The 57,671-nt window shown below is 31.4% G+C and carries 51 protein-coding genes (2 of these 51 only partly in view); 20 read left to right on the plus strand and 31 right to left on the minus strand.

The genetic code is table 11. The features are described 5' to 3' along the window. From ABNT22_RS09395 to ABNT22_RS09440, 10 genes are all read right to left on the minus strand, one after another. On the minus strand, positions 1 to 774 hold the start of the coding sequence (locus tag ABNT22_RS09395) for a M1 family metallopeptidase (RefSeq protein ID WP_348717268.1). The gene continues 1,455 nt to the left of window position 1, outside the view; the window shows 774 of its 2,229 coding nt (coding positions 1-774); it begins with the start codon at positions 772 to 774; the stop codon falls past the left edge of the window. Between the two features lie 74 nt (positions 775 to 848). Continuing rightward, positions 849 to 1,340: a DUF6702 family protein gene (locus tag ABNT22_RS09400; RefSeq protein ID WP_348717266.1), complete on the minus strand. Its 492-nt coding sequence runs from the start codon at positions 1,338 to 1,340 to the stop codon at positions 849 to 851. 30 nt (positions 1,341 to 1,370) lie between these two features. Beyond that, positions 1,371 to 2,165, minus strand: coding sequence for a carboxypeptidase-like regulatory domain-containing protein (locus ABNT22_RS09405; RefSeq protein WP_348717265.1), 795 nt, complete (start codon positions 2,163 to 2,165; stop codon positions 1,371 to 1,373). 50 nt (positions 2,166 to 2,215) lie between these two features. Beyond that, positions 2,216 to 3,016, minus strand: coding sequence for a carboxypeptidase-like regulatory domain-containing protein (locus ABNT22_RS09410; protein WP_348717263.1), 801 nt, complete (start codon positions 3,014 to 3,016; stop codon positions 2,216 to 2,218). Further along, a complete protein-coding gene (locus ABNT22_RS09415) occupies positions 3,009 to 3,824 on the minus strand; it encodes a carboxypeptidase-like regulatory domain-containing protein (protein ID WP_348717261.1) in 816 nt (271 codons plus the stop codon). Before ABNT22_RS09415 ends, ABNT22_RS09410 begins: the two co-directional genes overlap by 8 nt. A 2-nt stretch (positions 3,825 to 3,826) precedes the next feature. Next, on the minus strand, positions 3,827 to 4,633 hold the full coding sequence (locus ABNT22_RS09420; protein ID WP_348717259.1) for a carboxypeptidase-like regulatory domain-containing protein: 807 nt from the start codon (positions 4,631 to 4,633) through the stop codon (positions 3,827 to 3,829). An 87-nt stretch (positions 4,634 to 4,720) separates the two neighbouring features. Next, positions 4,721 to 5,275, minus strand: a complete 555-nt coding sequence (locus ABNT22_RS09425) for an NUDIX hydrolase (RefSeq protein ID WP_348717257.1) — start codon at positions 5,273 to 5,275, stop codon at positions 4,721 to 4,723. A 37-nt stretch (positions 5,276 to 5,312) separates the two neighbouring features. Then, positions 5,313 to 6,401: a M42 family metallopeptidase gene (locus tag ABNT22_RS09430; protein WP_348717256.1), complete on the minus strand. Its 1,089-nt coding sequence runs from the start codon at positions 6,399 to 6,401 to the stop codon at positions 5,313 to 5,315. A 24-nt stretch (positions 6,402 to 6,425) separates the two neighbouring features. Then, positions 6,426 to 7,229, minus strand: coding sequence for a lysophospholipid acyltransferase family protein (locus ABNT22_RS09435; RefSeq protein WP_348717254.1), 804 nt, complete (start codon positions 7,227 to 7,229; stop codon positions 6,426 to 6,428). A gap of 58 nt (positions 7,230 to 7,287) precedes the next feature. Continuing rightward, the gene (locus ABNT22_RS09440; RefSeq protein ID WP_348717252.1) at positions 7,288 to 7,914 is read right to left on the minus strand and encodes a CoA pyrophosphatase; all 627 of its coding nucleotides are present in this window, start codon (positions 7,912 to 7,914) and stop codon (positions 7,288 to 7,290) included. A gap of 101 nt (positions 7,915 to 8,015) precedes the next feature. Between ABNT22_RS09440 and ABNT22_RS09445 the strand changes: the two genes are divergently transcribed. Beyond that, positions 8,016 to 8,312, plus strand: a complete 297-nt coding sequence (locus ABNT22_RS09445) for a hypothetical protein (protein ID WP_348717250.1) — start codon at positions 8,016 to 8,018, stop codon at positions 8,310 to 8,312. A gap of 66 nt (positions 8,313 to 8,378) precedes the next feature. Here ABNT22_RS09445 and ABNT22_RS09450 read toward each other — a convergent pair whose 3' ends face one another. After that, the gene (locus tag ABNT22_RS09450) at positions 8,379 to 11,513 is read right to left on the minus strand and encodes a fibronectin type III domain-containing protein (protein WP_348717248.1); all 3,135 of its coding nucleotides are present in this window, start codon (positions 11,511 to 11,513) and stop codon (positions 8,379 to 8,381) included. A gap of 207 nt (positions 11,514 to 11,720) precedes the next feature. Further along, the gene (locus ABNT22_RS09455; RefSeq protein ID WP_348717247.1) at positions 11,721 to 14,558 is read right to left on the minus strand and encodes an endonuclease; all 2,838 of its coding nucleotides are present in this window, start codon (positions 14,556 to 14,558) and stop codon (positions 11,721 to 11,723) included. Positions 14,559 to 14,727: 169 nt separating this feature from the next. On the opposite strand from ABNT22_RS09455, the gene pheT reads away from it, so the two are divergent. Genes pheT through ABNT22_RS09480 form a run of 5 tightly spaced genes read left to right on the plus strand, consistent with a single transcriptional unit; the run spans position 14,728 to position 20,484 of the window. Further along, positions 14,728 to 17,154: a phenylalanine--tRNA ligase subunit beta gene (pheT, locus tag ABNT22_RS09460; protein ID WP_348717246.1), complete on the plus strand. Its 2,427-nt coding sequence runs from the start codon at positions 14,728 to 14,730 to the stop codon at positions 17,152 to 17,154. 54 nt (positions 17,155 to 17,208) lie between these two features. Next, complete coding sequence (locus tag ABNT22_RS09465; RefSeq protein WP_348717244.1) at positions 17,209 to 18,366, plus strand: hypothetical protein; 1,158 nt, start codon at positions 17,209 to 17,211, stop codon at positions 18,364 to 18,366. A 1-nt stretch (position 18,367) separates the two neighbouring features. After that, positions 18,368 to 19,402: a quinone-dependent dihydroorotate dehydrogenase gene (locus ABNT22_RS09470; RefSeq protein WP_348717242.1), complete on the plus strand. Its 1,035-nt coding sequence runs from the start codon at positions 18,368 to 18,370 to the stop codon at positions 19,400 to 19,402. A 3-nt stretch (positions 19,403 to 19,405) separates the two neighbouring features. Further along, positions 19,406 to 20,020: a LysE family translocator gene (locus ABNT22_RS09475; protein ID WP_348717240.1), complete on the plus strand. Its 615-nt coding sequence runs from the start codon at positions 19,406 to 19,408 to the stop codon at positions 20,018 to 20,020. A 38-nt stretch (positions 20,021 to 20,058) separates the two neighbouring features. Beyond that, positions 20,059 to 20,484: a LysM domain-containing protein gene (locus ABNT22_RS09480; RefSeq protein ID WP_348717238.1), complete on the plus strand. Its 426-nt coding sequence runs from the start codon at positions 20,059 to 20,061 to the stop codon at positions 20,482 to 20,484. 2 nt (positions 20,485 to 20,486) lie between these two features. Here ABNT22_RS09480 and ABNT22_RS09485 read toward each other — a convergent pair whose 3' ends face one another. Together ABNT22_RS09485 and ABNT22_RS09490 are read right to left on the minus strand one after the other, a co-directional pair. Further along, positions 20,487 to 21,014 carry a YfiT family bacillithiol transferase gene (locus tag ABNT22_RS09485; RefSeq protein WP_348717236.1) on the minus strand — a complete coding sequence of 176 codons (528 nt, stop codon included), beginning with the start codon at positions 21,012 to 21,014 and terminating at the stop codon, positions 20,487 to 20,489. After that, positions 21,015 to 21,704, minus strand: a complete 690-nt coding sequence (locus ABNT22_RS09490; RefSeq protein ID WP_348717234.1) for a tetratricopeptide repeat protein — start codon at positions 21,702 to 21,704, stop codon at positions 21,015 to 21,017. 213 nt (positions 21,705 to 21,917) lie between these two features. Between ABNT22_RS09490 and lon the strand changes: the two genes are divergently transcribed. Then, positions 21,918 to 24,374 (plus strand): endopeptidase La, encoded by a 2,457-nt coding sequence (gene lon / locus ABNT22_RS09495; RefSeq protein ID WP_348717232.1) that lies wholly within the window; start codon positions 21,918 to 21,920, stop codon positions 24,372 to 24,374. A 77-nt stretch (positions 24,375 to 24,451) separates the two neighbouring features. Here the strand turns inward: lon and ABNT22_RS09500 are convergent, their stop codons facing one another. After that, complete coding sequence (locus tag ABNT22_RS09500) at positions 24,452 to 24,658, minus strand: hypothetical protein (RefSeq protein WP_348717230.1); 207 nt, start codon at positions 24,656 to 24,658, stop codon at positions 24,452 to 24,454. A gap of 298 nt (positions 24,659 to 24,956) precedes the next feature. Between ABNT22_RS09500 and ABNT22_RS09505 the strand changes: the two genes are divergently transcribed. After that, positions 24,957 to 25,133, plus strand: coding sequence for a hypothetical protein (locus ABNT22_RS09505; RefSeq protein WP_348717228.1), 177 nt, complete (start codon positions 24,957 to 24,959; stop codon positions 25,131 to 25,133). Positions 25,134 to 25,137: 4 nt separating this feature from the next. On the opposite strand, the gene ABNT22_RS09510 is transcribed toward ABNT22_RS09505, so the two are convergent. The 9 genes from ABNT22_RS09510 to ABNT22_RS09550 form a co-directional block, all read right to left on the minus strand. Next, positions 25,138 to 26,832, minus strand: coding sequence for a helix-turn-helix domain-containing protein (locus ABNT22_RS09510; protein ID WP_348717226.1), 1,695 nt, complete (start codon positions 26,830 to 26,832; stop codon positions 25,138 to 25,140). Between the two features lie 148 nt (positions 26,833 to 26,980). After that, the gene (locus ABNT22_RS09515; protein WP_348717224.1) at positions 26,981 to 27,571 is read right to left on the minus strand and encodes a type 1 periplasmic binding fold superfamily protein; all 591 of its coding nucleotides are present in this window, start codon (positions 27,569 to 27,571) and stop codon (positions 26,981 to 26,983) included. A 4-nt stretch (positions 27,572 to 27,575) separates the two neighbouring features. Continuing rightward, positions 27,576 to 29,987 (minus strand): TonB-dependent receptor, encoded by a 2,412-nt coding sequence (locus ABNT22_RS09520; protein ID WP_348717222.1) that lies wholly within the window; start codon positions 29,985 to 29,987, stop codon positions 27,576 to 27,578. A 28-nt stretch (positions 29,988 to 30,015) separates the two neighbouring features. Then, positions 30,016 to 30,345 (minus strand): hypothetical protein, encoded by a 330-nt coding sequence (locus tag ABNT22_RS09525; protein ID WP_348717220.1) that lies wholly within the window; start codon positions 30,343 to 30,345, stop codon positions 30,016 to 30,018. Between the two features lie 85 nt (positions 30,346 to 30,430). Further along, on the minus strand, positions 30,431 to 31,213 hold the full coding sequence (locus ABNT22_RS09530) for a TerC family protein (RefSeq protein ID WP_348717218.1): 783 nt from the start codon (positions 31,211 to 31,213) through the stop codon (positions 30,431 to 30,433). A gap of 2 nt (positions 31,214 to 31,215) precedes the next feature. Next, a complete protein-coding gene (locus ABNT22_RS09535; protein WP_348717216.1) occupies positions 31,216 to 31,647 on the minus strand; it encodes a hypothetical protein in 432 nt (143 codons plus the stop codon). Between the two features lies 1 nt (position 31,648). Next, entirely contained in the window at positions 31,649 to 32,194 is a 546-nt protein-coding gene (locus ABNT22_RS09540; RefSeq protein ID WP_348717214.1) for a GNAT family protein, read from the minus strand. A 4-nt stretch (positions 32,195 to 32,198) separates the two neighbouring features. Continuing rightward, positions 32,199 to 33,542, minus strand: a complete 1,344-nt coding sequence (purB, locus tag ABNT22_RS09545; protein WP_348717212.1) for an adenylosuccinate lyase — start codon at positions 33,540 to 33,542, stop codon at positions 32,199 to 32,201. 73 nt (positions 33,543 to 33,615) lie between these two features. After that, positions 33,616 to 34,212: a Crp/Fnr family transcriptional regulator gene (locus ABNT22_RS09550; RefSeq protein WP_348717211.1), complete on the minus strand. Its 597-nt coding sequence runs from the start codon at positions 34,210 to 34,212 to the stop codon at positions 33,616 to 33,618. Between the two features lie 69 nt (positions 34,213 to 34,281). Between ABNT22_RS09550 and ABNT22_RS09555 the strand changes: the two genes are divergently transcribed. Next, the gene (locus ABNT22_RS09555; protein WP_348717209.1) at positions 34,282 to 34,689 is read left to right on the plus strand and encodes a group III truncated hemoglobin; all 408 of its coding nucleotides are present in this window, start codon (positions 34,282 to 34,284) and stop codon (positions 34,687 to 34,689) included. Here the strand turns inward: ABNT22_RS09555 and ABNT22_RS09560 are convergent. Next, positions 34,682 to 35,017: a hypothetical protein gene (locus tag ABNT22_RS09560; RefSeq protein WP_348717207.1), complete on the minus strand. Its 336-nt coding sequence runs from the start codon at positions 35,015 to 35,017 to the stop codon at positions 34,682 to 34,684. The genes ABNT22_RS09555 and ABNT22_RS09560 overlap by 8 nt on opposite strands. A gap of 251 nt (positions 35,018 to 35,268) precedes the next feature. On the opposite strand from ABNT22_RS09560, the gene ABNT22_RS09565 reads away from it, so the two are divergent. The 5 genes from ABNT22_RS09565 to ABNT22_RS09585 all read left to right on the plus strand — a co-directional run bounded on the left by ABNT22_RS09565 (position 35,269) and on the right by ABNT22_RS09585 (position 41,209). Next, positions 35,269 to 37,167, plus strand: a complete 1,899-nt coding sequence (locus ABNT22_RS09565; protein WP_348727084.1) for a VWA domain-containing protein — start codon at positions 35,269 to 35,271, stop codon at positions 37,165 to 37,167. 64 nt (positions 37,168 to 37,231) lie between these two features. Continuing rightward, on the plus strand, positions 37,232 to 37,621 hold the full coding sequence (locus tag ABNT22_RS09570) for an acyl-CoA thioesterase (RefSeq protein ID WP_348717203.1): 390 nt from the start codon (positions 37,232 to 37,234) through the stop codon (positions 37,619 to 37,621). A gap of 43 nt (positions 37,622 to 37,664) precedes the next feature. After that, positions 37,665 to 37,997 (plus strand): hypothetical protein, encoded by a 333-nt coding sequence (locus tag ABNT22_RS09575; RefSeq protein WP_348717201.1) that lies wholly within the window; start codon positions 37,665 to 37,667, stop codon positions 37,995 to 37,997. Positions 37,998 to 38,093: 96 nt separating this feature from the next. Continuing rightward, positions 38,094 to 40,247 (plus strand): TonB-dependent receptor, encoded by a 2,154-nt coding sequence (locus ABNT22_RS09580; RefSeq protein WP_348717199.1) that lies wholly within the window; start codon positions 38,094 to 38,096, stop codon positions 40,245 to 40,247. Positions 40,248 to 40,381: 134 nt separating this feature from the next. Further along, on the plus strand, positions 40,382 to 41,209 hold the full coding sequence (locus ABNT22_RS09585) for a prohibitin family protein (RefSeq protein WP_348717197.1): 828 nt from the start codon (positions 40,382 to 40,384) through the stop codon (positions 41,207 to 41,209). Between the two features lie 377 nt (positions 41,210 to 41,586). Here ABNT22_RS09585 and gcvT read toward each other — a convergent pair whose 3' ends face one another. Beyond that, complete coding sequence (gcvT, locus tag ABNT22_RS09590; RefSeq protein WP_348717195.1) at positions 41,587 to 42,669, minus strand: glycine cleavage system aminomethyltransferase GcvT; 1,083 nt, start codon at positions 42,667 to 42,669, stop codon at positions 41,587 to 41,589. A gap of 127 nt (positions 42,670 to 42,796) precedes the next feature. Here gcvT and ABNT22_RS09595 point away from each other — a divergent pair, with 127 nt between their 5' ends. Together ABNT22_RS09595 and ABNT22_RS09600 are read left to right on the plus strand one after the other, a co-directional pair. Further along, complete coding sequence (locus ABNT22_RS09595) at positions 42,797 to 44,476, plus strand: aminopeptidase P family protein (RefSeq protein ID WP_348717193.1); 1,680 nt, start codon at positions 42,797 to 42,799, stop codon at positions 44,474 to 44,476. Next, the gene (locus tag ABNT22_RS09600) at positions 44,469 to 45,020 is read left to right on the plus strand and encodes a TlpA disulfide reductase family protein (protein ID WP_348717192.1); all 552 of its coding nucleotides are present in this window, start codon (positions 44,469 to 44,471) and stop codon (positions 45,018 to 45,020) included. Before ABNT22_RS09595 ends, ABNT22_RS09600 begins: the two co-directional genes overlap by 8 nt. Positions 45,021 to 45,081: 61 nt before the next feature. Here the strand turns inward: ABNT22_RS09600 and ABNT22_RS09605 are convergent, their stop codons facing one another. After that, on the minus strand, positions 45,082 to 45,435 hold the full coding sequence (locus ABNT22_RS09605; protein WP_348717190.1) for a hypothetical protein: 354 nt from the start codon (positions 45,433 to 45,435) through the stop codon (positions 45,082 to 45,084). Positions 45,436 to 45,596: 161 nt separating this feature from the next. After that, positions 45,597 to 46,505 (minus strand): alpha/beta hydrolase, encoded by a 909-nt coding sequence (locus ABNT22_RS09610; RefSeq protein WP_348717188.1) that lies wholly within the window; start codon positions 46,503 to 46,505, stop codon positions 45,597 to 45,599. Between the two features lie 33 nt (positions 46,506 to 46,538). On the opposite strand from ABNT22_RS09610, the gene priA reads away from it, so the two are divergent. The 4 genes from priA (at position 46,539) to ABNT22_RS09630 (ending at position 53,853) form a co-directional block, all read left to right on the plus strand. After that, entirely contained in the window at positions 46,539 to 48,962 is a 2,424-nt protein-coding gene (gene priA / locus ABNT22_RS09615) for a primosomal protein N' (protein ID WP_348717616.1), read from the plus strand. Between the two features lie 144 nt (positions 48,963 to 49,106). After that, complete coding sequence (locus tag ABNT22_RS09620; RefSeq protein ID WP_348717186.1) at positions 49,107 to 52,583, plus strand: VIT domain-containing protein; 3,477 nt, start codon at positions 49,107 to 49,109, stop codon at positions 52,581 to 52,583. Positions 52,584 to 52,938: 355 nt separating this feature from the next. Further along, on the plus strand, positions 52,939 to 53,181 hold the full coding sequence (locus tag ABNT22_RS09625) for a hypothetical protein (protein WP_348717184.1): 243 nt from the start codon (positions 52,939 to 52,941) through the stop codon (positions 53,179 to 53,181). A gap of 132 nt (positions 53,182 to 53,313) precedes the next feature. Beyond that, positions 53,314 to 53,853 (plus strand): hypothetical protein, encoded by a 540-nt coding sequence (locus ABNT22_RS09630; RefSeq protein ID WP_348717182.1) that lies wholly within the window; start codon positions 53,314 to 53,316, stop codon positions 53,851 to 53,853. A gap of 178 nt (positions 53,854 to 54,031) precedes the next feature. Here ABNT22_RS09630 and ABNT22_RS09635 read toward each other — a convergent pair whose 3' ends face one another. The 3 genes from ABNT22_RS09635 to ABNT22_RS09645 form a co-directional block, all read right to left on the minus strand. After that, positions 54,032 to 55,519, minus strand: coding sequence for a hypothetical protein (locus tag ABNT22_RS09635; RefSeq protein ID WP_348717180.1), 1,488 nt, complete (start codon positions 55,517 to 55,519; stop codon positions 54,032 to 54,034). A gap of 36 nt (positions 55,520 to 55,555) precedes the next feature. Beyond that, a complete protein-coding gene (locus ABNT22_RS09640) occupies positions 55,556 to 56,206 on the minus strand; it encodes an SPOR domain-containing protein (protein ID WP_348717178.1) in 651 nt (216 codons plus the stop codon). A gap of 61 nt (positions 56,207 to 56,267) precedes the next feature. Further along, positions 56,268 to 57,671, minus strand: partial view of an FdhF/YdeP family oxidoreductase gene (locus ABNT22_RS09645; RefSeq protein ID WP_348717176.1) — the 3' portion only. Its footprint extends 891 nt past the window's final position; only the last 1,404 of its 2,295 coding nucleotides appear in the window; the start codon falls outside the window, past its right edge; the stop codon is at positions 56,268 to 56,270.

The raw sequence follows: 57,671 nt of genomic DNA on the forward strand, positions 1-57,671 counted from the left end.
TGCTGGGACTGTGATTTTTACATCATAATCTCCGAATTCTAAAGCCCATTCACTACGACCCCAGAATTGCATATTTTGCCACCCCTCAACATTATTATAAACAGCTAAACGAGGAAAGAACTGAGCAATTGTATATGCTTTTGTTCCATCTTTAAATAATTCAAAACCTGAACGTCCTCCATCGTCAACTGAATTGTTAATTAAGTAGTTCCATTTAATTTTGAATTTAAATGTACCTCCTGAAGCTAAAGGTTTTGGTAAGTTAATACGCATCATTGTACGGTTGATCGTATAAGATAAATCTCTACCATCTGCATATTTTACAGCTTCGATTTTATAACCAAAGTCTTTTGGTTTACCCATGTTATCATCAACAAATTTTGATGGGGTTTGCCATCCACTAGCACCTTTAGATTCAGCTAAAGGAGTCTTAGAATCTGGAGCACGCATATTTTGATCTAATTGTACCCATAAGTATTCTAATTGATCTTTAGAGTTATTGTGGTATGTAATTGTCTCATCTCCATATAATTTGTTATTCGCTTCATCTAAACGAATATCCATTATATAGTCAACCTTTTGTTGCGTGTATTGATGACCAGGTGCACCCGATGCCGTTCTTTGATCGTTAGGTGTTGGTAATACGTCTTTTAATTGACGAAATTTATTTTGGTCGATATGACCTTTTTGCGGTTCTTTTTTTGGTGCTTCCTGTGCAAATACCGATGCGGAAACAAAAAGAGCAGAAAATAATAATGAAGTATACTTTCTCATTTCTTGTTTGATGTTGAATTTGATTAAATTATCGGGGAATTTACAGAAATATTAAATGTAATGATGTGTTAAGGTTAAAATTTTAACAAACCTTTATCATTTTTTTTGTCGAGAAATAAGCTTTTTCTCTCATTGTTAATTTTTGCTTTGACCAGATTTTGTTGATCAGGGAAATGTGCAACCAAAATATCATTCTGAATTTCAATACTTTTAACTGATTCAATATTGTTAATTTCTAAATAGAAATAGATAATATTTCCATCATATTCTTTTCCAATGTATTTGTAGTTTTCTTCTTTACCATTGATTTGAACCTTAAAATGTGCTTGTAAATATTTCTGAAAATAAGTATCAACGTTTTTGGGTTCCTGTTTAGAGGCCAATTGTAAATCTAAATGATAGTCTTTATTTAGGGCTAATTCAAAATCATCCATAAAAACATTCATAATCATTTGAACAGATTTATTTTTACTATCGTGTTCGATTTCTGTTAATGCCAAGTAGTATTTATGAACAGAAAAGGATAATAAAGGAATTATGAAGAGTAAAGAAAAATATTTTTTCATGTTTAATAGCGTACCAATTATTGCGCCAAATTACTCTTTTTCTATGATTTTAAGGTAATTTACATGTTCATTTCTAAAAATATTAATCACTTTTAAAACTTCTCGGTTCTGATAGAAATTTTCAATATTTAAAGGGTTGCAGTATTCCAAGAAATGATAATAACGCTCTACTGGTATCTTAAGTTCAGTAAAAAAGAATTCTTCGCCAAGTTCACTTAATAATTTAGCAGGCATATTTTCTTTGAACTCAAGCTCTTTTCTTAAGGCTTTCATTGCGCTGGTGTTTTTTAGAGGAATAAAGGTTGTGGTACCAACACCCTCAAAATCTCTAGTTGGATCTGTTTTTACTATTTTATGCCTCAATCTGCTATCATTATAATCGTAATTGTTGGTATAGTCAATGGATTTGATGTTTAGTTTTTCCTGTATTTCTTTTTGTCTAGTATCGTGTTTTACTTTTTTTACATCCTTACTTATATCACCAGAAAGTTCATTGTTTCTAACCAATATTTCTTCCAATTCATAGTCTTGCTTTTCCAAGGTTACCCTTTTTCTATAAGTATTAAAGTGTTTTTTGGTTAATTCAACAAAAATGGTTTTGTAACCTATAGAAGTAAATCTTAAAGTATCTGTTGGTCTTGCAAAAATTCGATATTCACCATTTTCATCAGTAAAAGTGGCTGTATTATTAGAAAAGTTAACAATATGGGCATTTTCAAGCACGCCATTTTTGTCATAAACTATACCAAAAAGAGTTTTTCTTTCTTCTTGAGCGTATATGATCGAACCTAAAAAAATAAATAAAAAAAATAATCGAGTCTTCATAATAAAACAAAATTCGGTTACTCCTAAATTTACGATTTTTATTCGAATTTTTACTTATAATCTTTAGGATTTAACTTTTTAAATTCTAAAGATTTATCTTTTAATGAATTGATAATAACTACTTCGCTTAATTGGAGGTTTGTATAAAAGTTTTCATCGGACAAACAGAAATAAATGAAACGATATAAATCACTTTCATTAATTTTTAAGTCGGTAATGATATAATTTGAAAAAGTACTTTTGAGATAAGTTACTCGTTGTTCAAGTCGTTCATGTTGTAAGCCTTTTTCTAACTTTTTGATTCTACCAGAGATAGAATTTAAAATATAGTCAACAGAAACAATTGCTCCGAAACCTATTAAAAAAGGAAAGTCTCCACCTTTAGCTGTATACAATTTTCTTTCAGCAGGGGTGAGCTTTTTAGAACCTGCATAAGGTAATTTTAAAGTTTCGGCATTTATTTCTTTTTCTTTCTTTACTAGTTTACTGTCTGAGGTTAAATTTCCTAATAAATTATTTCTTTTAACTTCAACCTCGTCTAAATCAATAGCAACTTTTTGCAAAGAAATGTTGTTCTTTTCAATTCCAAAATTTGATTTTTGAACAATGAAACTTATTGTTTTATATCCTACAGAAGATATTTTTAATGAATCGTTTTCTTTTGATAAAATTCTAAACTCTCCATTGTCATTAGAAAAGGTACCTTGACCAGTTTGTAAATTAATAATGTGTGCATTTACTACTGGACCAATTTTATCATTGATTTCGGCATACATATATTTTCTATGTTCTTGACTATATAGTTTTGAAGCACATAAAAGAATGATTATGTATATAAATGCTTTATTCATTTTCTTTATTTATTATGAGCAAGTATTTTTTGCTTTCACGACGCAATATATTAATTACATCGAGAACTTTATTTTCTTTATACAAGCCTTCAATATTAAATGAATTACAAAACTCTAAGAAATGATAATAATTATCTTTAGGAATTTTGAGTTCATTAAAGAAAAAATAACTACCAAATTCAGAAAGTAACATTTTAGGAAAGTTTTCTTTATAATTGATTTCTTTTCGTTGTTTTCTTAGTTCTAGAGCATATTTATCAAGGCCTCCTATAGTGGTTCCTACTCCAGCAAACTTTGCAGTTGGATCTGTTAATTTTCTTGCATCAGGAGCTTTTTTTCTGCTAAAATCATCAATTACTTTAATTGTTGGTTGTTTAAAATCAATATTTGAAAAATCTAAAGCGCCTTTCGATTTTACGATGGCAATATCTTCTGGGGTTTGTTCCATGTCTTTCGAAAGAATTCCTAGAAAATTATGTTTTTTTACTTCCACTTCATCCAAAGCAATAGAACTTTTAGTAAGTTCAATATTGTTTGTTTGCATTCCAAAATGAATTGGTTTAACAATTAATGTTTCTGTTTTAAATCCAACATACGATATACTTAAAGAATCTTGTACTTTAGCTAATATTCTAAAGTTTCCAGTATCATTGCTAAAGGCACCTTGTCCTGTTTTTAAGTTAATAATATGTGCATTAGCAATTACGACAGATTTTGTTTTTAAGGTGCCATAAAAGTATTTTCTTTTTTCTTGAGCCTTCAATAATATAGGTATTAGAATAAGTAGTAGTAAGTAATGTTTTTTCACAGCTATCTTTTAATGGTTTCTAAATACGCTACACTTTGGTCTTCAAGATGTTTTAGGAGTTCCAATATATTTTTCTCAGTAATAAACCTCTGAATTTTACCAATATTACAATAATCTATAAATTGATAAATACTATCTTTTGGAATATTTAACTCATCAATGAAATATTGTTTGTTTACTTCTGTAAAGAGCCTTTTATAAAAACGATCTCTACTTTTTAATTTGTTTATTTTAATTTTTTGTTCAAGTTTTTTCTTGGAAGTAAATAGAGAACCACTAAATAATGTAGCTCCATTAGCAATAGGACTAGTGTTTACAATTGGTGCTTTAGCTCTGTCAATCTCGTCAATCTTTTCAATAACTGGTGTAGAGTAATCAATATTCATAATGCCCTCCATTAAACTCGTCATCATATCATCTATTCGATCTTTAGGAACCTTTTTAATATCGATGGCCAGTGAACCTGTTAAATTGTGTTTCTTTACAACTACTTCATCCAATACTTCGGTTTGTTTTTCTAAAAAAAACTTATTTTCACTAAGTCCGAAATTTGTATGTTCTAAGATTGTCTTTTTTGTTTGATATCCAACAAAAGAAAATTGTAAACTGTCTTTTTCTTGAGCAAAGATTCTAAACTCACCATTATCATTAGTAAAAGTTCCTTGGTTGGTATGTATATTTATAACATGTACATTGGCTAATGGACCAACAGAATCAATTACTTGTCCATAAAAAATTGGTCTTTTGTTTTGAGCACTGATCGAAGTGGCGATAAGAATGAAAATAAGAAGGTATAGTTTTTTAATCATAGAACTTATTCAGTTATATGACAAATTAACTATAGAAGTGTCTTAAAAATGTTTTAAGGCCTTGGTAATTTTTTGTTAAAAAGGTTTTTAGGAACTAAAGTTTTCTAATTGTTCTATAATTTTCTGATATACAAATTGATAATATTCATGATACTTTGGAAGTAGCACATTATCCAGTTCCTTGGTGTTTATTATGGTATTTAAAGGAAAGAGTTTTAACTGATCAACTTCTTCTTCTTGGATAATTAAATTATCGATATTTTCTGTTAATTCAGAAATATATACATGATGAAACTCATTGTCTATTATTCCGTTTGAATGATTGACCATATGTTTTCTTGTTCCAATTTTATGGAGATTTTCAGAAGCAACTTTAAAACCAATTTCTTCGTAAACTTCTCTAAGAGCAGCTACGTCAATTTTTTCTCCAGCTGCCACATGTCCTGCTACTGAAATATCCCACAATCCAGGAAATACTTTTTTGGTTAAGGCTCTTTTTTGCAATAATATTTGTTGATTTTTAGTGTATAACCAAACATGTACAGTAGGGTGAAAGTATCCCAATTGGTGTGCTTCGGATTTTAAGCAAGTTTTCCCTGTATAATTTCCGTTTTCATCAACAATGTCAATTAACTCATCCATAAGAATTAAAAATCCCGCATATAGCGGGATGATTAGATTATTTGAAATAAGAGAAATCTTCTCCGTTTTCTATTTTTAATAAACTTTCGTAAATCATTTTAATAACGTTTTCCACATCTTCTCTGTGTACCATTTCAACCGTGGTATGCATATAACGAAGAGGTAAAGAAATCAATGCAGAAGCAACACCACCATTGCTATAAGCAAAAGCATCTGTATCAGTTCCGGTTGCTCTGGATAAAGCAGAACGTTGGAAAGGAATTTCGTTTTCTTCTGCAGCATCAATAATTAAATCACGTAACTTTTGTTGTACTGCAGGAGCATAAGCAACTACAGGTCCTTTGCCTAACTCTAAATGCCCTTCTTTTTTCTTATCAATCATTGGAGTTGTTGTATCGTGTGTTACGTCCGTAACAATAGCAACATTTGGTTTGATTGTTTCCGTTATCATTTCTGCTCCTCGTAATCCAATTTCCTCTTGTACAGAGTTGGTTACATAAAGTCCGAATGGTAATTTTTTACCATTCTCGTGTAATAAACGAGCAACTTCAGCAATCATAAAACCCCCCATTCGATTGTCTAAAGCACGACAAACGAATTTATCTTCGTTTAAAATATGAAATTCATCTGGGTATGTAATAACACATCCAACATGTACCCCTAGTTTTTCTACTTCTTCTTTTGTAGCACAACCAACATCAATAAAGATATTGTCTGGTTTTGGAGCTTCTTCTTTAGCTCTATTACGTGTGTGTATAGCAGGCCATCCGAAAACACCTTTTACAATACCGTTTTTGGTATGAATATTTACAATTTTACTAGGTGCTATTTGGTGGTCACTTCCTCCATTACGAATAACATAAATCAAACCGTTGTCGGAAATATAGTTTACATACCAAGAAATTTCGTCTGCATGCCCTTCAATAACAACTTTATATTTTGCATCTGGATTGATAACTCCCACAGCAGAGCCATAAGTATCAGTAATGAACTCATCTACATATGGTTTTAAATAGTCCATCCAAATTTTTTGACCTTCCCATTCATAACCTGTAGGAGCGGCATTGTTTAAGTACTTTTCTAAAAAGTCGATTGACTTTTTATTTAAAATTGATTCTTTAGCCATAAGTATTTTTGAATTATGTTAGTATTAACTCCAAAACTTTCGTTTTTCGTTTAATTCTTCTAGTTCTTTAATTTCTTGTTTAGTAAGTACCTTTAAGAAAGAAGGATGTTGTTCAATTGCATATTCAATTTTTTCAACAATATCATCAATTGATTCATTGTCATAATCAATATCTAAAGGATCTTTAATAACCATAGATTGTAAAACATTACGTTTTTTAATCTGTAAACCTTTCTTATCAAAAGAACGCCTAAAACCATCAATAACAATAGGAACAACAACTGGTTTATAGGTTTTGATAATATGTGCTGTTCCGCGGCGTATTGGCTTAAAAGCCGTAGTTGTTCCTTGTGGGAAGGTAATTACCCAACCATCATTTAAGGCTTTACCAATATTTGAAATATCAGATAATTTTACCTGTCTGTTAACATTTTTACCAGCACTACGCCATGTTCTATCAATAGAAACTGAACCAGTGTAAGCAAAAATTTTAGGTAATAATCCAGAGCGCATTGTTTCTCCAGCGGCAACATAATATACATTTAACTTTGGTTGCCATATATAACCGATGTTCCTGATATTATCAACTCTTCCCTTAAGAGCTGCATTAAAAACATGAAACATTGCTGCAACATCAGCAAAATAAGTTTGATGATTAGAAATGAATAAAACATTTTGATCGGGTAATTGACGTATGATTTCTGAACCTTCTATTTGAAGTTCATTAAATCGGCGATATCTTCCGTGAGAAATAATTCCCAAAATACGGATTAACCACTTCTTTACCCATAAAATATGTCCGAAAGGATTCCTTTTTAATAAAGGCATTATTTATTGGTTTTTATTAGTCGAAACGCTAAATTACAAAAGAATTGTATAATAGACTTTATTTTAATAAATCTTTAATTTCTGATAACATCATAGCTGTAGCTCCCCAAACAATGTAATTGTTTAATTTAAAGCATGGTACATCAATATTGTTCATGTATGAAGTACTCATGTTTTTTGAAGTTAAATTTTGATCGTTTAACAAATCACTTACTAAAACTTCAATAACCGTTGCTACCTCATTATTAGGAATAAAAGTTGGAGCTTCATGAGTAACTCCGATAAATGGAGCTACCAAAAAATTGCTAGGAGGGATGTATGCTTCTGAAAGTTGACGAATAACTTCAATATTGTCAGATTTAACGCCCACTTCTTCAAAAGTTTCTCTTAAAGCAGTTTCTGTAAGGTTTTGATCTATTTGATCATATTTACCTCCTGGAAAGCTTATTTGAGCAGAATGAGTTCCGTTATAACTTGCTCGCTCTGTTAATAAGAATCTAGTATGATTGTTATTATCAGGATAAAACAAAGCTAAGACCGCTGCGTTTCTAGGGTTTTTATTTTTAATGATTTCTTCAGAATACTTTAAACGCATTTTAGGTGCCATTTTAAACTGTGAGTTAAGGCCTCCTAAAGGTTTGGTTTTGAGTAGTTCAATTTGATTGGTAAAATCAGAAAAAATCATTTGTTTTTTGTATTTTGAACAAACATATCATTTTCATAATAAATAAGTCAAGAATTTTGGCGTGAATTTTGATTTTAAGAGATAAAAACAATCTAACATACATGAATACAGAAAATAAATATCAAAAATTAGCTTTAAGCTTAGTGTTTGATGCTTTCGGTTACGTCTCATACCTAGTTCCTGGGTTAGGAGAATTAACCGATATTATTTGGGCACCAGCATCGGCCTATTTAATGACAAAAATGTACAAGGGAAATAAAGGTAAAATAGCTGGAGCTGTTGCTTTTATTGAAGAAGCAATGCCAGGATTAGATGTAATTCCGACATTTACCTTAATGTGGTTATTTACTTATGTGTTTTCGTCAGCTAAAGAAGAAAAGAAAACAATTGAAGTATAATAAAAAGAGAGATAAAGAAAAAAGGCTATCATTATGATAGCCTTTTTTATGTATTTATTTTAGAAATTATCTTTTGATAAATTTCTTAGTAAACGAACGTTGGTTGTCATTAATTTCAATAATGTACATTCCAGAATTTAAATCTTGAACATCAATACTTCTTTCAAACTTTCCTTGTTTTACAGTTTGTCCGATGTAATTGATAATTTTATAATTAACATCTCTGTTATCTCTTAACTTAAATGCGATATAATTTGTTGTTGGGTTTGGATAAACTTCTGTACTAAAGATAGGCTCTTCGTTACCTAATTCACCTTCAATCTCAACTCCAGCTAAAGGATTTATTAAGCGAGTAGAACTGCCAATGTTCACTGTATAGTCTTCAACTTCTCCATAAGAGAATGTTTCACAAGCTGTAGGAGCTCCATTCCACTTCATAGAAACACGCATTCTAGTAGTTCCAGTTAATGCATTTGAAGGTACTGTAAAGTTATAAGAAAGGTTTCCTGCACTAGAAGAAGATCCACTAACTACCTGTTCAGATGATTCAAATGTTCCATTTTGGTTAAAGTCAATCCATACTCTCCAGTTTTCAGTGTATGATGATCCTGCAAAACCAGCACTTACAACTATAGTGTTACTACCTACGGATATATTAGCAACTTGAGAGGTAAAGTTTCCATAACCTCCATTAGCTCCAGTAGCATTAGAAATACCTCCTATGGCAACGTTGTCAATATATTCATAGTTTACATTGGTTCCTTTAGAATCACAATAAGTAAGATTGTTTGATTTGGTTGTTACACCAACAACATTACTTGCTACAGAAAGATTTCCAGCAGCGTCAATTGCTTTTATAGAGAATGTATAGTTTGTTGCAGCAGTTAATCCACTTACAGCATAATTAGTAGTAGTTACTGTTGCTAATTTTGTTGTTCCTTGGAATATTTCGTATCCAGTTACTGCAATATTATCAGTTGATGCTGTCCAAGATAAATCTGCTGAAGTTTGAGTGACATTTGATGCTACTAAACTAGAAGGAGCAGTTGGTGCTTGTGTATCTGCAGCAGCCTTTGTTGTTACACCAATTGTATTACTTGCTGTAGAAACATTTCCAGCAGCATCAATAGCTTTAACTGAGAATGTGTAGTTAGTTGAAGCCGTTAATCCAGTTACTGAATGATTTGTTGTAGTTACTGTAGTGATCTTTGTACTTCCTTGGAATACTTCGTATCCAGTTACACCTATATTATCTGTAGAAGCTGTCCATGCTAAGTCAGCAGAAGTTTCTGTAACGTTAGAAACAACTAAACTAGATGGTGCTGTAGGAGCTTGCGTATCAGGAGCAGCTAAAGTAGTAATGAAAACTTTATTACTTAATGCTGAAAGATTACCTGCAGCGTCTAATGCTTTAATAGAGTAATTATAAGCTGTTTCAACGTCTAATCCAGTTACAGCGTAGTTGGTAGTTGTAACGGTAGCTACTTTTGCATCATTTTGATATACCTCATATCCTGTTACTGCTACGTTATCAGTAGAAGCAGTCCAAGCTAAGTTCACAGATGTTTGAGTAATATTTGAAGCAACTAAACTAGTTGGAGCAGTAGGCGCTTGTGTATCTGCAGTACTTCCTCCATCGATAGTATGTGCTCCTAATCCAGTAAATGTGTTGCTAGCTAAAGCATCCCATTCTGATGTAGCATAAGTGGTGTTTGGAGAAGAAACAGATGATTTTCTTTGTAATGTTTGATCCTTACCAAAGTTTGCACTGCTACTTGGGTTTCCTACCACATCAATTAAACTACTTCCTTTAAATAATGCAACAGCATCATTACCATTAAAGTTCATTACTGAACTATTGGTTAATTGAGCTTTATTTTTAAGTTCAGTTGAAGCACTAGTATGCGCAATTACGTATACTTGTCCGTTTGCTAAAGTACCACTTAAAGCTAAAGTATTAGACCAAGTTCCTCCACCATTTGTTGCTTTTTTAACTGAGTAATCAGCTAAATTTACTGATGCTCCAGTAAAGTTTGCAATTTCAATAGCTTTATTATAAGAAGATCCTTCAACATATTCAGAAATTAATAATTCTGTAGCTGTTCCGCTTCCTCCAGACCCTCCTGAAGTAGTTGTTACGTTCACAGTATTACTAGCAGCAGAAACATTTCCAGCAGCGTCGAAAGCTTTTACAGTAAAAGCATATGAAGTTCCGGCAGTTAAACTTGAAACAGTAAAGTTTGTACTTGTTGTATTACCAACTTGCGTACTTCCATTAAAGATGTTGTATCCAGCAACAGCAGTATTATCAGTAGAAGCTGACCAAGCTAAATCAACAGAAGTTTGTTGAATATTTGAAGCTACTAAAGCAGATGGGGTTGTTGGAGCTTGCGTATCTGTTGATCCTCCACCATTGTTAAATAAATTTTCTGCTTGAGGACCTCCCCAAATTTGAGTTGCAAACGCTGGGTTGTCTACAAAAGGATTACGGTTACCTTGCATTTGTTCCAATACAGGGTTACGTTGTTTTTCAATATCAGAAACAGGATCTTCTGCGTTCCATTGTAAGAATAAGTTAATCATGTTTGGATCTGTAGCTACAGTACTACCAACTCCAACTCCTGTAGGTAAAGATTGGTTACCATAACGTAAGTACATATACATCATCATACGAGCAACATCACCTTTCCATTCATCACCTGGGTACCAGTTTCCTTGAGCTGTAATTCCTGAATTACCTGAACCAGTTTCAAATTTACGGTTACTACGAGATGAGTTTCTTTGAGCATCACATGGACGTAAGTTGTGTGCATCAGCTCCAGGACCAGTAGTTCCTAGATTTGGACTAGCTAAAGATTTAGAATATACGTGTTCACGATTCCATACTCCAGAACCACTTCCATGGTTATCCTTTCCTCGAGTTCGATCGTTCGTAATGTCTGAGTCTGAATCATTCCAACCGTAAATTAAAACAACTTTAGTATTGTCGGTAGGATCGATATCTGTTTGTTTTAAAGCATTCCATACATCTGGAGTATATGTAAGAATAGTTGTATGAGTGCTAATAATTTTGGTAGCTAGTTCGTCTTTTAAAGCAGATCCGGTAAGGTTCATGTTTACATCATTGTAATATGTTGGAACCTGGGAAAATGCCGAAAATGACAATGCCAGCATGAAAAAATAGGGTAGTAGATTTTTCATTTATTTGATATTAAGTTAATTACAAAAAACGAGGCAAATTAACAGTTTTTTAACAAGTTGCAATGTTATGTAAAGGTTAAGAAATTGTAAATTATAAAAATGTTATTAACAATCTTTTAAGTTAAAAGGTGTTTTTTATTCAAAAAAAACAAAAAACCTTATCAATCTGATAAGGTTTTTATGAAATATGTAAAATAAATGTATTCTCTATTTCTTGATGAATTTTTGTGTAAGGGATTTTTGTCCATCATTGATTTGAACCAAGTAAATTCCTGATTCTAAATTGCTAATGTTAATGTTTGTATCCGTACTTCCACTCTTAACTAGCTGACCAATAGTATTTGTTATTTGATAGCTAGCCTTTCTACGATCTTGAAACTGTATATTTATGAAATTAGAAGCTGGATTAGGATACACTGAAGCTTTGAAAATTGGCTTTTCATTTCCTAGTTCTGCTTCCGCTAAAATGTTTTTAGTTCCTCTCGATGATGTACCAATATTTACGGTATAATCTTCTACTTCTCCATATGAAAATGTTTCGCATGCTGTTGCTGTTGCGTTCCATTTCATAGAAACACGCATTCTAGTTTTACCTATTTTTGCAGTAGTTGGTACAGTAAAAGTGTAAGAAAGATTTGCAGCGCTAGAAGAAGAACCACTGGCTACTAATTCGTTACTTTCAAAAGTTCCATTTTGATTATAATCAATCCAAACTCTCCAAAATTCCGTATATGATGATCCTGAAAAACCTGCACTTACAATAATATTATTTGTTCCGAAAGGTAGGTTACCTGTTAATGAAGTAAAATCTCCATATCCTGAGTTGGCTCCGGTAGTATTTGAAATTCCTCCAATAACAACATTATCTATATATTCATAACTAGCATTGTTTCCTTTAGAAGAACAATAATTTAATACAACTGATTTGGTTGTTACACCTAAAGTAGTACTTGAAGCAGAAATATTTCCTGCTGCGTCTTTTGCTTTTATGGAAAATGTATAGTTAGTACTAGCGGTTAATCCAGTAACACCATAGTTAGCAGAAGTAACAGAAGCTATTTTTGTATTTCCTTGATATACGTCGTATCCAGTAACTCCTACATTGTCAGTAGAAGCAGTCCAATTCAAATCTACAGAAGTAGTTGTTACATTGGCAACAGTTAAGTTTGCAGGAACAGATGGAGCAGAAGTGTCAGTATTAGATTTAGTGGTAATTCCAAGATTACTACTTGACGTTGATATATTTCCAGCTGCATCTTTTGATTTTATAGAGAACGTATAGTTCGTACTAGCTGTTAATCCTGTTACATTATAATTAGTTGAAGTAACTGAAGTAATTTTAGTACTTCCTTGATACACATCATATCCAGTAACTCCTACGTTATCTGTTGAAGCTGTCCAAGATAAGTTAACAGAAGTTTGTGTTATATTAGTTCCAGCTAGATTAGTTGGTGTGGTAGGAGCTTGGGTATCTGAAACCGCACCATCAATTGAATGAGAACCTAACCCCGAGAAAGTGTCTTTAGCTAAAACATTCCATTCACTGCTATTGTAAGTGTTACTTGGTTGATTTATAGAAGACTTTCTCTGTAAAGTTTTGTCTTTAGCAAAATTTGAAGAACTAGTAGGATTTCCAATAGCATCAAGTAAAGTACTACCTTTAAACAACCCAACAGCATCATTTCCGTTAAAAGATAAGACGTTAGTATCTGTTCTTTGCGCTTTGTTTTTCAATGTTGAAGAGGCACTTGAATGAGCTATAACATATACCTGACCATTTGCTAAAGATCCACTTAAAGTAAGCGTACTAGACCAGTTACCTCCGTTAGTAGCCTTTCTTAATGAATAATTAGCTAAGTTTACGGTAGCGCCTGTAAAGTTTGCTATTTCAATTGCTTTATTGTTAGATGAACCTTCTACATACTCTGAAATTAATAATTCCGTTGCATTTCCTCCTCCAGAGCTTCCTCCTGAAGTTGTAGTAACATTTACAGTATTACTAGATACTGATGTATTTCCAGCTGCATCTTTAGCTTTTACAGAAAATGTATATGCCGTTGAAGCAGTTAAACCAGTTACTTGGTAGTTTGTTGCAGTTACCGTTGCTATTTTAGTACTTCCATTAAAAACTTCGTATCCTGTAATACCAACATTGTCGGTAGCTGCTAACCAAGATAAACTTACTGAAGTGCTTGTTGTGTTAGAAGTTGTTAAGTTACTTGGTGCAGTTGGTGCTTGAGTGTCAGATGAACCACCACCATTTCCAAACAAATCTTCTGCTTGTGGACCTCCCCAGATTTTAGTAGCAAATGCAGGGTTGTCTATAAATGGGTTACGGTTTCCTTGTAATCCTTGAATAATAGGGTTACGTTGTTTTTCAAAATCAGAAACAGGATCTTCTGCATTCCATTGTAATAATAAATCAATCATGTTACTATCAGAAGCGTTTGTTGTACCAATAGTTACATTAGAAGGTAAACATTGGTTACCATAACGTAAATATACATACATCATCATACGAGCAACATCTCCTTTCCACTCATCACCTGGATACCATCCACCAGCTACATCTCCTGCATTTCCAGAACCAGCAGCGAATTTTTTACTGCTTCTTTGTGAGTTAAAAGAAATATCAGCAGGTCTAAGATGATGCACATCGGCACCTGGTCCTGATGTACCTAAGTTAGGGTTACCTAATGATTTAGGGTATACATGCTCTCTGTTCCATTGTGATCCAGCACTACCACCATTATTATCTTTTCCTCTAGTTCTATCGGTAACATAATTTCCATCCGTATCGCTATAACCATATATTAGAACAACTTTATTATTATTCGTTGGATCTAAATCTGTTTGTTTTAAAGCGTCCCATACACCTGGTGTGTAGGATAGATTAGTAGTATGCGTACTTGTTATTTTAGTAGCTAAGGCATCTTTTAAGGAAGTACCTGTTAAATTCAAATTCACATCATTGTAATACGTAGGAATTTGAGAAAATACTGATAAACTTGTAATCAGTAAAATGAAGGGTAATAATTTTCTCATAAATATTGAGTTATGTTAAAAAAATAGGTGGGGGCGCGCAAAGGAACAAATATAATTTACGCTATGTGTTACCAGAAGGTTAACAAAGAGTTAAGTATAAAGAAGAGGTTTTGGTCTGATTGTTTCCTTTATTTTATGTAAATTTGCGGGCTAAATTCAGAGATTGATTATGAAAGTATCATACAACTGGTTGAAACAGTTTTTACAAATAGATTGGGAAGCAGAGAAAACAGGAGAATTGCTGACCGATTTAGGACTTGAAGTAGAAGGAATAGAGAAAGTTGAAAGTATCAAAGGAAGCTTACAAGGAGTGGTTGTAGGAGAAGTTTTAACTTGTGTTAAGCATCCAAATGCAGACAAGTTAAAAGTAACTACTGTGAATTTAGGAGGAGAATCTCCTGTACAAATTGTTTGTGGTGCTCCAAACGTAGATGCTGGTCAAAAAGTTCCTGTAGCAACTATTGGAACGATGTTGTATGATGAGAAAGGAGAAGGATTTAAGATCAAAAAAGGAAAGATTAGAGGAGAAGAAAGCCACGGAATGATCTGTGCTGAGGATGAATTAGGCTTAGGCAAAGGACATGATGGTATTATGATTTTAGATAATTCTTTAGTACCTGGTACACCTTGTTCTGAGGTTTTTAATATAGAGATTGATTATGTTTTTGAAATTGGATTAACACCCAATCGTGCAGATGCTATGAGCCATTTTGGTGTAGCAAGGGATTTACGTGCTGGTTTGATTCAACAAGGAACTAACTTAGAGTTAATATCTCCATCGGTTTCTGATTTTCACGTAGATGAGCGTACACATAAAATTGATATAGAAGTAGACGATAAAGATTTAGTACCTCGTTATTGTGGAATTACCATTACAGATGTTGAAGTAAAAGAATCTCCAGAATGGATTCAAAATAGATTGAAAGCAATTGGTTTAGCCCCAAAGAATAATATTGTAGATATCACAAATTATGTTTTACATGAATTAGGGCAACCATTGCATGCTTTTGATGCTTCAAAAATTAAAGGAAATAAAGTAGTTGTTAAAACTTTAGAAGAAGGAACTAAATTTGTTACTCTAGACGAGGTTGAAAGAGAGTTGTCTTCTGAAGATATTATGATTTGCGATGCTGATGATAATCCATTATGTATTGGTGGTGTATTTGGAGGATTAAAATCGGGAGTTACAGAACATACTACATCAATCTTCTTAGAAAGCGCATATTTTAACCCAGTTTCTGTTCGTAAAACAGCGAAAAGATATGGTTTAAATACTGATGCTTCTTTCCGATTTGAAAGAGGTATTGATATTAATTTAACGAAGTATGCCTTAAAACGTGCCGCTTTGTTAATTGAAGAATATGCAGGAGGAAAAATGTCTTCAGATATTTTGGATTTTTATCCAGAGAAAGTAGAAGATTTCCAAGTTTTTTTATCATATGAAAACGCTTATAGATTAATAGGTCAAGAAATTCCGAAAGAAACAATTAAAAATATTTTAGCTTCTTTAGAAATTAAAATTAATAGTGAAACTGCTGGTGGATTAGGTTTAACAATACCTTCTTATAGAGTAGATGTTCAAAGAGAAGCAGATATTATTGAAGAAATTTTACGTGTTTACGGATACAATAATATTGAGTTTTCTCATAAATTAAATACATCTATTTCATTTGATAGCAATACAGATGTTCAAATAGAAAACATAATAGCAAATCAATTAACCTCATTAGGGTTCAATGAAACAATGGCTAACTCTTTAACAAAAGCTGATTATGTTGCATTATCTGAGAATTTAAAAGAGGAACATAATGTAGAGATGCTAAACCCATTAAGTAATGACTTAAAGGTAATGCGTCAATCTTTATTGTTTAGTGGATTGGAAAGTGTTGCTTATAACATTAATAGAAAGAACAATGCGCTTAAACTTTATGAGTTTGGAAAAACATATCATAAATATGAAAGCAGTTATCAAGAAGATAAACATTTAACGTTATTTGTAACAGGTAATAGAGTTAAAGATAGTTGGAAAGTTACCAGTCAAGCTTCTGATTTCTTTTATTTGAAAGGAATTATTACAGGAATGTTAGAGCGTTTAGGTATTTCTGGAATAAAGACCTCACCAGTTAAATCTGATATCTTTTCAGAAGGAGTAACATTAAGTCTTGGAAAGATAAAGTTAGTTGAATTTGGAGTAGTTAAAAGAGCTATTTTAAAGGAGTTTTCAATAAAACAAGAAGTATTATTTGCTGATTTTAATTGGCAAAATATTTTAGGTTTAGTTGGAAAAAAGAAAATCAAAGTATCTGATTTACCTAAGTTTCCTGCTGTAAAGAGAGATTTAGCTTTATTATTAGATAATAAAGTAGCGTTTAAAGAGCTTTATAATTTAGCATTCCAATCTGAAAGAAAATTGTTAAAGGATGTAGACCTGTTTGATGTCTATGAAGGTGATAAATTACCAGAAGGCAAGAAGTCTTATGCTGTTAGTTTTGTTTTGCAAGATGAAAATAAAACATTGGCAGATAAGCAAATAGATAAAATCATGCAAAAATTGCAGCAAACATTCGAAAAGAATTTAAATGCTGTTTTAAGATAATCCATAAGCTCCAATTGTATTGGGGCTTTTTTTAAATTTTTAAATTAAATTAACGTGTTAAAAAAAGAAAAATTAATCATAGTCTTAGTATTGTTATGCTTTTCATTAAAGGCGCAAGATAAAAGTGAAAAAGAATTAGAAAGTCAAATAGATTCGATAGGACTAAAAATAGATGAAACACTCACAAACTTAGATAAAAGTTATGTGAATCAACTATATGATATACAGGCGTTATCGGAATTATTTTTGGTAGAGTCGAAAAATAAACGAATTCAAAAGTTCAATAAAGAGTTTTATACTGGATTTAGAGAAAATTTCGATTTTGGAAACATTTTATTGAGAGAAATAGAAGCGGGAGCATCTTATGATTATTTAGGATATGAGAAAAGTGATGATGGAGGATATAAGTTGTTGTTTCGATTGTATGGAGAAGGGTTGAATTATCATAAACACATACTTAAATATATAAATGGAGAATTTAAAATAGTAGATACATACATAGCTTTATCTGGTGAGAATATAAGTGATTCTTTTGGTTCTATTTACAAAGGAGTATTATTTAAAAGTGGATTATTTCCAAAGTTAGGCAAGCAGAATGGAAAAGGCACACTAACGGATTTGTTCATAATTCAGAAAATAAAGAAACTACAAGCTGAAGGAAAGTTTGAAGAAGCTTATGAGTTGTTTGGTACTTTGAGTGATGAAGGAAAAAACAAGAAGATTTATAAGATTGTTAATCTTATGATAGCTGCAGAGTTAAATGATGAAGATAAATACCTAGATGCTATAAAGAGTTACGAAGATCAATTTCCTAATGATGTAAGTTTATATCTAGTTTCTATAGATGGTTATATTCTAAAAAAGAAGTATGATAAAGCGCTAGAGACAATAAATAATTTGGACAAAGCGGTTGGAGGAGATTCTTTTTTAAACTTTATGAAAGGAAATATTTATTATCTTAAAAAGAATTATGAATTATCGGAAAAGTTGTTTTTAGAAACTACAGAAGAATATCCTTCATTTTTTGAAGCTTTTGATAGTTTATTGTCAGTTTACATTGAAACTGATAAAACTCAAGAAGCATTGGGAATTTTAGATGTTATGATTAAGGAATTTGAATTAACAAAAGAGTTACTAGGCTCTTTGGTAGAAGAAAACTTTCCAAATTTTTCAAAAAAGGAGGAAGTAATAGAATGGTTAAAACAAAAGTAATATGTATAAAATTATTGTTCGTCCGATTTTCTTTTTATTTGATCCAGAGAAGATCCATTATTTTACATTTTCGTTAGTTAAGTTTCTATCAAAAATTCCTTTTGTATCGGCTTTGTTTAGAAGTATGTATCAGGTAAATGATAAGCGCTTAGAACGTACATTGTTTGGATTAACGTTTAAAAATCCTGTTGGTTTGGCTGCTGGTTTTGATAAAAATGCTGTTTTATATAATGAGCTTGCAGATTTTGGTTTTGGGTTTATAGAAATTGGAACTGTAACACCAAAAGGGCAAATAGGGAATCCTAAAAAAAGATTGTTTCGATTGAAGGATGATAAAGGAATTATCAATAGAATGGGGTTTAACAATGAAGGACTTGAAGCGGCAATTGAACAATTAAAAAAGAATAAAGGAAAGCTTATAATTGGTGGTAATATTGGAAAGAATACTTTAACCAAACCAGAAAATTATACAGAAGATTATGTGGCTTGTTTTAAAGGCTTACATCCTCATGTAGATTATTTTGTGCTAAATGTGAGCTGCCCTAATGTAAGTAGTCATGCAAAATTGGAAGATGCCGATTATTTAAAGGAGCTTATCACGGAAGTTCAAGCATTAAACAATCAAGAAGAAACACCCAAACCAATTTTATTAAAAATTGCACCAGACTTGAATAATCAACAGTTAGATGAAATTATAACGTTAGTTGCTGATACAAAAATTGACGGAGTGATAGCATCGAATACTTCAGTAAACAGAGAAGGGTTAAAAGTTTCTGATAAACGATTACAAGAAATTGGGAATGGTGGTTTGAGTGGGCAACCTGTTAAAGAGAGAAGTACACGTGTCATAAAGTATTTAGCAGATCATTCTAATAAATCTTTTCCAATTATAGGAGTAGGAGGTATTCATTCTGAAAAAGATGCTTTAGAGAAGCTAAAAGCAGGTGCAGATTTAGTACAAATATATACAGGGTTTATTTATGAAGGACCAAGCTTGGTAAAAAGAATCAATAAGGCTATTTTAGCAGAAAACTAAACAATGATAGAAACCCTTCTTTCTTTCGTATTTGCAACCGCTACGTTAGCAATATCGCCTGGTCCTGATAATATTTTTGTTTTGACACAAAGTATAGTTAATGGCAAAAAGTATGGATTAGCTACAGTAGCTGGTTTAATGACCGGTTGTATTATTCATACTACTTTAGTGGCTTTTGGAGTATCGGAAATTATTAAGCAAAATCCTAGTTTGTTTTTCATTATTAAACTGTTAGGTGCTGGATATTTATTGTATTTAGCATTTCAAGTGTATAAAAGTGATGCTAAAATTGCTTTTTCAACAGAAGGAGTCGAAAAAAAATCAACGTTTCAATTATTTAAGACTGGTTTTTGGATGAATGTGTTAAACCCCAAGGTTACTATTTTCTTTTTGGCTTTTTTCCCTCAGTTTTTATTTTCTAAGAGCATTTCGAATGTACTTCAATTTTATGTTTTAGGAGGTCTTTTTATTCTTACATCTTTTGTTATTTTTTCATCAATAGCACTGTTAGCAGGATCAATTTCAACATATATAAAACAAAATGCTCAGATAGGAGTATATCTTAAGTGGGCTCAAATTGTTGTGTTTGTTGGTATAGCAGCACTTATTTTAATATAAGAGAAAAAAAATTATATTTGACCTGCCAAACTTAAATTATGAAAAAACTATTGCTAATTTTTCTCCTATTCAACGCTACATTTATTTATTCTCAAAAACTGAAATTACCACAAGGTTGGAGTTTGATTTCTCTCAAAGGCAAACCAGCTTACATTAATTTAAAAACAGGTAAGGTAACTAGGGAGTTGCCAAAGAAAGTTAAGGAAGCTATTGTTTTTGAAGATGATGATGAGGATGAAATTTTTGACCCTACGTTAAGTCATGTTGTTAAAAGAGGGGAAACAATTACTTCAATAGCAAAGAAATATGATATTAGTGTAAAAGATATCAAGTTATTAAACAATGCTAAAGTATTAAAAGCAATGACCGTCGGTAAAGAAATTATAGTTGGTTATGCTCATAATATGGAAGAAAAGAAAGAGTTTTTAAAAGGTGATATTAGTGTTTTGAAACATGAGCACTAGCTTTAAATCCAATTTTTCTTGATTAGTAAATTTTCTATATGTGCGTAATGGTGATTACAATGCCATGCGTATATTCCAATATTCTCTTTTAAACTAACTTTTTCATTACCTTCTGGGTGAATAAAGAATTGATTTAATTGGGTATCTGATAAGTTTTTGAGTAAATACACCCATTTAGCATGTAATGACTTTAAATGGTCTATAGATAGGTGAATAGGTGCCATATAGTCTGTCAATTCAGCCCAACGATCTTCATAATAAGCTTTAATTACTGGTTGATCCTCGGTCAATGTCCATTTAAATCTTGTATATGAATTGTGATGACTATCTGCACAATGATGAATTACTTGCCTAATAGTCCATCCATCTTTTCTATAAGGAGTGTTTAATTGTTCCTCAGATAAATTTGTTACTAGATTGCTTAGTCTTGAAGGAAAGTTCTTTAATACATCAATCCATTGATTAAGATGGACTGATGTAATTATATTTGGAATATCTGGTTTACCAATAGGATATTTTAATTCATCCATTTATTCCTTTTCTTTTTGTGTTAATCTTTTTATAGCTCTTTTAGAACTTCGATTCTCAGGATTAATAGCCAATGCTTTTTTGTAGTATGCAATTGCTTGAACAGTGTCTTCTTTTCTTAAGTAAGCATCTCCCATACTATCATAGGTGTTTGAACTTTTAGGATATAAAGTGATATTGATATTAAAAACATTCATAGCTTTTTCATATTCCTTATTTCTAAGGTATTTATAACCTAATCTATTTAAAGCACGTTCGCGAATAACCGGATTTAAACTATCTTTCTCTTTAATTCTTTTGTAACCTTCTAACGCTTTTTCATAATTGTCTTCTGCTAAATATTCACTCGGTGTTTTTTCACCTTCTTTTAACTTTTGAAATACATACTTAGCGTCTTTATGTTCTCGTTTTTCTGCAAGTTTAATTAGGTTGTTGTGTATGTCGAATAAAAGTTTCTCATTCAATTCACGTACATAAAATGAAGTATCATTTACCTTTAGAGGAGTTAAATTTTGATTCCTCCATTTTAATAATAGTTCTTTGTTTTCAAAATGTACCTCAATTACTTCGTCTGCGTTGAAATAGTATCGACCCGATACTTGATTGATAAAATCATCAGAGTTCTTTTTAGAAGAACAGCTAGCAAAAAGTAAGACGCTTAATAAAGAAAAGATATAAAGTTTAGCTTTCATAGTGTATGGCATAGTTTATTATATGACGATATAAAAATAAAATAGTTACAGGAAAAAATAAAATAAGCTTGGCATAAGAATTGACCTAATTGTAGAAGAAAACAAAGTGAATGCTTTTAAACTTAGTGTTTATAAGCTATTTATAACTAAAGATATTTTAAAAACAATGATTGCGATGTTTTTAAAATGTCAGTATGACAGTTTATTAAGATTATGAGTAAATCAAAAATTATACATTTAGACAACTTGTCGCTTCAAGATGTTTTTAACGAAAATTCTGAGTTGATCCCTTTGTTAACTCCAGAAGATGAGGAAAACATGAATAAGGAAGAAATTCCTTCTGAATTACCAATACTACCGTTAAGAAATACGGTGTTGTTTCCAGGAGTAGTAATTCCTATTACTGCGGGAAGAGATAAGTCAATTCAATTAATAAAAGATGCAAATGAAGGAGATAAAGTAGTTGGAGTTGTAGCACAGAAGAATGGTGATGTGGAGAATCCGTCTTTAGACGATATTCATAAAACAGGGGTAGTAGCGCAAATTTTAAGAGTTTTAAAAATGCCTGATGGAAATACTACTGTTATTATTCAGGGTAAAAAACGCTTTGAAATTGATGAAATTATTCAGGAAGAGCCTTATTTAAAGGCAAAGGTACATGAAGCTATTGATGAAAGAGAGATTGATGATCAAAAAGAGTTTGATGCTATTATCGAATCTATTAAAGATTTGGCTCTAGAGGTTATTAAAGAAAACCCAATGTTGCCATCAGAAGCTTCTTTTGCGATAAAGAACATTCAATCAAATTCATTTTTGGTAAACTTTATCTCTTCTAATATGGATTTAAGTGTAGCACAGAAGCAAGTTCTTTTAGAGAAAGACAACTTGAAGGAACGTGCATTATTAACGCTTAAAAACTTAGATAAAGAGCTTCAAAAGCTACAATTGCGTAATGATATTCAATCAAAGACACGTTCTGATTTAGATAAGCAACAACGAGAGTATTATTTACATCAGCAGTTAAAAACTATTCAAGAAGAATTAGGTGGAGTATCGCATGATCAGGAGCTTGATGAAATGCGTACAAAGGCGAAGAGTAAAAAATGGAATAAAGAGGTTGCTGAGTCTTTTGAAAAGGAGTTGAATCGATTAAAGCGAATGAATCCTCAAATGGCTGAATATGGTGTTCAACGTAACTATTTAGAGTTAATGTTAGAATTACCTTGGGGAGAATACTCAGAGGATAAGTTTGACTTAAAAAAGGCTCAAAAAATATTAGATAGAGATCATTTTGGTTTAGAAAAGGTAAAAGAACGTATTATCGAGCACTTAGCGGTTTTAAAGCTTCGTGGAGATATGAAGTCGCCCATTATTTGTTTGTATGGACCTCCAGGAGTTGGGAAAACATCTTTAGGAAAGTCGGTTGCGGAAGCTTTAGGACGTAAGTATGTTCGTATGTCTTTAGGAGGGCTTCGAGATGAGGCAGAGATTAGAGGACATCGTAAAACATATATTGGAGCAATGCCGGGACGTTTAATTCAAAACATTAAAAAGGCAGGAACATCAAACCCAGTATTTGTATTAGATGAAATTGATAAATTAGGTCAAAGTCATCAAGGAGATCCTTCTTCAGCAATGTTAGAAGTTCTAGATCCAGAGCAGAATACAGAATTCTATGATAATTATTTAGAAGTTGGTTACGATTTGTCTAAAGTGTTATTTATTGCAACAGCAAATAATATCAATCAAATTCCATGGGCATTGCGTGATCGAATGGAGATTATTAATGTTACCGGATATACAATAGAAGAAAAAGTTGAGATTGCTAAAAAGTATTTATTACCAAAGCAATTAAAGGAGCATGGATTGAATGAAGAGCATTTGAAGTTAGGCAAGACTCAGATAGAAAAAATTGTAGAAGGATATACACGTGAATCTGGAGTTCGTACCTTAGAAAAACAAGTGGCTAAAGTTGTACGATATGCGGCAAAGTCAATAGCGATGGAGGAGGAGTATAGTGTTTCTTTAACAAATGATGACATTGAAACTATCTTGGGTCCTGCAAGATTAGAACGTGACAAGTATGAAAATAACGATACTGCAGGTGTGGTAACAGGTTTGGCTTGGACTAGTGTAGGAGGAGATATTTTGTTTATTGAATCGATTTTATCAAAAGGTAAGGGAGGGCTTTCAATTACAGGAAACTTAGGAACCGTTATGAAAGAGTCTTCTACAATTGCCATGAAGTATATAAAAGCGAATGCTGAAGAATTTGGTATAAAGTCAGAGGTATTAGATAAATATGATGTTCATATTCATGTACCAGAAGGAGCAACTCCTAAAGATGGACCAAGTGCTGGTATTACGATGCTTACATCGTTAGTGTCGGTATTTACCCAAAGAAAAGTAAAGAGTAAGATTGCAATGACAGGTGAAATTACTTTAAGAGGAAAGGTATTACCTGTAGGTGGAATCAAGGAAAAAATATTAGCGGCAAAAAGAGCAAATATCAAAGAGATTATACTGTGTGCAGATAATAAGAAAGATATTGAAGAAATAAAGCAGAGTTACTTGAAAGGATTGAAATTCCACTATGTAACAGAAATGAGCGAGGTAATAGAAATAGCACTTACCAAGCAGAAAGTTAAGAATGCTAAGAAATTAGTATAATAATTAAAACTTCCATTAATGATTCACCTATTAATGGAAGTTTTTTTTGAATAGATATTTCCCTTAAAAGTAACGATTTACATATCTACAGCTTTAGATTTACAAACACAATAACCTAAAGCAGCATTGTATACACGTTCTTGACCTCTTAAGCATGCTTTTGGATGTGGACCCCAGTTAGCTGGATTATTGCACCAAAATGGACTTCCTGGTCCACCTCCATGAATATTTTTTTGTTCTACTTTGTTTAAAGACACCCCTAAGTTTAAAATTGATTTTAGCATGGTTAATTAATTTTAGATTTCCTTACTCTTTTGTATGCTTTTCAGGTTCCGCATTGTATAAATTTGACAAGCAAATATTTGTACTTCTAAGCATAAAAAGAAGGCGATTAAGGTGCTATTTATAAAATAAGGTGGGATTATTTAAAAAAAGTGCCACATATAATTTATTTTTAAAGTGCTGTTTTTCAATGTTTTGAATCTATTTATTTATAGTGTTGTCAACTTGATTAAAATACGGATGTACGATACTTAAAAAAACATAACTTTATTGAAATAAATCAAATCTAAATCAAACGTTATGAAACATTTATTTATCGAATCGCTAAAAGCATATGAATTAACTTCAAGTGAAAAATCAAAAATTATGGCGAAGAATGGAAAGTTAAAATATGATACAGAAGGAGAAGAAGATTGTTTCATATTAGATCCAACGACTAAATTATTGGTGAAAAAGAACGATCCAGCTTGTATTTAAAAAATTACAACTCCTTATTAATTTTTTCTATGAATTGATAGGGAGTTATTCCAGTATATTTCTTAAAAATACGTGTAAATGATTTGGCATTTTTATAGCCGCCAATCTCTCCAATAGCTTGGGTTGTATATGCTCTAATCTTTTTATCACGGGTTAGTATATCAACAATATAATTAATTCTTAACTCATTGGTATACTCACTAAAACTCATCTTTTTATGTTCCTTCACTACCTTTGAGAGATATGTAGTGTTAGTACCGATTTTTTTAGCGGCATTATATAAATTAAAATCTTCTTTTAAATAGTAATGAGTTTCTTCTATTTTTAATAAGCCCTGTATTATTTGTTCATTTTGAGAATCATTGATATTTAAGAATTTAGAAGTTATCATTGCATTGTTAGTACTTTTCTTTTTTGATAACAACTCTTTAAGTCTTTTGTTTGCTTCTTTCTTTTCTCTTTTATTCTTAATTACAAAATAGCTAATGGTAATTAAAATTATGACTAAAATGAATACAATACCATTATATATATAGGTTCTTTTGATATTTTTTGTGGTTAAAGAGTCTATTTTTTTATTAAAATCATTTTCTTTACCTAATTCGTAAGCTTTTTTGCGTTGTTTTTCTTTTTGAGAAGATAACTTGTCATGAATTAATAAAAACGAATCCAAGTAATATTTTGCCGAATCTATATTTTTCTCGTTAGAGTAAATATCAGAAAGATGTTGGTGCATATTCATATAATCATCATCTAAAACAGTGTCCTTTTTTAAGCTAATAGCTGCCAAGAAGTTGTTTTTAGCTTTGACATAGTCTTTTGACAAGTAATAATTATATCCTGAATTATAATAACCTTTATACATGTACAAATCTGAATTGGCTTTTTTAAAAAACACCAAGCTTTTTTCAAATAACTCACTTGCTTTATTATAATCTTTTTTGATAGAGTAGGTGATTCCTAAACCATAATAGGCTTTTCCTTTGTAATATGGGTTGAGTTTATAGTTTTTATCATTAAGAACAGAATTGTAATAGTAAAGCGTAGAATCAGCAAATGTATTATTAGTAGGGTTGTTATTATATAGTGTAGAATAAATAGCGGCAAGATTAAATATTCGTTTACGCTTAAGGCCGTAATATTTATTGTTTAATTCTTCTTTGTTTATTTCTACTAAATTAAGTGTTTCTTTTCCTTTGTTTATGGCTTTTTTAAGTTCATTCATGCCTTGATAAATGAGCGCTATATTACCCTTAATTTTAATGGTTCTAGCAATATCATTCGATAAAAGTGCGTAGTTTTCTGCTATGATATAGTTTTCTAAAGCAGAATTTAAAAGACCTCTTCTTTTATGTGTATTTCCAATTAATATGTGCGTGTCAAAAAGTATGTTATAATTATCTTTTACTTGAGGAACTTGCGAGAGGTATTTGCTAATACTGTCTTTAAAAAAATTAATATCAACCTTATGTTTTTCTCTAGTTTTTAAATATTCAATAGCAGCATAGCCAAAAACTTTATACTCAACTTCTTTGGTTTCTAATAATTTATTCATGTAGTAAATAGAACTGTCGATTCCAATATCATTGTATAAGTAGAATTTACTCTTAATTTTCTTTAAATCGTCTTTTTCAGATTGGGAATATAGTAAGGTGTTAGATAAAAATGTGAACAGCAATAGGAGTGTATACTTTGACATTTTAGTTGAAGTTGAACAGTTAGTTACTTACAAAGAAAAAAAATAAATTGTAACCTTAAAGAGAAGTGTCATAAAATTGTTAAGATTATTTTCAATAAAAAAAGCTCCTTTTACGAAAAGGAGCTTTTTTTATATATGAGAAAAACTTTTATTGTACTGTAATATTAAAAACTACTTCAATATCTGTACTTCCTCCTGCACCAGCAGCTGTTCCGTCATTTGGTTTAGTAGGTTCGTGCTTTAATAAAGCAGTTAAAGTACCTGTACCAGCAGCTCCTGTAGCAACTGTTGTTTCAACTCCTAAAGGATTGTTTTTACTATCTTTATCGGTCTTAGTAATAGTTATTCCAGCAATTGAACTAGAGTAAAAGAACTCATGCTCATCACTTTCTTCTTTTACTTCGTTGGTAATATTGTACTCATCATCAGTTGAAGGTACCGTTTTGTTTAGTAACTCAACAGCTCCATTATAGGTAGCATTAGCAGTTAAAGGTCCTGAAATAGTGTAAGTTCCGCTTTGACCTCCTTCACCATCTAAATCTTCGAAAGTTAAAGTAACAACATCGGCGTTGTTTGTTGTATTCGTTAATGTATACGTAAAAGTTGTAATAACTTCACCTTCATGGTCATGATCGTCATGATCGTGATCATCAGAACAAGCAGTGAATGATAATCCAGCTACGAATAAAATAGCTAATAATTTGATTGTATTTAAAGACTTTAATTTAAAATTTGACATGATATTAATAATTGAATTTTATTTTTATATTATAATTTCTATCTGTTTCATCTGCAAAATATCGTAACCTATTTAAATAGTTTCTATAAGAAACATTAAACATGTTCTCGATATTAAACTCTACTTTCATAGTTGTTTTTTTGAATGGTTTAAAAACCATCGATGTTTGCAAACCAAATAAAGAATATGTAGGTGGTGTAGAACTAATGTCTACAAAAACATTTTCTTGTGTTATAGGGTTTAGTGTAAAAAAGTTGTAATCGGGAAATCTGTTTTGTTGAAATACCGTTTCATGCTTTAAACCAACACTAAGTTGATTTATCTTCTCATTTCGATATGTTATTGTATTTGAAAAATTAGCTCCTGGCATATGAATAAGAGGAAGATCGTCTGATAAATTATCTCCTCGTAGTAAACTTAAACTACCTTCATAATTGAAAGAGTTGCTAATTTTTTTATTCCAATCAATATCTACCCCAAATATTTGTGCGTTAATTTGATTGTATTCCCAAACAGGAAAAGCACCTCTAATCGTTGTAGTGGTTCCTATTGGAATTAATTGTATAAAATCATTTATACGTTTGTAATAAGGACTAATATTGAAACCAAAATTTTGATTATTGCGTTGAAAAGAAGCTACAAACTTGTTGGCTACTTCTTTGTTAAGTGTTAATCGTCCAATTTCAATTCTAGCTGTACCATGATGTAAACCATCACTAAATAGTTCTGAAGGGTTCGGTGTTCTTGACGCTAAACCATAATTGAATGTAAATTCATAGTTATTATCAAAGCGTTTTATGAAACCTAAACTTGCAGAAAAATTATGAAATGAAAACTTAGGGAATGTTAAATACCTAGAACCGCTTACGGGTGCATTTGATTGGAACTCTGGAAATAATTCATCATAATTATATGTTTCATCCCAATCTGTAACTCTGTAACGTTTAGTAGCTTCTATACGAGAAAAATCATATCGAAAACCAGCACTTAATTCTGTAGTTTCATTTAAGTTATGAGTTCCAGTTGCATAGATACCTGCTTCGTATCGATCGAAGTCTGGAATTAAAGGACTTACTCCAGTACCTGATACAGCGTCATTTTGTTGATAACGTAATAGCAAACCAGTATTTAACTTTAAGTTTTCGTATCTATCAATCATTAAATTTGGCTGTAAAGAAGTAGTGAATAATCTTAAATCTACCACAGGAATATTTTTTCTGTCTCCACGTCTTAAATCAAATTCTTTTCGTCTATTAACTTGAAAATCATATTGAAGTGATAATTTTCCTAAGCCTTTAAAACGTTTGTAAGCTTCAATCTTACCTAAATGATGTACTATTTCTTGTCTAGGATTATTAATGTTATATGAAAAATCATCCACAAAATTAGGTTGTCCACTATTAATAGCTAAAACTAAATCGTTTACGTTACCTATATGCGATGCTCTTAAAATTCCAATGGTATTGTCAACATAGCTATAATAAGCATCAAAACCTTTTTCAAAAGTTTTATAGCCTAATCTAAAAGAAGCATTGATGTTATTTACACCTGTATTAGATAGTTGATAGTCTCTTGCTTGAAAGTCTCCAAACCTTTTATAGTTTGCTTGAACCTTTACGTAAAATCCATTTTTATAGGTTTTTACTAGCTCAGAGTTAATATTACCACCTCTACCATTAGTGTTTAATGACATTGACGTACTTCCAAATAGACTATCTTTTGCAGAATAATTTTGAGGTTTAATTAATATCAAGCCTCCAATAGCATCACTTCCATACATTAACGTATTGGCGCCTTTGATAACTTCAATTCGGCCACCAGCATTAATATCAATAGTAGGAGCATGTTCTTCGCCCCAGTCTTGGTCAAATTGGCGTACATTATTATTTACAATTAGAAGTCTACTACTATGCAAACCATGTATCATTGGTTTTACTATAGAATTTCCAGTGTTTAAAGATGACACACCGCTAATTGTGTTTAAGGCATCTCCTAAAGATTTATCAGTAAAGCTTTCAATTTTTTGTTTAGAAATTGATTGTTGAATAGTTGTAGCCTCTATTTTAGAACTTCCCGCTACAGTAACCTCATTAAGCTCTTCGATATGATGCTCTAAATCAATAATCTTATAAATATCTTTAGAAATATTAATTTCTATAGTTTGCGTTTCACAAGCAACATGAGATATTTCGACTACTATTTTCCCCGAACATACATTGTTAATTGAAAATTTCCCTTCAAAATTAGTTGTAGCATACTTGTTTTGGTTTTTAATAATAACCGTTGCACCTACAATTGGAGATTTATCATGAAAATCCTCAACCAAACCAGAAAATGTATGCTTACAATTTTGACTTTTTGCAATGTTAAAGCTTAACAAAAACAAAAAAATCAAAATAATACGTTTTGATTTCATTTAAGATTTTATTTGTAATTTATTTAATTTAAGTATTAACTAAATTACAGGGTGGTGCCCTAGGAAGTGTTTTAACAACATGAGAAACCGAAATAAATTGCGGTTGTAAGTTAAATCGTGATTTAAAATTATCTAAAGAAACAAGTTCATAACCTGAAGAAATATCATGGTTAAAAACTTTTAGTTGATAATGTATTTCTGAACAGTCTACATCATCTTCATGAAAGTGCTGATCGTACTTAGAGGTACAAATCGTGTGTTCATGTTCCTCAAATGCATGCGAAATTTGTACTACAGAAGGAATTAGTAATACAAAGATGCTTAAAAGGGCTATATGTTTCTTTAAATTAATAAACATAAGTGTTCAAGACAAATGTATAAAAAAAAACAAAACCGACAAGGAAAGCCCTTGCCGGTTTTGTTTTTTATTTCTTAAAAATGCCTTAATCCTTTTTTTGAGATTTTCCTCTCATTCTCATATTCAACATTTCAACAACCAATGAGAAGGTGATTGCAAAGTATAAATACCCCTTAGGAATTGTTCCTACTTCTTCTCCAAATAATTTTGCATGAGATAAATGTGCTCCTTCGGCAATTAACATAAATCCAATCAATATTAAGAAAGATAATCCTAACATTTGTATAGTAGGGTGTTTGTTTACAAACTTACCAACAGGATTTGCGAATAGCATCATGATAATCATCGACAATACAACAGAGGCAACCATAATCATCATAGCTCCTTCAACACCATTGGTCATTCCGACTGCTGTTAAAATAGAATCGAAAGAAAAAACAATATTAATCAAAGTAATTTGTACAATAGCTTGCGATAAACTATACCCTTTTTTCGGTTTTCCTTCATCAATTCCCTCTTCATGACCTTCTACCTTATGATGAATTTCTTTAGTGCTCTTATATAGTAAGAAAATACCTCCTGCAAATAAAATTAATGCTTGTCCCGTAACTCCTGCCTTAAACCAAGAAACATCTATATGGAACAGTGGAGAATTCATTGCGATAAGCAACGAAATTCCAAAAAGTAGAACAATACGTAGTAACATCGCCAGTACCAACCCAATGTTAGTTGCTTTCTTTTGTTGGTTTTCTGGAAGCTTATTAGCTGCAATAGAAATAAATATGATATTATCTATTCCTAAAACAATTTCTAAAAATGTAAGGGTTACTAAAGCACCCCACGTGTCTGGTTGTAAAAATATTTCCATAGTTATTTTACTTTGTAAACGGTTCCTTTTTGTTTAAAGTTAGAATAGCCAATTCTCGCTGTGAAATTGTATGAGCTATCAGCTACTTTTGTTATTTGCACAAATATAGGATCTTTATCTAAATCTGTTTTCGGACTTTTCATTCGCAATTGATATGCAAAGTTATTCTTCCATTTTATATAAAGTGTATCTATATGCACCTCTTCTTTTTCGGTTACAGTATTGTCTTTAGATATGCTTACTTTTTTAGTGTAGCGTTCTATTTGTAAACTATCTTTTCTAACAATAACAGTTTTACCATAGTTATCTCCTGCTGGTATTTCAAAAGTACCATATTTAAAACGAGTTGGGTCTCCTTTTTTCTCGGCGGCACAACTAAAAAGAAGTGCTGTAGCAAACAACATTAAAAAGTTCCTAAAAATTGTTTTTATCATTTTATCTGTTTTTCCATTCATCTCTTAAAATTCCATAAGCAAGAGCATCATAATATGCACCGTTTACAATTCTTGCTTTTCTAAAAATAGCTTCTTTTTTAAAACCTAATTTTTCTGCGAGTTTTATCATACCCATATTTCCAGACCAAGTTCGTAAATCTAATCGTACTATTTTTGGAAAAATGGAAAATAAATAACTAGTCCACAAAGCCAATGCTTCCTGACCTATACCTTTACCCCAAAAACTATTATCAAAAATAGCCAATCCTACAGAAATCCAATGAGTTTCTTCACTTTGCCAATACCAACTAACAGTACCAATAAGATGGTTGGTGTTTTTATCGGCTATTACGATTCTCTTTTTCTTTTTAGAATCAATTTTTAAGTATTCAATCTCCTTATCTAACTCTGCTAATGATTTAATAGGATAATAGGGACCATTTAACTTCGTCCATTCAAATTTTTGATGATGCCAATTTTTATACGTTAAGAAATCGGTATCTAACCAATCTCTTAAAACAATCGTATTTCCAGTGGCAATTATCATCAATTTAAATTCCTGTATAGTTTGATGGAGTTATTTGTTTTAATTCTTCTTTAATATCATTTGAAACATCTAAGGTATCAATAAAACTAGCAATAGATTGCTGCGTGATTTTTTCGTTAGTTCTAGTCAATCCTTTTAATGCTTCGTATGGATTTGGATATGCTTCACGTCTAAGTATTGTTTGAATAGCCTCTGCAGCAACTGCCCAATTATTTTCTAAATCTTCTTCAAACTTAGCTTCATTCAACAATAATTTATTTAACCCCTTTAATGTAGCTGTAAAAGCAATGATTGTATGTCCAAAAGGAACACCCACATTACGTAAAACAGTACTATCTGTTAAATCACGTTGCATACGAGAAATAGGTAATTTAGCAGCTAAATGCTCAAAAATAGCATTGGCTATTCCTAAGTTTCCTTCAGAGTTTTCAAAATCAATTGGATTTACTTTATGAGGCATCGCAGAAGACCCAACTTCTCCTGCTTTAATTTTTTGCTTGAAGTAGTCCATAGAGATATAAGTCCAAACATCTCTATCTAAGTCTATTAAAATAGTGTTGATACGTTTTAAACCATCAAACAAAGAAGCCATATGGTCATAGTGCTCAATTTGCGTTGTTGGAAATGAATGGTGTAGTCCTAAAATTTCCTCAACAAAATGAGTTCCGAAGTTTTTCCAATCAATTGAAGGATATGCAACTTTATGAGCATTATAGTTTCCAGTTGCTCCGCCAAATTTAGCTGCGTGTGGTGTTTTTTGTAAATATAAAACTTGTTGATTTACACGTTCTACAAAAACAAAAAACTCCTTTCCTAATCTTGTAGGAGAAGCAGGTTGTCCATGGGTACGCGCTAACATAGGAATGTTTTCCCATTCTTCAGACAAAGTAGCTAATTTTGCTGTAAGACTATCTAAAGTAGGAAAGTACACCTCTTCCATTGCATCTTTAATTAATAAAGGAACAGAAGTGTTATTAATATCTTGAGAAGTTAACCCGAAATGGATAAATTCTTTATGCTTGTCTAAACCTAAGGCGTCAAACTTTTCTTTAATAAAATATTCAACTGCTTTCACATCGTGATTTGTTACACTTTCTATATCCTTAACCTTTTGTGCATCGCTTGCTGTAAAAGATCCATAGATTTTACGTAACTCAGGATATAAATCTTTATTGAAATCAGCTAATTGTGGTAAAGGTATTTCACACAAAGCAATAAAATATTCGATTTCTACCTTCACTCTATATTTGATAAGTGCTTCTTCTGAGAAATAATCAGCTAACTTTTCTACTTTGTTTCTGTATCTACCATCAATAGGAGAGATGGCGTTTAAATGTGTTAAATTCATGATGTGTTGTTGTGTTGAAAGGCACAAAAATAGAAAATACTATTCTTTTTCAGTTGATAATTGTAGAGTAATTTTAACGATAAACTTTTCGCTTTACAATTTTTAATTCTCCTTGTTTTTCAAGGTTTTTAATTACCCTTATTACGGTTTCTACGCGAAGTCCGAGTATATCTGCTATTTGCTGTCTTGTATAAGCTACTTTAAATGTAAATTTTCCAGTTACCTTAGAAACATCTGTTTTCAAATAGTCAATAAATCTAAGTACTCTATGTGCAGGTTCTTGACTAGATATTTCTGAGGCTATAATAGCCTTGTAATACAGTCTTTTGGCTAGGCTTTGGGTAATGTTTAAATGTATTTCTGGATGTTCTTTTAACAATTGAAAGAAATATTGCTTAGGAACCAATAAGATTTGACTGGTAACTAAAGTAACTGCACTTGCCGGATATTTGATATCAATAAACAAAGGAGGCTCTCCGAAGCTCTGTTCTTTGTAAAATATACCCTGAATGAATTCTTTACCATCTTCATTATAATTATTCATCTTAACGGCTCCACTCACAATTTGATAGTAATAACGAGCAGAGTCATTTTCGGAGAAGAGGGAAACATCTTTCTCAAATGTTTTTAAGGTTGCATTGTATTTTAGTAAAATTTCTTGTGGTATCATTATGATTTAAGTCATAAATTGCAATTGTATAAAGATATACTTTTGCTTTGAATTATTTAAAATAGAGAAATGAAAACAAAGGAAATAGAAAATAGAGCAGATGTTTATTTATTGGTTTCAACTTTTTACGATAAAATTAAAAAGGATGATTTCATTGGCCCTATATTTTTAAGAATAATTTCAGAAGAAGAATGGGAAGATCATCTTCAAAAACTAACTGATTTTTGGGAAACCAATTTATTCTTTGTTAGAAAATTTAAAGGTAATCCAATGAAAGCTCATAAAGATGTAGATGCTCAGTTTAATCATGTCATTTCTCAAGAACATTTTGGACGATGGCTTCAGTTATGGTTTACAACTATCGATGAGCTTTTTCATGGTAATAAAGCTACAGAAGCTAAAGAAAGAGCACGAAACATAGCCTCAATGCTCTTTTTTAGAATGTTTGAAGTGAAACCCAAACCAACAACTACATAAGTTGATATATTATCAACAATATATTTCCAATAATATTAATTATAAACGCCCATACAATGGTTTTAAATGGTTGTTGGCTAATAGCAGTTGCATTAGCACCCATTGCAGTAATGCATGAAAAAACTAGCGCAAATAAGTTAATTTTACCGTGTATGGCTAATGCGGCAGAAATAGAAGCAATCATGGTTCCTACCATGATAAATACAACAGCTAATCCAATAGCATTTTCTTTTTCTTGATCAATCCTTTTATTGATAAGATTAATTATATTAAAACTAGATTTTTCTTTTATTGAAGTGTTTACTGTGAATTGTTTAGTGATACTCATGCCTTAAATATTTTACTACAAATTTATTTGCAAATACCTAAGAAGTTTATGACCCTAATCATAAACGAAAAATAAGTTTAAGTTTAATTATTTAAGAGATATTTTTATCTTCACATTTTAAAAGATTTTGCGTGCAAACAATTACACTCATTTATATTTTACTGGCACTTTTTTTAGGTGTTTTTATAGCTTTTTTTCAATACTTTTTTAAGGTAAAGAGAAAACCGAAAATTACAATTCTATTATTTGTATTGAAAACTCTTAGTGTGTTTTTGTTGCTGTTACTATTATTAAACCCTAAAATAACAGTAAGTTCCATAGTTAATCAAAAACCAATTTTAGCGATACTTTCAGACAATTCGTCATCTATCCCTTTTTTTAAGGAAAATGAAAATTTAGAAAAATTTGTTGCCAACATAGTTGAAGATGATGAATTGAAGAACAAATTTGATATTAAAAAATATGGATTTGGAAACGGGTTGTTGGCAAACGATTCTTTAAATTTTACTGAAAAACAAACCAATATATCCAAGTCCTTAAAAGAGGTAAACGAGTTGTTAAAAGGAAGTCTAGGGGGAGTTTTATTATTATCTGATGGAAATCAAACAATAGGAAATGATTATGAATTTACCAATTCTAAATTGAGTGTATATCCAATTGCTTTTGGTGATACAACTTCCTACCAAGATGTTCAAATTTCACAGCTTAATGTGAATCGATATAGTTATTTAAAAAATAAGTTCCCTGTAGAGGCATTTATTCATTATAAAGGGAAAAAAGAAGTTTCTGTTAGGTATTCAATTGCAACAAAAGGGAGTAATGTATTTAGTCAAAATATAAAGTTATCAGCAAAAAATAATACAAAAACCGTTGTTGCTAATTTAGAATCTGATGAAGTTGGAACACATTTTTATACGGCATCCGTTAGTCAGATTGAAGGAGAAAAAAACACAAAAAATAACCGTAAAAATTTCTCTATTGAGGTCATTGATGAACAACAAAAAGGAGCCATATTAGCTTCTAGTTTACACCCTGATTTAGGAGCTATTAAAAGAGCTTTAGAAAGTAATAAAAAGCGAAGTGTTGATGTTTTTGTTAGAGATTTTTCAAAAATAAAAAACACTGATTATCAGTTTTTTATATTGTTTCAACCAAATAATTACTTTAATGATTTTCTTTCAGGTTTAAAGTCCAATTTTTTAATTATTACAGGAGAAAATACTGATTGGAACTATCTAAATTCAAGGGAATTAGGGTTTCAAAAAAATGCCATTAGCCAATCTGAAAATTATGAAGCATTTTACAATGAAAGTTTTTTAACCTTTCAACAAAAAAATATAGGTTTTAATCAATTTCCTCCATTGAAAGATAAGTTTGGAAAACTGTCTTTAAATCAAGAAGCACAAGTGCTATTATTTCAAAAAATAACAGGCGTTAAATCTAATGAACCTTTATTGGCTACTTTTGAAAAAGCCAATAGCAAATATGCAACCTTATTTGGTGAGGGAATTTGGAAATGGAGGGCGAATTCCTTTTTAAGAAATGATTCGTTTGAAGAGTTTGATTCATTTTTAGGATCAATAATTCAATACATTTCGTCAAACAAGAAAAGAAATCGATTAGAGGTTACTTATAAGAAGTTATATCCTGCAAATACAAGCATTCAAATCTCTGCTTTTTATTTAGATAAGAATTATTTGTTTGATAGTAGAGCAAGCCTATGGTTGTCATTAACTAGTAAAGAAACTGGAGAAGAAAGAAGATTTCCAATGTCTTTAAAAAGTAATTCTTACGTAGCAATTTTAGAAGATGTATTACCTGGTGAATATGATTTTAAAGTTTCTGTAGATAGTCAATCGATCAATAGAAGAGGGACTTTTAGAGTAACAGATTATGAAGTAGAAGAGCAGTTTACGAACGCCAATGTAAATAAGTTAGCAAATTTAGCAAGTAATACTCAAGGACGTTTGTTTTACAAGACAGAATTTGAGAATTTAAAAGCTGCATTAATCAATAACAAGAACTACTATACCATTCAATCTTCAAATGAGACAGAACGTAATTTAATTGATTGGAAATGGATTTTGTTTGTAGCGGTATTATTACTAACTCTAGAATGGTTTATCAGAAAATACTATGGTAAAATTTAAAAAAGAGATGGTAGTTATTAGTTTAAAAATTGAATTTGGAAGACCTTTGTAGTAAATAAGTAATATGAGATTTCACACAAGAAAATGGGTAAAACCTGAAGATTTAAATCCAAATGGAACTTTATTTGGAGGACGTTTATTGCAATGGATTGATGAAGAAGTAGCATTGTATGCTATTATTCAGTTGGAAATACCAAAAACAGTGACCAAATTCATGTCTGAAATTGATTTTGTAAGTTCTGCAAGGCAAGGGGATATTATAGAAATTGGTATAGAGGTTGTAAAATTTGGTAGGTCTTCAATTACCTTAAATTGCGAGGTTAGAAATAAGATAACACGTAAAACAATAATTGCCATTGATAAAATAATTATGGTTTCTTTAGATGATAAAGGAAAACCAGTAGCACATGGTAAAACAAAGGTTGAATACGTTAAAGATCGATTAAACGAGTAACCAATTCACAAAACTTTGTTACTTTTGTAGTATAGAAATAAGCATGAAAAACTTACTAATCATATTGTTAACCTCTTTATTGTTAATGCCTCCGTTGCATGCGCATAACGATGTAGTGGTATATGATAGTTTAACGGAACATGTTGATATTGATGATGCACATGAAGAAATTCATCATCAAAATGATTCTGAAGAAGATAAAGATACAGAACACCACCATCATTGTACTGTAGTTAGTTTTTCTGCTGAATATATTCCTGTAAATACAGACTTTAAAATAGTTCCTTTGTTTGAGTTAAAACAAGAAATTAATTTTTATCAAAGTCCATATAGCTTTTCTTTTTTAAACGGTGTTTTTCAACCACCTAAAGCTTAATTAATTATATAAGTATCGCTCATTTAGAGCCCTAAATATGCATCTTTTCAAAAGAGAAGATGTCGTATATATATTATAATTAATTTAAGCATATACATGATAAAACATATATTTCTAGTCCTTGCAATAGGACTATTAGCAACCAGTGTATCTGGGCAAAATGCTATACAATTTAAGGTGCTTTCTGATGAAAAAGATCCAATAGTAGGAGCATCTGTATACATTAAAAATACAAGCATTGGTTCGGAAACTGATTTAGATGGATTGGCATCGATCAATAATATTCCAAATGGAAAACAAACCTTCATTATTTCATTTATGGGGTTTGAAACTGTTGAGGAAACCTTAGAATTTCCAAATAATAAAAATCTAATCACCATTGAACTACATGAAGACGAAGAAACTTTAGATGCAGTAGTGATACAATCTACCAGAAGTAAGCGTTCTATAGCAGAAATACCCACAAGAATAGAAGTAGTGGGAGCAGAGGAATTAGGTGAAAAGGCTGTAATGAATTCAGCAAATATTGCTATGGTACTAAGAGAAAGTACAGGGATTCAAATGCAGCAAACGTCCGCAAACTCTGCAAATCAATCCATAAGAATACAAGGGCTTGATGGACGTTTTACACAGTTGTTGAAGGACGGTTTTCCTTTATTTGGAGGCTTTTCAAGCGGATTAAGCATCATGCAAATTCCACCGTTAGACTTACAGCAAGTAGAAATTGTAAAAGGAAGTTCTTCAACCTTATATGGTGGAGGAGCTATTGCAGGGTTGGTAAACTTAGTTTCTAAACAACCAAAAGAGGAACGAGAGATAAAACTCATGTATGATCAAACTTCTAGAAATGGAAGTACTTTAAATGCGTTTTACAGTGAAAAGTATGGTAAGTTTGGAATGACCTTATATACTTCTGGAAATCTACAAAAGGCAACCGATTTAAATAATGATCATTTTACAGACATTCCTAAAGTAAGAAGCTTTAGTGTGAATCCTTCATTTTTCTATTATCCCAATGAAAATGAAACATGGAGATTCAACCTAAATACTACCTTAGAAAATAGAATAGGCGGAGATGCAGATGTTATTAATGGTAGTCCTAGTCCGGAACATAACTTTTATGAAGAGAATACATCTGAACGATATGCCACACAATTGAGCTATAGTAATCAATTGTCGGATGATAAAAGCTTTAGTTTTAAAAATAGTGTGAGTTATTTCAAACGTGATTTATTAATGCCAAACATGCAATTCAAAGGAAAGCAATGGGCCACTTTTACGGAAGCAACTTACAATACTTATAAGGAGAAACTGGATTGGGTTTTTGGAGGAAACATCGTTAGTGAAAACTTTAATGAAGATGAAGTGTCTACTATTGATAGGAGTTATTCACAATTTACTACAGGAATATTTGCGCAAAACAATTGGAGAGTATCTGAGGTAGTTACACTAGAAAGTGGATTGAGAACCGATTACAACAATAATTATGGGGTATTTGTGCTTCCTAGAGCTTCTATCCATATAAAATATTGTGAGCATCTATCGAGTAGAATAGGAGGAGGGTTAGGATATAAAATACCAACTATCTTTACGGAAGAAGGGGAGCAACGTTCTTATGAAAATGTATTACCAATTAATGCAAATAACTTTGAAGCTGAAACATCTATTGGTTTTAATGGTGATTTAAATTATAAAACCAAAATATTCAATGAGCATGTTTCATTATCATTTAATCAGTTGTTCTTTTATACACAGTTAAAGAACTCACTTGTTTTACAAAATAACGGCACAAATTATGAGTTTATCAATTCAAAAAGTTTGTTGAATAGTTATGGTGCAGAAACCAATTTAAAACTTAAGTATAAAGATTTTATATTATTTACCAATTATGCTTTTAATAATGTTAAGTTGAACGGAAATCAAAAAGCATTGACTCCAAGGCATAGTATTGGAGGAGTTTTAATGTATGAGGTACATGATAAGTGGAGAATAGGATATGAAGCCTATTATAAAAGTTCACAATTAAGAAATGATCTTACAGAAACCCCAGATTTTTGGACAATGGGCTTTATGGCAATGAGAACTTTTGGTAAAATAAGTGTTTATGCAAACTTTGAGAACTTTACAGATACCAAGCAACAAAACTATCAATCTATGGTAACACCTCCTCATAATGATCCTGATTTTACAGACATTTGGGCACCTACCGATGGATTTATTTTTAATACAGGAATTTTGATCGCATTATAAGCAAAGAGGGAGCTGCAAGCTCCTTTTTTTATTTTTCATTTAAAGCCTGTAACCTTGGAATTTGAGCTATAAGGAGACCAATGTGTGTATGCTGATTGAGATTAAATGAGTATTTTTACAAAAAAACTTATATAATGGCAAGAAATCAGATTGAATTGAATTTTCCAAAAACAGGATTGTTAATTCCTATAGCAATTGTTTTGATATTTTTTATTGCAAAATCAACAGAGACTATTGGTCCTGGTGAGGCAGGAGTATTATTTGAACGTTTTGGAGATGGTATTAATACAGAAAAGACCTATGGAGAAGGGTTTCATATTGTGGCTCCATGGAATAAAATGATTGTTCAAAAAGTACGTCAGCAATCTATATCCGACCAAATGAATGTGTTATCTGTAAACGGATTAGAGGTTAGAGTAGATGGTACAGTATGGTTTAGACCAGAGTACGATAAATTAGGTTCTTTAATCAAGACGAAAGGAGAAAATTATATTTCAGAAATATTAGATCCTGCGATTAATGGAGCAGCACGTAGTGTTGTGGGACGTTATACACCTGAGCAATTATATTCTAGTAAGCGTGACGTAATCGAGCAAGAAATTTTAGCCTCTGCTCAAGAAACTTTAAAAGATCAATACATCATTGTAGAGAGAGTTTTAGTAGAAGATGTGCAATTACCAAATACAATTCGTGATGCAATTGAGCGTAAATTAAAGCAAGAGCAAGAAGCTTTAGAATATCAGTTTAGAATTGAAAAAGCTGAAAAAGAAGCAGAGCGTCAACGAATAGAAGCAAAAGGAAAGGCAGATGCAAACAAAATTCTAAGTGCTTCGTTAACCGATAAAATCTTACAAGATAAAGGAATTGAAGCAACTACTAAGTTGTCAGAGTCTCCTAACAGTAAGGTAGTTATCATAGGTTCTGGAAAGAGCGGAATGCCTATTATTTTAGGAAATCAATAGATTTACTTTATAAAAAATAAGAAAAAGGCGACTTTATAGTCGTCTTTTTTACTTTTGAGGATCTATTAAAGACACTTAAGTGCTAAAAACCAGCACTTAAGGTATTTTGTTTAAAAAAAGCTCTTTTATTTTTCAACTTTGAAGTGCTCAAGAAATTGAGTATTTAATTGGGGAATTAAATTATTTATAGGGGTAAGCAGCTCGGGGGAGCTGCTTTTTTATTGTATAAAGCTAAAAGTATTGCTAAGACTATATATTTTATAGTAATAGTGCTTTAAGTATGCCAGAATTTTAGAGAGAGTTAAGAACAAGAAAGGTTCTTATAAGAAATAAAAAAGCTTCTAAATATTTAGAAGCTTTTTTATTTTAGTATTTACTTATCCTTTGTAAAAAGGTAGTTTAACTACCTTAGCAGGAATTTGTTTTTTACGCACTTGGATAAAAATATCAGAATCTACTTTCGAGTTTTCTTTTGTTACATATCCTAGTCCAATACCTTTACTAAGTGAAGGACTCATCGTACCTGAAGTTACTCTACCAATAACAGTTCCTTCTGCATCAACGATTTCATAATCTTTACGAGGTATACCACGTTCTGTTAATTCAAAAGCAACTAATTTACGAGTAATTCCTTCTTCCTTTTGTTTCTTTAAAGCTTCAGCATTTACAAAGTCTTTTGTAAACTTAGTAATCCACCCTAAACCAGCTTCAATAGGAGAGGTAGTATCGTCAATATCATTTCCGTATAAACAGTATCCCATTTCTAAACGGAGCGTATCTCTCGCAGCTAATCCAATAGGTTTGATATTCCAATCTTTTCCAGCTTCAAAAACCTTTTTCCAAAGTTGTTCTACATCTTCATTTTTAACATATACCTCAAAACCACCAGATCCAGTATATCCTGTTGCAGATACCACTACATTTGGAATCCCCGCAAAATCAGTAATTTCAAAAGTATAAAACTTAATAGTAGATAAATCAACAGAAGTTAATGATTGCATTGCTTCAGCAGCTTTTGGACCTTGAATAGCTAATAAAGACCAATCTTCAGAACGGTTTTCCATAGCAACATTTAAATCATTGTGTTGAGAAATCCAATTCCAGTCTTTTTCAATATTAGAAGCATTTACCACTAACATATATTTATTTTCTGCAATCATATAAATGATTAAATCATCTACAATTCCACCATCCGCATTAGGCATACAGCTATATTGAGCTTTACCAGGAACTAATTTAGAGGCATCGTTAGAAGAGATTTTTTGAATTAGAGCCAAGGCATTTTCCCCCTTTAAAAAGAACTCTCCCATATGACTTACATCAAAAACACCTACACCTTTACGAACCGTTTCATGTTCTGCATTCACACCTTCATATTGTACAGGCATATTATATCCAGCAAATGGTACCATTTTTGCACCTAAAGCTTCGTGTATATGTGATAAAGCAGTATTTTTCATTGATAAATTTATTGTTTGTTTAAAGTGACGCTAAAGTATTGAAAAAATAGCAAACAAAAACTGAAGTTTTGTTGAATATTCTACGCATATCTTATCTTAATATTTGTTAATTTTTTCTTTTATAAGTATGAGATATAGTATTTTTGGGAGTTTTTATTTAAAATTAGAAGGAAGAATGATAGGAAGGTTAGTTGTAATTGGTTTTTTATTTTCGATTGTATATACTGCTCAGGCTCAAATGTCTAAAGAATATTTATCTGCTGAGTTTCATAAGGATAGGAGAGAGGTTTTAAGAGCTAAAATGCCAAAAAACTCTGTAGCAGTGTTATTTTCAAATCCCGTTAGAAATAGAGCAAACGACGTAGATTATGTTTTTCATCAAGACCCTAACTTTTATTACCTAACAGGATATAGAGAACCGAATGCAGTATTGGTTTTATTCTCTGAGAACCAGAAGGATGCTTCAGGAAGTTGTTTTAATGAGGTTTTATACGTACAGAAAAAAGATCCATTGAGAGAATTATGGGATGGTAAAAGATTGGGTATTGAAGGAGTTAAGACGGAATTAGGTTTTAGTGTAGCTAAAAATGCCGAAGAGTTTATTAAGAACGCTGTAGATTTTAAGAAATTTGACAATGTATATGTTGAGGAATTTAGTGATGATTATCGAAACTCTTTAGTAAATGAAGCCGAAGTATTTGATTTGGTAACGTCTTTTAAAGAATCTTCTGGTTTTAATAAAATGAGTATTGAAAGTCCAAATGTGAAGTATGTACATCAAATAATTGCTAATGTACCAGATGCTCAGTTGGAAGAAGTGGCTAAAAACTTAGCATTAAGTTTTAAGAAATATCCAGAATTTAAGAAAGATCAATTGATTTCAGAATATGTTGATGCAAAAACAGATGATTTAAGAAAAAAGGTCAAGCATAAAATTAAAATAGAAATAGCTACCAGAAAGACAAATTTAGATTTCAAGTTTTTACCTACACAATTGGCAGATATGAGAGAGGTAAAAACAAAAGAAGAAATAAAATTGCTAACAAAAGCAATTAGAATTTCTGCTATAGGACAAATTGAAGTAATGAAAGCAATGAAGCCTCATATGTCTGAAAGCGAAATTCAAGGAATTCATGAATTTGTATATAAAAAATATGGGGCTGAATATGAAGGATACCCTTCTATTGTAGGAGCTGGAAACAACGGATGTATTTTACATTATATTGAAAACAGTAAAAAGAAGGTGGGAAAAGACCTAGTATTAATGGATTTAGGAGCAGAATATCGTGGATATACGGCAGATGTAACCCGTACAATTCCAGCAAATGGTAAATTTTCTCCAGAACAGAAAGCAATTTACCAAATTGTTTTAAAGGCTCAAAATGCAGGTATTGAGGTGAGTAAAGTAGGAAATAATTTTTGGGAACCAGGAGCAAAGGCAAAAAAAATTATCAATCAAGGGTTGTTTGAGTTAGGAATTATTAAATCTGTCGACGAATCACATGGTTATTTTCCTCATGGTACTTCACATTACTTAGGTTTAGATGTACATGACCCTGGAAACTATAGACAATTTAGACATAATTCTGTGATTACCGTAGAACCAGGTATTTATATTCCAGAAGGAAGTCCTTGTGATAAAAAGTGGTGGGGAATAGCTGTTAGAATTGAAGATGATATTTTAATTACAAATGAAGGGCCAGTTAACCTTTCTGAAGAAGCACCAAGAACAGTAAAAGATATAGAAGACATGATGGCGAGAAAGAGTGTTTTAGATGAATTTATTTTACCAAGTTTAGATGATTAAATTTTTAAAGAAGCACTATTCAAACATACTTTTTTTACTTGTATTAGGATTATTGCTTTTTCCGTCAACAAGAGTATACTTTATACGCTTAATTTCCTTTTCTCCAAGTGTTAATGAAGTAAAGGAACAAGTTCACCTAGATTCTTATGAATGGAATTTAAAGGGTTTAAATGCTCAAAATATTAACTTTAAAGAAGAGAAAGGAAAAGTAATCTTTGTTAGTTTTTGGGCTACTTGGTGCCCACCATGTATCGCAGAACTGCCTAGTATAAAAAAATTACATCAAGATTATGGTAATAAGGTTTCCTTTTTACTGGTAACCAATGAAGATTGGGGTACGGTTTCTAAATTTTATGAAAAGAATGAGTATAATTTTCCTACATACAATTATGTAAGTGCAGTACCTTCTAAATTGCAAAGTAATTCAATTCCAGCAACATTTATTTTAGATAAGAGTGGTAAAATTATAGTGGATAAAAAAGGACCGGCTAATTGGAATACTGAAAAGATTAGAAGTTTATTAGATGATTTATTGGCAAAATAAAACCCAAATTACACAATAGTAGTAACCTGGGTTTTGGGCAGTAATAGTAATAAATAATGGGTTATTTACCCTTTTTCAATGTGATTGGTAATTCATACACACTTCCTTTTTTAACATCTTCATGGTTTATCTTCTTATAGTTTAGTTTACGTTTGATAAAGTAAGCTAATTGTTTGCTATTAGAATCTACATCAAGAATAACAATTTCTCCTTTGCTATTTAACATGAACGACACATTGGCTTTAACAGTTTTATTGGTTTTGATTGGAGCAGAATTACCAATTATACTAGCAATTTCCGTATGCAATACTTTTTTTGCTTTTAAGATAGGGTTTGGGTTTTCGTTTGCTTGAATTGTGAACGTAGTAAATACACTTAAACAAAGTATAAGAACTAAAGATTTGAATGTTTTCATAATTAGAGTTTTATGTGTTATGGTTTGCTTATAAGACTACCCTTTATGAAAAAATGTTTCACTAAAAACGTGAGTTTAATAAAAACTTAACGTGATTTAACAGAGTTTAAGAATTTTAAGAAAAAAACACACACAAAAGTTAACACTTGTTAACATTTAAATTATGAAGTTACTTTGTTTACCCATTCTTTTGGAGATTCAAGCATTGGAAAATGACCAGCGTTTTTTAACCAAATTAATTGATTATTTGGAATCTCTTTATGAAGTTGTTCAGCAATGGCTTTTACGGCTATTGGATCATGTGTAGCCCAAACAATTTTAGTAGGAATTTGTGTTTGTTTAAGAGCTCCAATCCATCTATTCCAAAAGAAATATCGTTCGTTTATATAGTTACTTAACAAATGAATAACCTTTCTTCCATTGTTATAATTTATTTGAAACCACATTTCGTCAAGTTCATGTTGACTCACTCTGGAGCTATCAAAATAAATTTTACGGATATTCCTATTGAAGATAAACTGATTCGCTAATTTACCAACCCATTTACCAGTAATCTTATTCTTTAACAATTTTTGGATCGTCCTTAGTTTGGCTAATTCAATATGCATACTTCCGTTACAAAGTATCAATTCTTTGATATTAATATCTAACAGTTGTTTATGATGTCGAGCAATTATTTCTGTTGCAACACTTGTGCCATAATCATGTGCGAGTAGTGTAATATTTTTTAATCCGAGTTGTTTCCATAATAGTAAAGCAACATCAGCTTGTTCAATTAAAGAATAGGAATAATTTAATGGTTTATCAGAAAAACCAAACCCCAAATGATCATGAATTATAACTCTATAGTGTTTTATCAACTCCGGAAGTACTTTGTAGTAATCATAAGAGGAGGTAGGATAGCCATGAAGAATAACCATAGTATTATCTGATGCGCCTTCATCAATGACAAAAACTTGCTGATTTTGAATACTTAAGAATTTACCTTTGTTTTTCCATTCTGATGAAGTCATAAATAGCGTTGTTTTTCTGTTTACAATGTAGTGAATTTTACGTAGTTTTGGTTTCATCAAAAAGAACTTCATATTTATTTCATAGACGTCATACTACCCATTCCTTTACAAAAAACGTTTACCTATGCGGTAACCAAGGAAGAAGCCCATTTCTTACAAAAAGGAATGCGTGTGGCAGTTTCTTTTGGTAAAAGTAAAATTTATACGGCATTGGTGTTTAATATTCACCAAAATGCTCCAGACTTGTATGAGGCGAAAGATATTCATCAAATATTAGATGATGTACCGATTGTAAATTCACAACAATTGCAACATTGGCAATGGATAGCTAGTTACTATATGTGTTCCTTAGGAGACGTATATAGAGCAGCATTGCCTTCTGCTTTTATGTTAGAAAGTGAAACAATCATTTATAAGAATGAAGCTTTTGTTGAGGAATCTATATTGACTGATGATGAATTTTTGATTTTTGAAGCTTTACAACATCATTCTCAATTAACCATTCATCAAGTATCAGATATTTTAGGTAAAAAAACAGTATTACCAATTATCAATACATTGATAGAAAAATGTGCGGTATACATCAAAGAAGAAATTTATGAGACGTACAAACCTAAATTGGTTAAATATGTACGTTTAAATACTGTATACAATTCTAATGAAGGATTACAAGACTTGTTAGAACAACTTTCTAGGGCTAAAAAGCAACGAGATGCTGTAATGACTTTTTTTCAGTTAAAAGCAGCTAAAAAGCCTATTAAAGCAAAAGATTTAGAAGAACAATCGGGCGTTTCTTCCTCTATTTTAAAAGCTTTAGTTGATAAAGAGATTTTTGAATTTTACCATATTCAAACAGATAGAATTAGTTATCAAGGAGAAACCAATCAAATAAAAGAGTTGAATGAATTTCAACAAGAGGCTTTTGATGAAATTAAAACTTCTTTTGATACTCAAAATGTAACTTTATTACATGGAGTTACAGGTTCTGGGAAAACAGAGATTTATGTAAAGTTGATTAAAGAAGTAATTGCTGAAGGAAGACAGGTATTGTTTTTACTTCCTGAAATTGCCTTAACTACTCAGATTATAACGCGCTTGCAGAATTACTTTGGAAATTTTATTTCTGTATTTCATTCTAAGTATTCTATGAATGAACGCGTAGAGGTATGGAATAATGTACTTGAGAATAAACCAAAAGCTCAAATTATATTGGGAGCAAGATCTTCTGCATTCTTACCTTTTTCTAACTTAGGACTAATTGTTATTGATGAAGAGCATGAAACGTCTTATAAACAATTTGAACCTTCACCAAGATACAATGCTCGTGATGCGGCTGTAGTATTAGGACATTTGCATAAAGCAAAAGTATTATTAGGTTCTGCTACACCATCATTAGAGAGTTATTATAACGCAGAGCAACAAAAATACGGTTTTGTAGAACTAAAGCGACGTTTTGGAAATATTCAGTTACCCAAAATAGAATTGATAGATATCAAAGAAAAGCATCGTAAAAAACGAATGACAGGACATTTCTCTGATCGTTTGTTGACTATGATGAAAGAAGCTTTGGAAGAAAAGGAACAGATCATTCTATTTCAAAACAGACGTGGATTTTCTCCAGTAGTAGAATGTACTACTTGTGGAGTTTCTCCCCAATGCCCGAATTGTGATGTAAGTTTAACCTATCATAAGTTTAGAGGAGAACTAAAATGCCATTACTGTCACTACCAACGTGCCATGCCTACCAGTTGTGGTGCTTGTGGAAGTTCTACTTTAGATACCAAAGGTTTTGGAACTGAACAGATAGAATTGGAATTAAAAGAGTTATTTCCAAACCATAATATTGGCCGTATGGACTTGGATACCACTCGAGGGAAGTATGGATATGAAAAGATTATAGGTGCTTTTGAGGCTCAGGAAATAGATATTTTGGTAGGAACACAAATGCTATCAAAAGGATTGGACTTTGAAAATGTTTCTTTAGTAGGGATTCTAAATGCAGATTCCATGCTCAATTTTCCTGATTTTAGGGCACATGAGCGCGCTTTTCAATTAATGTTACAAGTGTCAGGTAGGGCAGGACGCACCAAGAAACAAGGAAATGTAGCCATACAAACTTTTAATCCATACCATCAAATACTACAGCAAGTATCAACCAATAGTTATTTAGAAATGTATAAGGAACAGCTTCAAGATCGTTGGCAGTTTCATTATCCACCATATTATCGTTTGGTAAAAATTACCTTAAAGCATAAAGACTATACACGAGTGGATACAGGGATTCACTGGTTGGCTAAATCTTTGCAAAATGTATTTGGAGAACATGTGTTAGGACCTTCAGCACCAGCAGTAGCACGTATACGAAACCAGTATATTAAAAACTTGATTGTTAAAATTCCTCCAAAACAGTCTTTAGCGAAAACAAAGGAACAACTTCAAAAAATTAAAAACACCTTCGAGGCTGTGCAAGACTTTAGACCAATACGCTTTATTATAGATATAGATGCGTATTAGGGTTTGGATCATTCTTTAGTTTACTACAATTCATTAGATTTTATAAAATAGATAGCTTCCCTCAATAAAAAGGTAGTTACCCTCATTACTGGTTTTATTTTTTAGTATAAATATTGAGTTTTACTTAATATTAAAGCCTATACTATGAAAAAACTACTATTCATCAATTTCTTACTAATAAGTCTTGGACTTTATTCTCAAAACACTCCAAAAATCACTTTACAAAATGGTGAGCAGCTAAAGCTATCAAGTTTAAAAGTAAAGACAGAAATTACTGGAGATTATGCAACGACTACTTATGATATGGAATTTTATAACGGATTGGATAGGACACTGGAAGGTGAACTCTCATTTCCTTTAGGAGAAGGACAGTCAGTTTATAAGTTTGCTATGGAGCTAAACGGAAATTTAAGAGAAGCTGTGGTTGTAGAAAAAGAACTTGCACGTGTTGCTTATGAAACAACTATTAGACAAAATATTGATCCAGCACTCTTAGAAAAAACTAAGGGAAATAATTATAAAGCAAGGGTGTATCCAATTTTACCTAAAGCTACTAAAAGAGTTGTTTTGACTTATGAAGAAAAGCTTTCAAGCAATAAGAATAAGTTAGTTTATAATCTACCATTAGGATTTAAACAGACAATAGATTTTGTATCGATAGATGTTTTTGTTTATGGGATCTCCAAATCCGATAAAATAAAGATAGTAAGTGTATTATCTAAAAACCCAAATTTTATAAGAAAAGGGAATGTTGTAAACGCTTCTATAGTACAAAAGAATGTAAAACCTCAAGAACCAATTAAAGTAATCATAGCAAGTTCTTTCGATACAGAAAAAACATTAACCTACAGAGATTATTTTTATACTTCTGTAAAGTTTAAGAATCAATTTCGTGATAAGAAAAAGCCTGAAAAGATATGTATACTTTGGGATGCTTCTTTTTCAATGAGAAATAAAACCTTAACAAAAGAACTAGAGCTATTGGGTAAGTACTTGAGTTATTTGAAAGATGTAGAAGTTGAGTTTGTTTCTTTTAATAATGCCATAATTAACAAGAAAAAATTCAACATATCTGAAGGAAATTGGAATATCATTAAAAAAGAAATACTAGCTCAAACTTATGATGGTGGAACCAATTTAGAAATACTAAAAACCATACAACTAGACGCTAAAGAGGTACTTTTATTTTCAGATGGATTAACGAATTTAGGAAGTATAAAAAGGTTAAAGAGTAAAACAATTTACACAATCAACTCATTAATCTCCGCTGATCATTTCTTATTAAATACCATTGCAACTAATCAAGGAGGTGTGTATATAAATTTAGGAAAACTTGATAGCAATGAAGCATTTAAGTTATTGAAGAGAGAAGCATTACAGTTTTTAGGGTATCAAAGTACTTCTAGTTTAGAAGAGGTATATCCAAAAAACAGCGTAAATATTATGAATGATTTTGTGATTTCGGGTAGGTTTAAAAGAAAGTCTACAATCAAATTAATATTTGGGTGTCAAGATGAGATAATAAAGGAAATTTATATTGATTTAGATAGATCTAAGAAATCAAGTCAGGTTAAAAGACTTTGGGCAAAAGAAAAATTAAAATATTTAAGTGTAGATAAAGAAGAAAATAAAAAAGCAATTATTTCTTTAGCTAAACAGTATCAATTAATTACGGATTACACATCAATGCTAATTTTAGATAGAATTCAGGACTATGTAAAATATAAAATAGAACCGCCAAAAGAACTAAAAAGACAATACAAAGCACTGTTAAGAGAAAGAGAAGAAGATCAAATTTCCAAAAGAGAAGACTTTGAATTAAGAAGAGAAGATATCTTTGATCAATATAAAGAAGTTACAGATTGGTATAATGAAACTTATCCTTTAAAAAAGGTAAATACTAAGAGAACAAGTCAAACTTTTAGTACTCGCAACATTTCTAGGAACCAAACAGTAATAGCTTCTTCAAATAATACAAACACTAGTAATTCTAATGATAATGCCGTTAACAATGATTCTAATGTCGATAATTCTATAGAGAATACAGATAACAATTCAGAAGAAAAGACATTGGTCTCTGATATTGATTATTCTAAAAACGTTGTAAGAGGTATTGTTAAAGATTCTTCAGGTCCTTTACCTGGTGCTATTGTTTGGGTAAAAGGAACAAGAAGAGGAACAGAAACAGATTTTGATGGTAAATACACAATTAATGTTGAAAAAGATGAAGTTTTAGTTTTTTCTTTTGTGGGATATGTAACTGAAGAAGTTATTGTTAGCAATAGGAATATATTAGATATAGAACTAGGAGAGGATAACCTATTAGATGAAGTAGTGGTGGTAGGTTATGGTTCAAGACAAGTAAGAAGTTATACTGGTAGTGTTGCTATTAAATCTAGTGAAGGGTTAACATCAGGTGTTGTTGTTGCTCAAAATAGTTCTGAAAATGTAAATACGGTTGTAAGAGGGAATAATATATATCAAGAGACAATAATGTATATAGTCAATGGAATTCCTGTAAATAAAAAGGTTATAGAACAGCTTAAGCCTAATGAAATAGCTTCTGTTCAAGTTATAAAACCAATTGATGCGGTAAAGCTTTATGGAGAAAAAGCCAGAAATGGAATCATTATTTTTACTACCAAAAAGGGATTAATAACTCATAAAAAAGAAATAGATCGTTTAAATCTGTTAATCGAACAAAGAATAGAATTAAAGGCATGGAATCCTGAAGTTCCCTATTTGGAAGTTCTAGAAAAAGAAACTTCTGTTATATCTGCCTACGATAGGTATTTAGAAATCAGGGATCATTATTCTAATAGTCCAATGTTTTACATAGATATAGCTGATTTCTTTGATCAAAGGGGAGCAAAAAAAATGGCTATTAGAATATTGACAAATTTAATAGAGATAGATTTAGATAATTATGAACTTCTAAAGGCATTAGCGTATAAGTTGGAGTATTTTAAGGAGTATGATTTAGCAAAATACATTTATAAAAGAGTTTTAGTGCTAAGACCTGAAGAACCTCAGTCCTATAGAGATTTAGCTTTAGCTTATGAACTAGCGGGAGATTATCAAGATAGTTTTGATTTGCTTTATAAAATTTATAATGGAGATCTTCTAAACAAAGATGAAGATGAACGATTTGATGGTATTGAAGCGGTGGTATTTGTAGAGCTAACTAGGTTAGTGTCTAAGTATAGAAGCAAGTTAAGATTAGATAAGCATCAAAAAAAGCTTTTTAAATCCATGCCTGTTGATGTACGTATTGTTGTAGATTGGAATCATAATGATACTGATTTAGATTTATGGGTAGTTGATCCAAAAGAGGAAAAAGCTTCTTATAAGAACATAGAAACAGAAATAGGAGGAAGAATGTCATTGGATATGACAGAAGGATATGGACCAGAAGAATTTATGCTTAAAAAAGCGATAAAAGGAGAATATAAAATTATGATTGATTATTATGCCGATACCGTTCAAAAAATATCAGGACCTCCAATTTTAAAAGTTACTATGTTTACCAATTATGGACGTAAAAATGAAAAAAGAAGAACAGTTATAGTAAAGCTTGATAAGAAAGAAGATAGTATAGAGATAAGCAATTTAAAAATATAAAATACCTTGTTTAATGTATTAAAAAAGAGGAACTCAAAGAGCTCCTCTTTTAAATATATGTTATAGTATTACCTTTTAACGCTTGAAAAGAGAAATTATAATTCGCCCCAAAATTGATAAAAGCCCTACTTAAATCATTTCCTTGAGTCTTTATATAACCCACACCACCTCGCACTCTCGAACAATTTTATTCAATGGTTACCTAAGAATGGGGACAGAATTAAATTAATAATAAATACAATTAAGAAGATGAATTTAAGTTCATCTTCTTGTTTTTGTAGAAAGCAGTATTTTAGAGAGCTGTTTAGCTTAATGATGTAATTATCGTGTTAAGTTCAGATAAAAAAAGTAACTAATGAAAGATTTATTTGGAGATTTCCTGAGAGGAATAATTTACTTGTTTAAAGAGTATCCAGTTATCACTTGTATTTTAGCTTTTATCATTTTTTTCTATTATACATTTAAAGTGTTACCAAAGCAATACAGGAATAGAGAAGGAGGTGTATATACTTACTATCAAAGGTTATCGCTTTATTCGTTTTTGTCAATATTCTTTCTAATGGTATTTATTATTCAATTTATAAGAATAATTGCATAAATTTAATCGGTTTTCTCTGCTTCTGCACGATTGTATCGTGTGGTTGAGTGCAGTAATGAGTTAATATTTTAACAAGCAAGAAGATGAGTGAAAGTCCATCTTTTTGTTATTTTAGAGTATTAAATAGTAGCTATGAAATCCAGATATCACAATAATCCTTGTATCAAGAAAGAGTATTACTCACTGTTCTTTATAATATTTAGTTTGTTTTTCTCTTGTTGTCAAAATGTAAAACTTAAAGAACAATATGCTTTTAAAAAAGAATTAAACAGGGTGGTAGAGAAGTATATAGAAAATACTCCATTAGATATGGATACCTATAATTTTTCTCATCCTTCATATCATTTGTATTTAAGAAAAATAAAAAAGGATACTATTTTAACTTTAATTCAATTTCCTCATTTGAATAGGTTTGATATTGACCCAGATTATCAGGAAGAAGGGGAAGCTACTTATTCGGAAATTGAACCTAATGGATGGTGTTTGTATAAAAACAAATATCCAATAATTGTTTTTGATAAAATGGATAGTAATAACAAATTGGTGAATAAAGAACAACTTCTTGAAAATATACCTGATAGTTTGATGATAGTTAAGCAAGGGAAATGCTATGTGAAAAATCCAAACAAGACCAATTATGCATTAGTAAATGGTATTTTTGTTAAGATTTGAGCAAATAAACTCCACTATTGCATGATTATATGATGTAGCTTAGTTATAGATAACTGCCAATTATATTAGATGAGAATAATGTTCGTTTTTAGAATAATGTTAGTTTTATAACACAAACTTGTAGTATTAAAAAAGAGGAACTCAATGAGCCCCTCTTTTAAATATATGTTATATGGTCTTACTTTTTAACGCTTAAGAATGAGAAATTATAATTCACACCAAAATTGATAAAAGCACTACTTAAACCATTTCCACGGGCCTTAACATAACCCACACCACCTCTAATATGTAATTTATCGGTAAGTCTATGCGTAATACCGGCACTTGGCTTTACAATGAGTCCTTCTCCAGTGCTAATTCCACCACCACCAGCAGCACCTCCTAATACCTGTAAAAATACTGAGGTTGTGTTGTTAAAAAAGTTACCAGACTGTGCCCCTAAACCAACAATTCCTTCAGCATAGGCTCCTGCATCTCCAAAATTGGCAAAAGAAGTTTGTCCTGCTCCATAGATGTATTTGTTTAAGAAAAAGTTGATTTGTAAAGAGATTTGATGCATATTTTGCTCAAATCCACCATCTCTAGCAGCGTTTAAATATACATCTTGCTTAACAATAGCTTCAAAGCCTTTAAACTTTCCTTTTGTAAAACGATTGTTTTTACTAAAAGTACCATCTTTATCAACGTAATATTTTAATCCTACACCAAAAGTGGATGATTTAAAATGTGAATCTGGACTCATCATAAACCCTTTGTTGACAGAAGCGTATACATTGTCAAACAATTTTTGTTCAATAGATAGATCTGGATAAATTAAGAAACCACCTTTAGTATCAACACCTCCACCACCTCCGGCACCTACACCGAATTTAGCAAGTATGTTTGTTCGATTCTTGTTCATAGATAAGTGATATCCTCCTCCTAAGAAAATATCCATATATCCAGCTCTAATACCGTGGTAAGCACCATCTGCTTTTACAAAAAAGAAAAACTGATCGTTTAAATAAGAATTCAATTCAAATCCAGCCAATCGAATAGTGCTTCCTTCATAAGATCCATTGGTAACAGATAAATTGTTTAAATGAACCATTAAAGACATTCGGTTACTATTACCTTTCCAGCGAGTTGCTTGTAAATTGTCAATAGCAAATGTCTTCTCTCTATTTTTAAAACTAGCTGTTTCAAATGATAACGGAATTTGAACTGCTACATTCAACTGGCTGCTATTAATATCTCCACCATCAAAGAAGTTGATATAACTATATCCTGCCGTTGCAGAGAAATGTTTAAAATCATATCCTACGTTAAAGTGGGGGAGTATAAAAGCACCTCCACCATCAGGAGCAGCTGCGCCACCACCACCACCGAAATGAATTCCAGTGTCAATAAAAAAATTGTCTGTTATTTTTTGTTGAATTCCTGCGTTGACTCCCAAAGTAAAAAAACCACCACGAATTCCACCTACAGCACCATAAAACCCAACACCTGCATAACTCCAATTGTTCAGTTTAACATTGTAGTGAAGTCCAGTAAAATCCATATTGGCTTCATCCATTGGCATTTTAATAGATAGGAAATCTATTTGACCAAAGCCTAACTGAGTTTTCTTTTCAGGAATTTCTTGTTGTCCATACAAAAAATGAACACTCATAATACCAATAATCATGAGTGCTCTTTTCAAATTTGAATATATCATAAAATCTTAGTGATGTATTTTTTGTCTTGTTCCGTTTACATAAGAAGCCACAAAAGCATCTTTAAAACCAATATTTCTTAGCTCACTACGTAATTTTTTTGCTTCTTCTACAGTAGAAAATAACCCTAAGGAATACTTAAAGTAGCTACCATTGGCAGCAGCAATTCCAGGAGTAAATGCTGAAGAAAGCAACGGATATCTTTTTTCAGAGAAAACACCAACTTGAACAGAGTATACAGTTTCTCCTTGTGTAGCATTGTCTACATCTCCTTCAAAAGTAGCAGTATCCATAGCGTCTTCAGAAGTATTTGAAGCAACATCATCTGTAGAATTGTCGTTTCCTTTATTATTACGTTTAGCCCTTGCTTGTGCTCTTTGAATACTATCAATTACACGAGTTGATTCTTTCTTTTTGATAGCAGCGATTTCTGAATCAGAAACAGTACCACCACCGTTCGTATAAAAATAATAAGCTAAAGCAGCAGATAAACCGAATAGAATACCAAATAGAATAGGAGTAATCTTAGATTTTTTCTTAAATGAATGAAAATCTTCCTGAACTTTAGTTAGCTCATTTTCTGCTTCTTCTCTTTTCAGTTTAGCATTGTCGAAGTCTTCTTGCATTAGTTTAAACTTCTCTTCTTCTATAAAAGGCATACCGTTGTGTTTTGATTAAGTAATAGGTTTACTGGTGACTAAAATACAATTTTTTTTAATTTTAACTTTTTTTAACAGAAATAATTACCGTTTTAGAAGCCGGTGTGTGGCTTATTCTTGCTTTACTTTTAATAGGAACAAGCACGTTTGCCTCAGGAAAATAGGTTGCTGTACATTGCTTCGGAATGCTATAAGGAATGGCTAAAAAGCCATTAGCAAAGCGTTTTTCGCCTTCAAAATAGCTCGTTAAATCTACTTTGTCTAATTTATTGATATCTAATGACTTCATGTCGTCAGGATTCATAAAAATAACTCTTCGCTCGTTTAAAATACCTCTATAACGATCATCTAATCCATAAATCGTAGTGTTATATTGATCATGTGTACGAATCGTCATCATCATAAATTGATCTTTTTCTAAAGAAACATCTGATGGTTGATTCACAGTAAAGTTCGCTTTACCAGTATGGGTAAGAGAAAAGTCGTTCGACCTCGCATTGTTAGGTAAATAGAAGCCTCCTTTTTCACGAACACGTTGGTTGTATTGGTCAAAACCAGCAATAGTTGCTTCAATTTTATCTCTAATAAGATCATAATTGGTTACTAAATTAGACCATTCAACTTTTGAGTCTTTAAGAGTAGCTTCTGCCATACCTGCAACAATTGCAGGTTCACTTAATAAGGCATCTGAAAGTGGATTTAAATGTCCGCTAGATTTATGTACTACACCCATTGAGTTTTCTACAGATACAAATTGCTCTCCGGTTTCTTGCATATCTTTTTCTGAACGACCTAAGCAAGGTAATATCAAGGCTTGTTTACCATGAATTAAATGACTACGATTTAACTTGGTAGAAATCTGTACCGTTAAATCACAATTTTGCAAAGCTTCCGCAGTATATTCAGTATCGGGTGTTGCAGAAATAAAATTACCTCCCATTCCAATAAACACTTTAGCCTGTTTCGTTTTCATTGCTTCAATGGCAGCTACGACATCATATCCGTGTTTACGAGGTGCTTCAAAAGAGAATTCTTTCTCTAGGTTTTTAAGGAAACCTTCTTTAGGTTTTTCCCAAATACCCATAGTTCTATCTCCTTGAACATTAGAGTGCCCTCTTACTGGACAAGTACCGGCACCTTTTTTACCAATACTTCCTTTTAGCAGTAATAAATTTACCACTTCACGAATATTATCTACGGCATTTTTATGTTGAGTAAGTCCCATTGCCCAACAAATAATAACATTTTTGCTAGTCGCAATAAGCTCTGTAGCTTCTGTTATTTCTGAAAGGCTTAAACCGGTTTGAGGTAACAAGTCTTCAATAGTATAATTATTAATATCTTCTATTAACGCATCAAATCCTTGGGTTTTCTCTTTGATGAATTCCAAATCGAATATAGTACCAGGATTTTGTGTTTCTTTTTCAAGTAAAAGCTTCATGATGATTTTTAACAAGGCTACATC

Origin of the sequence: Tenacibaculum sp. 190130A14a (assembly GCF_964048965.1) — a bacterium.
Lineage (GTDB): Bacteria > Bacteroidota > Bacteroidia > Flavobacteriales > Flavobacteriaceae > Polaribacter > Polaribacter polynesiense.

Coding starts and splice junctions, on each gene's coding strand:
- ABNT22_RS09400 (WP_348717266.1), bottom strand. CDS start 1,340: ATGAAAAAATATTTTTCTTTACTCTTCATAATTCCTTTATTATCCTTT.
- ABNT22_RS09405 (WP_348717265.1), bottom strand. CDS start 2,165: ATGAAGACTCGATTATTTTTTTTATTTATTTTTTTAGGTTCGATCATA.
- ABNT22_RS09410 (WP_348717263.1), bottom strand. CDS start 3,016: ATGAATAAAGCATTTATATACATAATCATTCTTTTATGTGCTTCAAAA.
- ABNT22_RS09420 (WP_348717259.1), bottom strand. CDS start 4,633: ATGATTAAAAAACTATACCTTCTTATTTTCATTCTTATCGCCACTTCG.
- ABNT22_RS09425 (WP_348717257.1), bottom strand. CDS start 5,275: ATGGATGAGTTAATTGACATTGTTGATGAAAACGGAAATTATACAGGG.
- ABNT22_RS09430 (WP_348717256.1), bottom strand. CDS start 6,401: ATGGCTAAAGAATCAATTTTAAATAAAAAGTCAATCGACTTTTTAGAA.
- ABNT22_RS09435 (WP_348717254.1), bottom strand. CDS start 7,229: ATGCCTTTATTAAAAAGGAATCCTTTCGGACATATTTTATGGGTAAAG.
- ABNT22_RS09440 (WP_348717252.1), bottom strand. CDS start 7,914: ATGATTTTTTCTGATTTTACCAATCAAATTGAACTACTCAAAACCAAA.
- ABNT22_RS09445 (WP_348717250.1), top strand. CDS start 8,016: ATGAATACAGAAAATAAATATCAAAAATTAGCTTTAAGCTTAGTGTTT.
- ABNT22_RS09450 (WP_348717248.1), bottom strand. CDS start 11,513: ATGAAAAATCTACTACCCTATTTTTTCATGCTGGCATTGTCATTTTCG.
- ABNT22_RS09455 (WP_348717247.1), bottom strand. CDS start 14,558: ATGAGAAAATTATTACCCTTCATTTTACTGATTACAAGTTTATCAGTA.
- pheT (WP_348717246.1), top strand. CDS start 14,728: ATGAAAGTATCATACAACTGGTTGAAACAGTTTTTACAAATAGATTGG.
- ABNT22_RS09470 (WP_348717242.1), top strand. CDS start 18,368: ATGTATAAAATTATTGTTCGTCCGATTTTCTTTTTATTTGATCCAGAG.
- ABNT22_RS09475 (WP_348717240.1), top strand. CDS start 19,406: ATGATAGAAACCCTTCTTTCTTTCGTATTTGCAACCGCTACGTTAGCA.
- ABNT22_RS09480 (WP_348717238.1), top strand. CDS start 20,059: ATGAAAAAACTATTGCTAATTTTTCTCCTATTCAACGCTACATTTATT.
- ABNT22_RS09485 (WP_348717236.1), bottom strand. CDS start 21,014: ATGGATGAATTAAAATATCCTATTGGTAAACCAGATATTCCAAATATA.
- ABNT22_RS09490 (WP_348717234.1), bottom strand. CDS start 21,704: ATGAAAGCTAAACTTTATATCTTTTCTTTATTAAGCGTCTTACTTTTT.
- lon (WP_348717232.1), top strand. CDS start 21,918: ATGAGTAAATCAAAAATTATACATTTAGACAACTTGTCGCTTCAAGAT.
- ABNT22_RS09500 (WP_348717230.1), bottom strand. CDS start 24,658: ATGCTAAAATCAATTTTAAACTTAGGGGTGTCTTTAAACAAAGTAGAA.
- ABNT22_RS09505 (WP_348717228.1), top strand. CDS start 24,957: ATGAAACATTTATTTATCGAATCGCTAAAAGCATATGAATTAACTTCA.
- ABNT22_RS09510 (WP_348717226.1), bottom strand. CDS start 26,832: ATGTCAAAGTATACACTCCTATTGCTGTTCACATTTTTATCTAACACC.
- ABNT22_RS09515 (WP_348717224.1), bottom strand. CDS start 27,571: ATGTCAAATTTTAAATTAAAGTCTTTAAATACAATCAAATTATTAGCT.
- ABNT22_RS09520 (WP_348717222.1), bottom strand. CDS start 29,987: ATGAAATCAAAACGTATTATTTTGATTTTTTTGTTTTTGTTAAGCTTT.
- ABNT22_RS09525 (WP_348717220.1), bottom strand. CDS start 30,345: ATGTTTATTAATTTAAAGAAACATATAGCCCTTTTAAGCATCTTTGTA.
- ABNT22_RS09530 (WP_348717218.1), bottom strand. CDS start 31,213: ATGGAAATATTTTTACAACCAGACACGTGGGGTGCTTTAGTAACCCTT.
- ABNT22_RS09535 (WP_348717216.1), bottom strand. CDS start 31,647: ATGATAAAAACAATTTTTAGGAACTTTTTAATGTTGTTTGCTACAGCA.
- ABNT22_RS09540 (WP_348717214.1), bottom strand. CDS start 32,194: ATGATAATTGCCACTGGAAATACGATTGTTTTAAGAGATTGGTTAGAT.
- purB (WP_348717212.1), bottom strand. CDS start 33,542: ATGAATTTAACACATTTAAACGCCATCTCTCCTATTGATGGTAGATAC.
- ABNT22_RS09550 (WP_348717211.1), bottom strand. CDS start 34,212: ATGATACCACAAGAAATTTTACTAAAATACAATGCAACCTTAAAAACA.
- ABNT22_RS09555 (WP_348717209.1), top strand. CDS start 34,282: ATGAAAACAAAGGAAATAGAAAATAGAGCAGATGTTTATTTATTGGTT.
- ABNT22_RS09560 (WP_348717207.1), bottom strand. CDS start 35,017: ATGAGTATCACTAAACAATTCACAGTAAACACTTCAATAAAAGAAAAA.
- ABNT22_RS09570 (WP_348717203.1), top strand. CDS start 37,232: ATGAGATTTCACACAAGAAAATGGGTAAAACCTGAAGATTTAAATCCA.
- ABNT22_RS09575 (WP_348717201.1), top strand. CDS start 37,665: ATGAAAAACTTACTAATCATATTGTTAACCTCTTTATTGTTAATGCCT.
- ABNT22_RS09580 (WP_348717199.1), top strand. CDS start 38,094: ATGATAAAACATATATTTCTAGTCCTTGCAATAGGACTATTAGCAACC.
- ABNT22_RS09585 (WP_348717197.1), top strand. CDS start 40,382: ATGGCAAGAAATCAGATTGAATTGAATTTTCCAAAAACAGGATTGTTA.
- gcvT (WP_348717195.1), bottom strand. CDS start 42,669: ATGAAAAATACTGCTTTATCACATATACACGAAGCTTTAGGTGCAAAA.
- ABNT22_RS09595 (WP_348717193.1), top strand. CDS start 42,797: ATGAGATATAGTATTTTTGGGAGTTTTTATTTAAAATTAGAAGGAAGA.
- ABNT22_RS09600 (WP_348717192.1), top strand. CDS start 44,469: ATGATTAAATTTTTAAAGAAGCACTATTCAAACATACTTTTTTTACTT.
- ABNT22_RS09605 (WP_348717190.1), bottom strand. CDS start 45,435: ATGAAAACATTCAAATCTTTAGTTCTTATACTTTGTTTAAGTGTATTT.
- ABNT22_RS09610 (WP_348717188.1), bottom strand. CDS start 46,505: ATGAAACCAAAACTACGTAAAATTCACTACATTGTAAACAGAAAAACA.
- ABNT22_RS09620 (WP_348717186.1), top strand. CDS start 49,107: ATGAAAAAACTACTATTCATCAATTTCTTACTAATAAGTCTTGGACTT.
- ABNT22_RS09625 (WP_348717184.1), top strand. CDS start 52,939: ATGAAAGATTTATTTGGAGATTTCCTGAGAGGAATAATTTACTTGTTT.
- ABNT22_RS09630 (WP_348717182.1), top strand. CDS start 53,314: ATGAAATCCAGATATCACAATAATCCTTGTATCAAGAAAGAGTATTAC.
- ABNT22_RS09635 (WP_348717180.1), bottom strand. CDS start 55,519: ATGATTATTGGTATTATGAGTGTTCATTTTTTGTATGGACAACAAGAA.
- ABNT22_RS09640 (WP_348717178.1), bottom strand. CDS start 56,206: ATGCCTTTTATAGAAGAAGAGAAGTTTAAACTAATGCAAGAAGACTTC.